The organism is Rhizobium freirei PRF 81 (genome assembly GCF_000359745.1).
Classification (GTDB): domain Bacteria; phylum Pseudomonadota; class Alphaproteobacteria; order Rhizobiales; family Rhizobiaceae; genus Rhizobium; species Rhizobium freirei.
Genome location: NZ_AQHN01000089.1, coordinates 285450 through 342760, shown reverse-complemented (window position 1 = coordinate 342760; position 57311 = coordinate 285450). Strand labels below are relative to the sequence as shown.

The window sequence follows — 57311 nt, the reverse complement described above, 5'->3', positions numbered from 1 at the left end:
ATTTTGACGGCTTAAAACAACCCTCGTCAAAATCGGTGGGATATGCAGGCGGATGGTCGCCGGGATAGAAGATAGAATGACGGAAAAAGAGATCGCTGCCCCGCATATCGGGGACAAGGATGCCGCGGCCCATATCGGCGCGGATGCGACATTGCTGATCGTCGACGACGACGGCCCTTTCCTGCGCCGGCTGGCGCGCGCGATGGAAACGCGGGGCTTCGTCGTGGAGACGGCGGAATCGGTGGCGGAAGGCGTCGCCAAGACCAAGGTCAATCCGCCGAAATATGCTGTTGTCGACCTGCGCCTCGGCGACGGCAACGGCCTCGACGTCATCGAAGCGATCCGCCAGCGGCGCGACGATACGCATATTGTCGTGCTGACGGGTTATGGGAACATCGCGACGGCAGTGACCGCCGTCAAGCTCGGCGCGCTCGACTATCTCGCCAAACCGGCGGATGCGGACGATGTCTTTGCCGCGCTGACGCAGCGCCCGGGCGAGAAGGCGGAAGTGCCGGAAAACCCGATGTCGGCCGATCGCGTGCGCTGGGAGCACATCCAGCGCGTCTACGAGATGTGCGAGCGCAACGTTTCCGAGACGGCCCGGCGGCTGAACATGCATCGCCGCACGCTGCAACGCATCCTCGCCAAGCGCGCGCCGAAATAAGCTATTCGGACGCGAAGGACTTGCCCGTCGCCCATTCGGCCAGCAGCAGGCGCTGCGCCGCCGCGCGGGAGAAGTTCAGCGTGACCGATTTGCGTGTCGCCGGCGGCAGGCGATGCTCCGGCGCCTCGCGGATGATGTGAGCGCCGTAGCCATCCGATAGAAAGAGCCCGCATTCCTCCGGAAATATATCCAGCGGCACCTCCTTGTGCGTGGCAAAGAACAGCCGGTCGCAATGCTGCCGATATTCGGGCCATTTGCGGTCGACGCGGAAATCCTCGATCGAGGTCTTGATCTCGATGATCCAGATCTCGCCCTTCTCGGAAATGGTGATGAGGTCGGCCCGGCGGCCGCTGGCAAGCGGCAACTCGGGCAAGATCGCGTGGCGCATCTCATGCAGTAATAGTTGCACGCCCTTGCGTACAAGCATGGCCCGTTCCGACTGCCGGCCATCTATTAACGGATTGTTATTGTAAACGTTCAAAATCGTCATGAATTGCCTCAAGGACAGGCAAGCATTGTTGCAAAAAAACCATGTCCCTCTAATTTGCGCGGCGACGCTATTTTGTAGCGTCAGAGCAGCTTGCAAAGTTTAGTTTAATGGAAAATAAACCGTAGACAACGATGGTAGATAACCATCCGATCCCCGCCACGAAATTTTAAGAGACTTCCATGCGCATCCGTAATGCTATGACCGCACTCGGCCTTGTCGCAATGCTCGCATCGGCTGGCTATGCCACCACTGCCGCAGCCGCGCCGACCGCTACCGCAAAAACCGCTGCAGAGACCATCAAGACGTTCGATGGCGACTATGGCATCACCAGCGATAACGGTTTTCAGCTGCCGGCGATCCCGATCCAGAAGGTGAAGCCGCAGTTCCGCCGCCAGATCGTCGAGTACAAGTCCGACGAGGCTGAAGGCACCATCATCGTCAACACGCGCGAGCGCCACCTCTATTACATCCTCGGCAACGGCGAAGCGATGCGCTACGGCATCGGCGTCGGCAAGCAGGGCTTCTCCTGGTCCGGCACCGCTTACGTCGCCTGGAAACAGGAATGGCCGAGCTGGCATCCGCCGAAGGAAATGGCCGTCCGCCGTCCGGAGATCGCCAAGTATGTCGATGGCGGCATGAACCCGGGCCTTTCCAACCCGCTCGGTGCGCGCGCCATGTACCTCTACAACGAAAAGGGCCAGGACACGCTGTTCCGCCTGCACGGCACGCCGGAATGGGCTTCGATCGGCACGGCTGCTTCCTCCGGCTGCATTCGCCTGATCAATCAGGACGTGATCGATCTCTACAGCCGCGTCCTGCCGGGTCACAGCACCAAGGTCATCGTTATCCAGTAATTGCTGGCATCGGGATTGAAAAAGGCCGCCGGATCGCGATCCGGCGGCCTTTTTGTTTGTAGAACTCGGGGCGATCGTATATCGCGCCACCCGCCCTCTTCCTTCGAAGCTCCGCCTTCGGCGGTGCACAACAGGATGAGGGCTGATCTTTTCCCATGATCGCAAGACTCTCTCCAGCTCATCCCGAGGCGCCTTGCCGCCGAAGCGGCAGCGCCGACGACAAGGCCTCGAAGGATCGATGCGGCCTCTGACGGAGAGAAGGGATCAACCCGCCTGCTTTGCCTTTAGTTCGATGCGGCGACGATGCAGGACCGGCTCCGTGTAGCCGTTCGGCTGCTCGCGTCCCTTGAGCACGAGATCGAGCGCTGCCTGGAAGGCGACGGAACCGTCGAAATTGCCTGACATGGCGATGTAGTTGGGATCATCGGCATTCTGCTGATCGACCACGGCAGCCATGCGCTTCATCGTCTCCAGAATCTGCGCTTCGCTGATGACCTTGTGATGCAGCCAGTTGGCCATGTGCTGCGCCGAGATGCGCAGGGTGGCGCGGTCTTCCATCAGGCCGACATTGTTGATGTCGGGCACCTTGGAGCAGCCGACGCCCTGATCCACCCAGCGGACGACATAGCCGAGAATGCCCTGGCTGTTGTTGTCGATTTCGCGCTGGATTTCCTCCGGCGTCCAGTTCGGCCGCGAGGCGACGGGCACCGAAAGGATATCGGAAAGCTTGGCGCGGGCGCGGCTCTTCAGGCTCTTCTGTACCTCGGCGACATTGACGCGGTGATAATGCGTGGCATGGAGCGTCGCCGCCGTCGGAGACGGCACCCAGGCGGTGTTGGCGCCGGCCTTGGGATGGGCGATCTTCTGCTCCAGCATGGCCGCCATCAGGTCCGGCATGGCCCACATGCCCTTGCCGATCTGCGCATGGCCAGACAGGCCGCATTCGAGGCCGATATCGACATTCCAATTCTCATAGGCACTGATCCAGGCGGCCTGCTTCATGTCGCCCTTGCGGATCATCGGACCGGCTTCCATCGAGGTATGGATCTCGTCGCCGGTGCGATCGAGGAAGCCGGTATTGATGAAGACAACGCGTTCGCGGGCGGCGCGGATGGCTTCCTTGAGGTTGACCGTGGTGCGGCGCTCCTCGTCCATGATGCCCATCTTCATCGTGTTTCTGGGCATGCCGAGCAGATCTTCGACACGCGAGAAGATATCGACGGCAAAGGCGACTTCTTCCGGTCCATGCATCTTCGGCTTGACGACATACATCGAGCCGGTACGGGAATTCTTGCGGCGGCCATTCGGGCCGATGTCGTAGAGAGCAATCAGACCTGTGATGACGGCATCCATGACGCCTTCCGGCACCTCGTTGCCGTCGCGGTCGAGGATAGCCGGATTGGTCATGAGGTGGCCGACATTGCGCACCAGCATCAGCGAGCGGCAATGCAGGTCGAAGGTGCTGCCATCCGGCGCCGTGTAGGTGACGTCGGGATTAAGGCGGCGCGTGAAGGTCTTGCCGCCCTTGGCGACTTCTTCCGTCAGATCGCCCTTCATCAGGCCGAGCCAGTTGCGGTAGACCTCGGCCTTGTCCTCGGCATCGACGGCTGCGATCGAATCCTCGCAATCCATGATCGTCGTGATGGCCGATTCCAGGCGCACGTCGGAAATGCCGGCCGGATCCGCCTTGCCGATGGTCGTGCTCGTGTCGATGACGATTTCGATATGGATGCCGTTCTGCTTCAGCAGGACATGCGTCGGGGTAGCGGGAGCACCTAGGTAGCCGGCGAAATGGCTGCCGTCCGCCAGTTTCGATGCTCCGCCATTGGTCGCGATCGCCAGGGCACCATCCTTCACGGCAAGACCGGTGACATCCTTCCAGCTTGCGCCGGCGAGCGGGACAGTGGAATCGAAGAAATCGCGAACCCAGGCGATGACCTTCTCGCCGCGCTTGGGATTATATCCCTTGCCCTTCTCGGCGCCGTCGGTCTCGGGAATGGCATCCGTGCCGTAAAGCGCATCATAGAGCGATCCCCAGCGGGCGTTGGCGGCATTCAGCGCATAGCGCGCATTCATGACGGGAACGACGAGCTGCGGGCCGGCGATCTCGGAAATTTCCGGGTCGACATTGGCGGTCGAAATCGTAAAGGCCGGGCCTTCCGGCACGATGTAGCCGATTTCGCGGAGGAAGGCCTCATAGGCGGCAAGATCGACCGGCGCACCGTTCTTCCGATACCAGTCATCGATCGCCGCCTGCATGCGATCACGCTTGGCGAGCAATTCGCGGTTCTTCGGTGCGAGATCGTGGACGATTTCAGAAAAGCCGGCGAAGAAGGCATCGGGCGCAATGCCCGAGCCCGGAAGGGCTTCCTTGACGAGGAAATCGTAAAGTACCGGTTCGATCTGCAGCCCGTTCTTCTCAATGCGGCTCATGCCAAATACTCCTCAGGGCCATTTATGGCTCAATTTTCCTATGGTGCCACTTTGCTGGCGGTTTCGCTCTCCGTCAATTTGGTAATAGTTCGAAAGATTTATGCAATATCGGAAACAATTGACTTACGTTGCTCGAGAGGCGGCAAAAAAGGCCCTATCGCCGCGTCACTCGCATCGGCAAACCACCGCGCGGCTGGGTCGTGAGCTTCTGTACCGGCCAGGGATCGGTCGCATCCGTTGCATCGAAACGAAAGCGGCGCATCATCACGGCAAGGGCGATGACAGCCTCCTGAAGGGCGAAGGTAGCACCGATGCACACGCGGGGGCCCGCGCCGAAGGGCAGATACTGGAAGCGATTGATCTTGGCCCGGTTCTCGGGAAGAAAGCGCTCCGGCATGAAGGCGCGCGGCTTTTCCCAGTAGAGTTCATGGCGATGCAGCGTCCATGGCATGATCAAGACGGTGATCCCCTTCGGGATCGTCACGCGCTCGCCCTTGGCGCTCGTCCATTCGTCGTCTGCGATCGCGGCGCGATTGATCGATGGCGCCGGCGGATAGAGGCGCATCGCCTCCTCGAAGGCGGCGCGGACATACGGCATGAGGTCGAGCCAGGCGACCGGTTCCGCATCGGTTGCGAGCACGCGGTCTATTTCCTCTTCCATGGCCTCGCGAATATGCGGGCTGTTGGCGACGCAATAGAGAGTCCAGGCGAGTGCCCGGGCAGTCGTTTCATGGCCAGCGCCGATGAAGGTGAGGATATTGTCCTCGATCTCCCCCATCGTCAGCCCATCGGGACCGGCCTTTTCCAGAAGCAGCGTCAGAAAATCGTCCGGCGCGCTGGCGCGATCTCGGCGCATCTTTTCCAGTCGCTGGTCCATGGCCTTGTGGACGATGCCGCGGAACTTGTCGAGCATGCGCCGGCCGCCGATGCGGGTGAGACGCGGCACCCAGGCGGGAGCGCGCAGAAGATCCATCGGATCGACCCGGCCCATGCGATGCAGCAGCTCGTTGACGTCGTCGGAAAAATGCTCGCTTTCGGTGACGATCTCACCGGAAAACAGGGTTTCCGTCAGGATGGCGAAGGTCAGCTCGGTCATGTCAGCCGCGATATCGAACACGGCACCTTCGCTGCCGATCTCCTCATATTTATGCAAGTATTCCAGGCTTTGGCTCAGCATCTGGCCGGCGAAGCCCTGGGCATGGCGCGGCGTGAAGACCGGGGCAACCGCCTTGCGCGAACGCTTCCAGACGGCTCCTTCCGCCGTCAGCAGACCATCGCGCAGGATCGGCCGGAGGACGAGCTGACGGATATCGGCCATGCGATAATTGGCAGCGTTGTCGACCAGAACATGCTTGATGAGGCCGGGATCGTTGACGATCAGCGTCCGCTCGTTGAAGAACTTCGTCTTGATCCAGGGCAGCGTGTAGGAAGGTTCGCCCCAGAGTTCCAGCGGATTGCGCAGGATGGTTTTGATGATCGTCCATCGCGACGGCGGGACGGTGCGCGGGATCGGCGCCGGGGGAGAGAAGGCTTCCGGGATCATATCCATGGGATCAATTCTCCTCGAAGACCGGCCACTCGGTGATCAATCTCACCCGAGCGGCGCACCCATCCGATATGGTGAACGCCGCCCGCAAAATCCAGACGATAAAACGTCGCGCAGGAATACTTACAGGAGCGACTTCAGGTCGCTCAGCTTATCATTGATGAGCCAGCCGTAGTAATTCTCCTCGGGCCAGACCGGCTGCGATGCTCCCCTGTTCTTGGCGGCGAGGGCGGCAGCACGCTTGCGGGTGTTGCCGAGATTGTAGAGCGTCGCGGTGACGCCGGGATTGCCTGATATATCCATGCCGGCGATCGAGCGATAGTCATCGATCGACTTGCGGATCGATGCCGCGACGAAGGCCAGCGACAGATCCGGATCCATGATCGCCTTGTAAACGCCACCGGCATTCTTCTCGTCGAGCTTCGGGATGCCCGAGATGCGGCTGACCAGATCGGACAGCTCCAGCGCGGTCAGCGGATTGACCTGACCGAGGCCGAAGGTCTGACCGGCATAGAAGGGCTGGAAGAAAACGGCGCTGAAACGATTGTCGGGATAGGATTTGCCGCCAACGGCCTTGCCTCGGAAATCGTCTTCCCAGACATCCTCGCGGCAGGTCCAGAGACTGTAGGAATCCTGCTTGCTTTTGCAGGCGTCGAATTGCGGCCGGGCGACGAAATCGTCGACATTTTCGCCATTATAGGCGAAGCGGAAGCTCTCGCCGGCATAGGACGCGGCCTTGACGTAATAGGACTGCAGACCGTCATAGGCGTCGACATTGTAGGTGTGCTCGCCGACCAGCGCGCCGATGATGTGGATCGGATCGATGCCGTAGGCCCGCGCCGTCGACTTGATCTTCGACATCAGCTTCGTATCGGTCGCCAGCAGCTCGCGGACCTTCTGATACTTGCGGTCGAAGGTGGAATTGGTGCCGCGCGTACGCCGGACCGAGGCACCGGGGACCGGCGGCTGCTCGGCATTGCGGTTGCCCGGAGGCACCGTGCTCGCCGCTTCCGCATAGGCGGGAATCCAGGAGAGGCTGACGACTGCCAGAAGAAGGGTGATCAGTATACGTCGCAAGATGGCTGTCCTGTCGAAGTTTCAACCGATGTTTCCGTGCGGCTCCTGACGGATAATCTTGGCCGAATAAAGCCATCCTCACGAAGAAACGGGCCCCTAACTAAAAAGTTAACGGCCCGCTGTCGAGTGTTTACTGTTTAAATCGCGCTTGCCTGCCTGCTACAGGATGAAGCGGGACAGGTCCGTGTTGGTTGCAAGGTCGCCGACATGCGCGCGTACATAGGCGGCGTCGATGGTCACCGATACGCCTGCACGGTCCGACGCATTATAGGAGATCTCATCAAGCACCCGCTCCATGACCGTTTGCAGACGACGGGCGCCGATATTTTCGACGGTGGAGTTCAGATGCACGGCGACATCGGCGAGCGCGTCGATCGCATCGTCGGTGAAATCGAGCTTCAGGTCTTCCGTTTCCATCAGCGCCTTGTACTGGCGGATGAGGCTTGCCTGCGGCTCGGTGAGGATGCGGCGGAAGTCCTCCTTCGTCAGCGGACGGAGCTCGACGCGGATCGGCAGGCGACCCTGCAGTTCCGGCAGCAGATCCGAAGGCTTGGCGACATGGAAGGCGCCCGATGCGATGAAGAGAATATGATCGGTCTTGACCGGGCCATACTTCGTCGAAACCGTCGTGCCTTCGACCAGTGGCAGCAGGTCGCGCTGCACGCCTTCGCGGGAGACGCCGGCGCCGACGCCACCATCACGGGCCGCGATCTTGTCGATCTCGTCGAGGAAGACGATGCCGTCATTCTCGGCCGATTGCACGGCTTCACGCTGGATCGCCTCATTGTCGATCAGCTTGTCGGATTCGTCGCGGATCAGCTCCTTGTAGGAATCCTTGACGGTCGTACGAACCTTCTTCGTGCGGCCGCCCATCGCCTTGCCGAACATTTCGGAGAGGTTGAGCACGCCGATATTGGCGCCGGGCATGCCGGGGATCTCGAAACCGCCGGGCATACCGGAGCCGGTATCGGCCACTTCGATGTCGATCTCCTTGTCGTCGAGCTGGCCGTCGCGCAGCTTCTTGCGGAAGCTGTCGCGCGTCGCCGGCGAAGCGGTCGCACCGACCAGCGCGTCGAGGACGCGTTCTTCGGCGCTCATATGCGCCTTGGCCTGTACCTCGGCGCGCTTCTTTTCGCGCACCAGGCCGATGCCGACTTCGACGAGGTCACGGACGATCTGCTCGACATCGCGGCCGACATAGCCGACTTCGGTGAACTTCGTGGCTTCGACCTTGATGAAGGGTGCGCCGGCAAGCTTGGCGAGGCGGCGGGAGATTTCCGTCTTGCCGACGCCGGTCGGGCCGATCATCAGGATGTTCTTGGGCATGACTTCATCGCGCAGCTCGGGTTCGAGCTGCTGGCGGCGCCAGCGGTTGCGCAATGCGATCGCCACGGCGCGCTTGGCCTCATGCTGGCCGACAATATAACGATCGAGTTCGGAAACGATCTCGCGGGGGGAAAAAGTGGTCATTTCGCGTGTTCCCTGTCAGGGCTAGAAACTATCAAGAGAGGAACGTCTTAGGCTTCGGCATCCAGCGTTTCGACGATCACATTGTGGTTCGTGTAGACGCAGATGTCGGCGGCGATATCGAGGGCGCGGCGGGCGACGTCTTCGGCTGATTTGTCGCTATCCATCAGCGCGCGTGCGGCGGCGAGTGCAAAATTGCCGCCGGAGCCGATCGCCATGGCGCCATGTTCGGGCTCAAGCACATCGCCGTTGCCGGTGATGGCGAGCGTTACTTGTCTGTCGGCAACCAGCATCATGGCTTCGAGGTTGCGCAGATATTTGTCCGTGCGCCAGTCCTTGGCGAGCTCGACGGCTGCGCGCATCAACTGGCCGGGATATTGTTCGAGCTTCTTTTCAAGGCGCTCAAGCAGGGTGAAGGCATCGGCGGTCGCGCCGGCGAAGCCAGCGATGACATCGCCCTTGCCGATGCGGCGAACCTTGCGCGCATTGCCCTTCATTACCGTCTGGCCAAGGCTCACCTGGCCATCACCAGCCATCACCACCTTGCCGTTCTTGCGAATAGTCACGATTGTCGTCATGTAACACCTGCTTGCCCCCGTTCCGGCGGGCTTTCTGCCGGGCCGCTTATCGGCCCCGTCAGCACCTATGTAAGAGGGCTTTTGGCGATTGCAAATGGCGACCGCGCCCGAATAATGGCGGCAAGCCGGCTAAACGCGTAAGCCTCGCGCGTAACTTCTGGATATTTCCCGATGCGCCTGATAAGGAACGGCCGTATTCCGATGGAGCAGCCCATGGCAGAGACCGCAGCGAGCCGCACGGCAAGCGTTTCCCGCAAGACCAACGAGACCTCGGTCTCCGTTTCCGTCAACATCGACGGCAGCGGCAAATCGACGATTTCGACGGGGGTCGGCTTCTTCGACCATATGCTGGAACAGCTGTCGCGACATTCGCTGATCGACATGGAGATCGACACCAAGGGCGATCTGCATGTCGACGACCATCATGCCGTCGAAGACACCGGCATCGCGATCGGCCAGGCGATTGCCAAGGCGCTGGGCGACCGGCGCGGCATTACCCGCTACGCTTCGATCGACCTCGCCATGGACGAGACGATGACGAAAGCGGCCGTCGATCTTTCCGGCAGGCCCTTCCTCGTCTGGAACGTTTCGTTCAGTGCGCCGAAGATCGGCACATTCGATACCGAGCTGGTGCGCGAATTCTTCCAGGCTTTGGCGCAGAATGCCGGCATCACGCTGCATATCCTCAACCATTATGGCGCCAACAATCACCATATTGCCGAGACATGCTTCAAGGCCGTTGCACGCGCATTGCGCACCGCAACCGAGATCGATCCGCGGCAGGCAGGCCGGGTGCCCTCGACGAAAGGCACGCTCGCCTGAGCCCCAAAATGGGGAATTGAGGAAATGGCAAGCTATCTGATTTTGTCTCCCGCCGGAGCGCCCAATCGATCCGAAGTATCGGATCGGTATCGCGACGGAACGCGATTTATCCGCGACGGCTTTTCGTGGAAAGCGTTCCTGTTTCCAACGCTCTGGATGCTCTACAATCGCCTATGGCTGCATGCCGTTGCTGCCGTCCTGCTGCAGGGCTTTGCTCTGGAGCTGATGCGCCAGCCAGGCTTTTTCGCCGCCGGCGCAGCCATTTGGCTGGGCGTACATATTCTGGCGGGACTTGAAGGCCCCGATGCAGTTGGTCAACGGCTGATCAACCTCGGCTGGACGATCGAGAACCTCGTCGCTGCGCACGATCTGGCGACAGCGGAAGAGATTCACTTTTCTGAAATCGAACGGGAGTCGCAGCGGGATATCCATCCAAAGAATTGGGATATTTCGCCCACTCATACAAATAGCAGCCGCCCAGGCCCGAGCTTCGGCCTTCCCGGCTATGACGGAGGACGCTGACCATGCGCGTCGCGATTATCGATTATGGTTCCGGCAATCTGCGCTCGGCGACGAAGGCTTTCGAGCGGGCCGCCCGCGAGGCAGGCATCGACGCAGTGATCAACCTGACCAATGAAGCCGAACGCGTCGCCACGGCGGACCGCATCGTGCTTCCCGGCGTCGGCGCCTATGCCGATTGCCGTCGTGGCCTCGATGCGGTGCCCGGCATGGCGGAAGCTGTCATCGACGTCGTCGAGCACAAAGCCCGCCCCTTCCTCGGCATTTGCGTCGGCATGCAGCTGATGTCGTCGCGCGGTTTGGAAAAAACGATCACGCAGGGCTTCGGCTGGATCAAGGGCGACGTCAAGGAAATGACGCCGAACGATCCCAGCCTGAAAATCCCGCAGATCGGGTGGAATACGCTGGACATCCGCCACCCGCACGCCCTGTTCGACGGGATCGAAACCGGGCCTGACGGCTTGCACGCCTATTTCGTCCATTCCTACCATCTGGCAGCCGATCATAGCGACGACGTGATCGCGACGACGAACTATGGCGGGTCGATGACCGCCTTCGTCGGCCGCGACAACATCGCCGGCGCGCAGTTCCATCCGGAAAAAAGCCAGAAACTCGGCCTTGCCCTGATCGCCAATTTCCTGCGCTGGAAGCCGTAAGGCTCGCGCTCCAAGGACAGATATCATGATTCTTTTTCCCGCTATCGACCTAAAAGACGGCCAATGCGTGCGCCTCAAGCTCGGCGACATGGCGCAGGCAACCGTCTACAACCCCGATCCCGGCGCTCAGGCGAAAGCCTTTGAAGACCAGGGCTTCGAGTGGCTGCATGTCGTCGATCTCAACGGCGCTTTTGCCGGCGAGACCGTCAACGGCGCTGCCGTCGACGCCATTCTCAAGGCAACCAAGAACCCGGTACAGCTCGGCGGCGGTATCCGCACGCTCGACCATATCGAAAACTGGCTGTCGCGCGGGCTTACCCGCGTCATTCTCGGCACGGTGGCCGTGCGCGATCCGGCACTCGTCATCGAGGCCTGCAGGAAATTTCCGGGCCGCGTCGCCGTCGGCATCGACGCCAAGGGCGGCAAGGTGGCGGTCGAGGGCTGGGCGGAAGCCTCCGAACTCGGCGTCATCGAACTGGCGAAAAAATTCGAAGGCGCTGGCGTTGCCGCCATCATCTACACAGATATCGACCGGGACGGCATTCTGACAGGTATCAACTGGGCTTCGACGCTGGAACTGGCCGATGCGGTCTCGATCCCCGTCATCGCCTCCGGCGGGCTCGCCTCGCTGGACGATATCCGCCGCATGATCGAGCCGGACGCCCGCAAACTTGAAGGTGCGATTTCCGGCCGCGCGCTTTATGATGGCCGCATCGATCCCAAGGAAGCACTGGCCCTGATCAAGCGGGCCAAGGAGGCAGCGCAATGACCCTGAAAGCCCGCGTCATCCCCTGTCTCGACGTCAAGGACGGCCGTGTCGTCAAGGGCGTCAACTTTCTCAATCTCGTCGATGCCGGCGATCCCGTCGAGGCAGCCAAGGCCTATGACGCCGCCGGTGCCGATGAGCTCTGCTTCCTCGACATCACCGCCTCCTCCGACAATCGCGACACCATCTTCGACGTGGTGGCCCGCACGGCGGAGCAGTGCTTCATGCCGGTCACGGTCGGCGGCGGCGTGCGCAGCATCGCCGATATCCGCAAGCTGCTGCTCTGCGGCGCCGACAAGGTTTCTATCAATTCGGCGGCGGTCAACAATCCCGATTTCGTCGCCGAAGCAGCCGACAAATTCGGCAACCAGTGCATCGTCGTTTCCATCGATGCGAAACGGCGGCGTACCGAAGCGCTTGGCGGCGACAATATGAGCGCCTGGGAGATCTATACCCATGGCGGCCGCAACGCGACCGGTATCGATGCCGTCGATTTTGCCCGAAAGATGGTCGAGCGGGGCGCCGGCGAGCTGCTCGTCACCTCGATGGATCGCGACGGCACCAAGGTCGGCTATGATCTGGAGCTGACGCGGGCGATCGCCGATGCGGTGCGCGTGCCCGTCATCGCGTCGGGCGGTGTCGGCGATCTCGACGACCTCGTCGCCGGCGTGAAGGAAGGCCATGCGACGGCGGTGCTTGCCGCTTCGATCTTCCACTTCGGCACCTATTCCGTGGGCGAGGCGAAGCGCTACATGGCCGAGCGCGGCATTCCCATGCGGCTGGATTAGGAGACAGCGGAGCGATGAGCGGATTTACCCTTTCCGACCTCGAGCGAATCGTCGAGGAACGTTCCAAGGCTTCGCCCGACGAATCCTGGACAGCGAAGCTTTTTGCGGCCGGCCAGCCGAAAGCTGCAAAGAAATTGGGCGAAGAGGCGATCGAGGCCGTCATGGCGGCGATTACAAACGATCGCGAAAACCTCACCTACGAGGCCGCCGATCTGCTATATCATCTTTTGGTCGTATTGAAGATCGCCGGCATTCCGTTGCAGAATGTCATGGGTGAGCTCGAAAGGCGTACCACTCAATCCGGCCTTCAAGAGAAGGCAAGCCGGTAAAATGCAATGACGATAGCGACCAAGACCGAGCCAGCGCACGAAACACTCGATATTTTCCAGGCGAAAGCCTATTCGCCCTATTATTTCTTCTCCTCGGAAGAATGGGCGAAATTCCGGGCCGATACGCCGCTGACATTGACCGCCGACGAAGTGACGCGGCTGCGCTCGATGGGTGACCCGATCGATCTCAACGAGGTCCGACGCATCTATCTGTCGCTGTCACGGCTTTTGTCCTCGCATGTGGAATCGTCGCAGATCCTGTTCGAGCAGCGCAACCGGTTCCTCAGCCTCTCCGATGTCGCCAAGACGCCCTTCGTCATCGGCATTGCCGGCTCTGTCGCCGTCGGCAAATCCACCACCGCCCGCGTCCTGAAGGAATTGATGGGGCGCTGGCCGTCGAGCCCGAAGGTCGATCTGGTTACGACAGACGGCTTTCTCTACCCGAATGCCGAGCTGCAGCGCCGAAATCTGATGCAGCGCAAGGGCTTTCCGGAAAGCTACGACACGGCAGCGCTCTTACGCTTCCTCTCGGCCATCAAGGCAGGCCAGCCGAATGTGCAGGCGCCCTCCTACTCGCACCTCGTCTATGACGTGCTGCCGAACGAATTCAAGACGGTCGACCGCCCGGATATCCTGATCTTCGAAGGCATCAACGTGCTGCAATCGCGGCATCTGCCCGCCGACGGCAAGATCGTGCCGATGGTCTCGGACTTCTTCGACTTCTCGATCTATATCGATGCCGACGAGGATCTTATCCATAACTGGTATGTCGCCCGCTTCATGAAACTGCGCGAAACCGCCTTCCGCGACCCCAATTCCTTCTTCCACCGCTATGCCTCGATCAGCGAAGAGGAAGCTTTGGCGATCGCCGAAGGGCTCTGGAAGAACATCAACCTGAAGAACCTGCGCCAGAACATCCTGCCGACGCGCCCGCGCGCCGACCTCATCCTGCAGAAGGGCAAGAACCATCTGATCGAGCAGGTTGCGCTGAGGAAGCTGTAGCTCGCGATTCTTCGGCCGTTGTCGCCATGTCCGCGCCTGGCGAGCATCGATCACGCAGGATGCGGACGAGTACGCAGGCTGCAAGTGCGGCCAATACCACGGCGCCTAGCGGCGCGAGTTGCCTTGCGACCTGCTGATTGTAGAGCGGATAGAGCCAGGCAGCGCCAAGAGGAGCCAAAAGGCCGCGATAGTTGAAGAAGAAGTACGCGGCAGCGACATTCATCGGGATGGTGTCGTAAGAATAGCCGTAAGGCGTCGCGATAAGCGTCAGGAGTATCGTGAGGCAGACCTTGCTCCGATGCTCGATGACCGTACTGCTGCGCCAGAGCCACAGGGTCGTCGCGATGGCAACAACAGAAGCGACCATTTGGAGCGAGTAGGAAGCCGTAAGACCGAGTCCCAAGGATCGCGTCAGAATGAAGAATGTCGTGGCGTTGACCTGATAGCCATACGAAAAGGGCGCCTCTAGGATTGATGTCATCAGCGGGCGTGTCTCGGTCCAAAACAGCAGCCACACATCGAAGCCGAACAGCAATCCTGTGACGATCACCAGGAAGAGCGCGGTAACGCCTGCCGAAAGAATGGCGCGGTAATTCCCGCTTGCAAGCAAACAGAAAGGTACAAGGACGCCCAGTTGCGGCTTTACGGTCAACAGGCCAAAGAGAATGCCCGCGATGATTGGCCGGCCTGGCGCAAGCAGCAGCCCGGATAGCAGGAGCGCCGTCGTCAAGGCACCATTTTGCCCGACCAGGACGTTAACGATGGCTGCGGGTGAAGCAACGATGAAAATGCGGGCCCACCAAGCCAGACCGAGCGGTTTCGTTGCCAGGAAAAGCAGAAGGAGCGTTCCCAAGATCCAGAGGATATAAGCAATGAAAATCGGCAAGCCCGCGAAGGGAATGCCTATCAATAGCATGGAGGGCGGGTAGCTCCATTCCTGATCGGGCATCAACGGCGATAGGAGCAGCCGAATCTCGTGCCGATAGGCTTCGGCGTCGAACAGGTAAGTTACATGGCCTCTCAGGGCCATCAGCGTACCGCCCCAGAGATTGGTGAAATCCCAATAGGGCAGACGATCGGTCATGACGGAAAATCCGTCCGGCTTTAGTATCCAGAGAAAAACCAGGAAATTGAGACCTCTTGCCAGCCCAAGAGCGACAGCTAGGCCCGCAAAAAGCAATTCCGGTCTCGTTCTCAGCCTTGTCACGATCACCCCAACCGCGTTGTCTGCAATCACTTATGCAGTCACCCGCCTTAAGGTCAGGTTTATTCGACCGCCATTCTTCAGCAATGTCGACGTCGTCGGATAGATGCGGTCGACACCGTGGAAACAGAGCCTGCCCTCGCCGCCGAGGACGACGATGTCACCGCTGGAAAGCTTGAAAGATAGCGTGCGATCATTGCGATTGAGGCCACCGACCCTGAAAAGGCAGGTGTTGCCGAGCGAGATCGACAGCACAGGCGCATTGAGATCCTGCTCGTCGCGATCCTGATGCAGGCCCATGCGGGCATCGTCGCTGTAGAAATTGACGAGACAGGCCTCCGGTGGCTTTTCATAGCCTGCTATATCATGCCAAAGATCGAGTAGCTGCGGCGGCATCGCCGGCCATGGGCGGCCGGTGACCGGATGCGTTGGCTGGTAGCGATAGCCGCGCTGCTTGTCCGTGACCCAGCCAAGCGGGCCGCAATTGGTCATGCGCACCGACATCTCCTTGCCGGTGCCGGGCATGACCGGCGTGAACAGCGGCGCCGCCGTGACGACGGCGCGGATCGCCTCGAGCAGTGCCATCTGGGCAGGATGATCGAGATATCCAGGCAGATGTTGAATTCCGTTGGGGAGCAGCATTTAGGTTTCCTGATGGTGCGGGTCGGGTGAGCATGCCGTCGCCGCGCGTTGGTGCATGGCCCCTCACCCCAGCCCTCTCCCCGCAAGCGGGGCGAGGGAGTCTATCTCGCCTTGAATCAGGCCGCCAGAAGTTGGAGTCCGCCATTTGGTGCGGTCGTCCCTTCTCCCCGCAATGCGGGGAGAAGGTTAGGATGAGGGGCCAGGCACATAATTGCCACGAAACCAGGCTCGCGTGACTATCATCATCTTGACCCAACCAAACTGAAACCGCAGCCCGAAAACCAAACCTAATCGCCGCCGACCTTGCCGCGCATCTTCTTGACCTCGGAACGCCCGGACTTCTCCTTCAGCCTGCGTTCGATGGACCCCTTTGTCGGCTTGGTCTTTCTGCGCGGCGGCGGTGGCGGGGCGGCGGCTTCGAGGATCAGTTCCTTCAGCCGCTCGCGTGCGTCCTCGCGATTTCGGTCCTGGCTGCGGAAGCGGCTAGCCTCGATCAACAATACGCCATCCTTGGAGACGCGCCGGCCGGCAAGCTTGACGGCATTCGCCTTGACACGGTCCGTCAGCGAGGGAGAATTCTGGACATTGAAGAAGAGCTGGACTGCGGTCGCGACCTTGTTGACATTCTGGCCACCGGGACCACCCGCCAGAACGAACTGTTCCGTCAGCTCCCAGCCGGCAATGGTGATCCGGTCGTTGATATAAAGCGCTTCGCTGGCCATGATTTTCTCCGCGCCTGCCCTGGACAGCGAATATTCGGTCGAAGCCGTATCGCCGCTCTATCGGTCTACGCAATTCCAAGCGGAAAACCGCTGAGCGCTTTTCCTGATTTCGCTCTATTCCATATTGCATTGCGCTTGAAAACATCAGGCGAAACGAAAAACCCGGCGGATCGGCCGCCGGGTTTCACGTGAGTCATTGCTGTTGCGAAAAGTCTACTCCGCAGCGACCGGCATGCCCGGTGCCGCATCACGGACATTACCGTCCACATGGTCTTCGAACTTCGCGAAGTTGGTGACGAACATCTGCACCAGCTTTTCGGCCTGCGCATCATAGGCTTCGCCATCAGCCCAGGTGGAGCGCGGGTCGAGGATGGCGCTGTCGACGCCTTCGACCGCGACCGGAACCGCGAAGCCGAAATTCTGATCGATGCGGAACTCGACATTGTCGAGATCGCCCTTCAAAGCAGCTGCGAGCAGCGCCCGCGTCGCCTTGATCGGCATACGACGACCGGTGCCGTAGGCGCCGCCGGTCCAACCGGTGTTGACGAGCCAGCAACGGGCGCCGTGACGAGCAATCAGCTCCTTGAGCAGGTTGCCGTATTCGGCCGGATGGCGCGGCATGAAGGGAGCGCCGAAGCAGGTCGAGAATGTGGCTTCCGGCTCGACGACGCCTTTCTCCGTACCGGCGACCTTGGCGGTGTAGCCGGACAGGAAGTGATACATGGCCTGATCCGGTGTCAGCTTGGCGATCGGCGGCATGACACCGAAAGCGTCGGCCGTCAGCATGATGATCGTCTCGGGATGGCCCGTCATGCCGGATTCCGAAGCGTTCGGGATGAAATGCAGCGGGTAGGCGCTGCGGGTGTTTTCGGTCAGCGAACCGTCATCGAGATCGGGCTTGCCATGTTCGTCGAGCACGACATTTTCGAGCACAGTGCCGAAACGGCGGGTCGTTGCGTAGATTTCCGGCTCTGCCTCCGCCGACAGGCGGATGGTCTTGGCGTAGCAGCCGCCTTCGAAATTGAAGATGCCGTTTTCGCCCCAGCCATGCTCGTCGTCACCGATGAGCGTGCGGGTCGGATCGGCCGAAAGCGTCGTCTTGCCGGTGCCGGACAGGCCGAAGAAGATCGCGGCATCGCCTTCGGGGCCGACATTGGCCGAGCAGTGCATCGGCATGACGCCGCGCTCCGGCAGTAGGTAGTTCAGCGCCGTGAAGACCGACTTCTTCATCTCGCCGGCGTAGGACGTGCCACCGATCAGGACGATGCCGTTGACGAAGTCGCAGGCAATGACCGTTTCCGTGCGGCAGCCATGACGCTCCGGATCGGCACGGAAGCTCGGCAGATCGATAATCGTCAGCTTCGCCACGAAGCTTTCGAGTGCCGAACGGTCGGGACGGATGAGCAGATTGCGGATGAACAGCGAGTGCCAGGCGAATTCGGTGATGACGCGCGTCGGCAAAGCATATTCGACGTCCGCGCCGCCGATCAGATCCTGCACGAACAGGTCCTTGCCGCGGGCATGGGCCAGCATGTCCTCATGCAGGAGCTCGAAATGCTCCGGCGACATCGGCTTGTTGTTGTCCCACCAGATCTGGTCTTCTGTGATGGCGTTGCGCACCACGAACTTGTCTTTCGGGGAACGGCCGGTGTGCTGGCCGGTCAAAGCCCTGAGCGCGCCATCCGCGGTCAAATCGGCTTCACGACGACGAATCGCCTCCTCGTAGAGATGAGCCTCCATGAGGTTATAGCGCACGCTGGCGGCGGCTCCCAGGCCAATCGATCCCAGTTCAGTCGCGGGATTACGGACGCCGAATTGCTCCATCACTTTTTCCTCTGCAAAGGCCTCAGCCGTTGTAATTGCCTAAAGCGTAGAGGTGTCTTTTTAAAAGCACAAGAGCGAGAAACAAAAAATCTTTAATGATATCAGGTATTTAATCGATTTAAATAAATTTCGGTAATTTTAAATCGTTTGAATAAACCATGACGGGATGTTTCGTCACACAACCGCCGGGCACGGTTGCTTGGCCTTAGCAATCCTCCCCTTTATCTTTGCCACAATTTGTTCCACCTTTATCCCCATAAGCGCGCCAGGTTACCGCCGACCGAGCTGGCAGACCGCCTGGGCTGGATTCCAAATCCGGGAGACGCGCACTGATGACGGAGACGAACACCATGTTGACAATCGCGCTCGTTGACGACGACCGCAATATCCTGACTTCCGTATCGATTGCCTTGGAAGCAGAGGGATATAAGGTAGAGACTTACACGGACGGAGCCTCCGCGCTCGATGGTCTGCTTGCCCGGCCGCCGCAGCTGGCGATCTTCGATATCAAGATGCCACGCATGGACGGTATGGAGCTCTTGCGCCGCCTGCGCCAGAAATCCGATCTGCCGGTAATCTTCCTGACGTCCAAGGACGAGGAGATCGACGAGCTCTTCGGCCTGAAGATGGGCGCCGACGACTTCATCACCAAGCCGTTCTCGCAGCGTCTGCTGGTCGAACGCGTCAAGGCCGTGCTTCGCCGTGCTTCGGCCCGCGAGGCTGCCAATGCCGCCGGCGGCGGCAACGCCGTCGCGAAGCCGGGGGCGACGCAGCAGGCCCGCTCGCTGGAGCGCGGCCAGCTTGTCATGGACCAGGAACGCCATACCTGCACCTGGAAGGGCGAGCCGGTAACGCTGACAGTCACCGAATTTCTAATCCTGCATTCGCTGGCGCAGCGCCCCGGCGTGGTCAAGAGCCGCGACGCCCTGATGGACGCCGCCTACGACGAGCAGGTCTATGTCGACGACCGCACGATCGATAGCCACATCAAGCGCTTGCGCAAGAAATTCAAGATGGTCGATCTCGAATTTGATATGATCGAGACGCTGTATGGCGTCGGCTACCGCTTCCGCGAAGCCGCCTAGAGCCGGATAATTTTAGGCCGAATCGACCTGGAATCTGAATTCGCCCTAGAAAAAATAGAGCACGATGTCGTCCGAAACCGCTTACACTTTTCTGCATCATGCTCGAACAGGTAACTGGACCATACGGCAAACGATGGAATAAGAGCATGCGGACGGGATCGGCGATCCCGTTCTTCGAAAGGGCCGTTGGCTTGGCACAGCTGGTGCAGGACAGAGATATAGACGACTCGGAAAGCCCGAGCGGCGCTCGAATCGCGCGCCGCCGCTGGTCCCATCCCTTCGTGCTGATCCGCCGCATCTTCGGCAATGCCGTCTTCTCGAGCCTGACGCGGCGCATTCTGTTCTTCAATCTCGCCGCCCTCGTCGTTCTCGTCGGCGGCATTCTCTACCTCAACCAGTTTCGCGAGGGCCTGATCGACGCGCGTGTCGAAAGCCTGCTGACGCAGGGCGAGATCATCGCCGGCGCCGTTTCGGCTTCGGCTTCGGTCGATACGAACTCCATCACCATCGATCCGCAGAAGCTCCTGGAGCTGCAGGCCGGTCAAAGCATCACGCCTGTTCCGAACGACGAGGATCTGGAATTCCCGATCGACCCGGAAAAGGTGGCGCCGGTGCTGACGCGGCTGATCTCGCCGACGCGCACCCGCGCCCGCATCTTCGATGCCGACGCCAACCTGCTGCTCGACAGCCGCCATCTTTATTCGCGCGGCCAGGTGCTGCGCTACGACCTGCCGCCCGTCGACGACGAGAAGCAGAACTGGTCCGACTGGTTCAGCGGTCTGCTCAACAAGATGCTGCAGCCGGGCAACCTGCCCGTTTACAAGGAAGCGCCTGGCGGCGACGGCTCCATCTATCCGGAAGTCATGAATGCGCTGACGGGCGTGCGCGGCGCAGTGGTCCGCACGACGGAGAAGGGCGAGCTGATCGTTTCCGTCGCCGTGCCGGTCCAGCGCTTCCGCGCCGTGCTCGGCGTGTTGCTGCTCTCGACCCAGGCTGGCGACATCGACAAGATCGTTCATGCCGAACGGCTGGCGATCATGCGCGTCTTCGGCGTTGCGACCCTGGTCAACGTCGTGCTGTCGCTGCTTCTCTCCTCCACCATCGCCAATCCGCTGCGCCGGCTGTCGGCAGCAGCCATCCGCGTGCGCCGCGGCGGAGCGAAGGAACGCGAGGAAATTCCGGATTTCTCGGCCCGCCAGGACGAAATCGGCAACCTGTCGATCGCGCTTCGCGACATGACATCGGCGCTCTATGACCGCATCGACGCGATCGAGAGTTTCGCGGCCGATGTCAGCCACGAGCTGAAGAACCCGCTGACATCGCTGCGCAGCGCCGTCGAAACGCTGCCGCTTGCCAAGAGCGACGATTCCAAGAAGCGGCTGATGGACGTGATCCAGCACGACGTGCGCCGCCTCGATCGCCTGATCAGCGATATCTCGGACGCATCGCGGCTCGACGCCGAACTCGCCCGTTCGGATGCGAGATCGCTCGATCTGGAAGTACTGCTGCGCGACATGATCGACATTTCGCGGCAAGTCGGACACAGCAAGCGGGCCGTCGAGATCGAATATGTGGTCGACCGCAAGCCTGCCAACAAGGCGAAGTTCACCGTCGACGGCCACGATCTGCGTATCGGCCAGATCGTCACGAACCTCATCGAGAACGCCCGCTCTTTCGTTCCGAATGATACCGGCAAGATCACGGTCAGGCTGACGCGCACGAGAACGCGCTGCGTCATCTATGTCGAGGACAACGGTCCGGGCATCCAGGCCGAGAATATCGACCGCATCTTCGAGCGCTTCTACACCGACCGGCCGGAATCAGAAGGCTTCGGGCAGAATTCCGGCCTCGGTCTCTCCATCAGCCGGCAGATCGCCGAGGCGCATGGCGGATCACTGCGCGCGGAAAACATCGTCGACAGCGACGGTACGACGCTGCTCGGTGCGCGTTTCATCCTCTCGCTGCCCGCCAAGACGCAGGCGTGAGCACCCTCATGGCCGGCGAAACGATCAATATTCACGCCACGGCGATCGTCATCGGCAAGACCGGGCTTTTATTTCTCGGACCGTCGGGAAGCGGCAAATCCACGCTCGCCTTCTCTTGCCTTGCGGCCGCCAAGCCGCTCGGGCTTGCAGCCATGCTGGTGGCCGACGACCGCGTGCTGATTGCAAAGCAGGACGGTTCGGTGACCGCCGAATGCCCACCCACAATCGCCGGGCTGATGGAGATCCGCTATACCGGCATCGTTCGTATGCCTTACATTTCAAAGGCTGAGATGCACTTTGCCATCCGTCCGGTCGATCCGGCGACCGCCGAGAGATTGCCACCCGAAGACGAGCAGATCGACATTACCGGCTCCGTCCGGTTGCCCTTGATCCGCCTGTCCGCAACCTCTGCGAATCCGCTCGCCATAATAACGGCGAAAATCGGCGCCAGACTGGATTAATTGGCCGACTCGGCCTCAACAGGCGTTCAAATCCTGTATTTTAAGCTTGCACTTCGTCTTTTCATCGCCAAGATGTCCCCCCACCGGTGGACGACATTGCTGCATTGCGATATGGGCCACCTGTTTGCGTATGCGATGGGAGCAGTAATATCATGATCGGACTTGTGCTTGTCACTCATGGCAAGCTGGCTGAAGAGTTTCGGCATGCTGTCGAGCATGTCGTTGGTCCGCAGAAGTTCATAGAGACGGTATGCATTGGTCCCGAAGACGACATGGACAAGCGGCGGCAGGACATCCTGCAGGCTGTCGCTGGCGCCGATGACGGACACGGCGTCATTATCCTCACCGACATGTTCGGCGGCACTCCCTCCAATCTCGCAATCTCCGTCATGAACAGCGGCCATACCGAGGTCATTGCAGGCGTCAATCTGCCGATGCTCATCAAGCTCGCGGGCGTGCGCGGCGACAACAACATGGAGAAAGCCCTGGTGGAGGCTTCAGAGGCCGGTCGCAAATACATCAACGTGGCCAGCCGCGTCCTCAGCGGCAAATGACGAGACAGCACCGCCCCCATGACTGAGCTTTCCCGTGAACTCCTGATCATCAACAAGCGGGGCCTCCATGCCCGCGCCTCCGCCAAATTCGTCCAGACCGTCGCAGCCTACGACGCCGCCATCACCGTTTCGAAGGACGGCACGACGGTCGGCGGCACTTCGATCATGGGCCTGATGATGCTGGCGGCCAGCCCTGGCTGCAGCGTCACGGTGACGGCAAGCGGCAATCAGGCTGCCGAAGCGCTGGAAGCGCTGGACCAGCTGGTGGCCAACAAGTTCGGCGAGGAAATTTAGGCGTTTCCCGCCGGTCGCCGCCTGGATATAAAGACATAAAGACTTCTTTATATCATTATTGATTTCCGCCCTGAAGCCTGCTACACGGCATCATCCACACGCTGTCAGCGTGCAATTCTTGTTGCATTCGGCCGAGGCGTTTGCCTTTGGCGCGATTGCATCGTTCAGGCTGGAGATCTTCATGAGCACTGAAAAGGACTACGTCGTCGCGGATATCGGCCTTGCCGACTTCGGCCGCAAAGAAATCACGATCGCCGAAACCGAGATGCCGGGCCTGATGGCTTGCCGCGCCGAATTCGGCGAAGCGCAGCCGCTGAAGGGCGCGCGCATCACCGGTTCCCTGCACATGACGATCCAGACCGCCGTTCTCATCGAGACGCTGGTGGCACTCGGCGCTCAGGTACGTTGGGCATCGTGCAACATCTTCTCGACGCAGGATCACGCTGCCGCCGCGATCGCCGCTTCCGGCGTTCCGGTCTTCGCCGTCAAGGGCGAGAGCCTCGAAGACTACTGGATCTACACGGACAAGATCTTCCAGTGGGCCGATGGCGGCCTGTCCAACATGATCCTCGACGATGGTGGTGACGCCACCATGTACATCCTGCTCGGCGCCCGCGCCGAAGCCGGCGAGGACGTGCTCTCCCATCCGCATTCGGAAGAAGAAGAAATCCTCTTCGCGCAGATCAAGAAGCGCCTTCAAGCAACGCCTGGCTGGTTCACCAAGCAGCGCGACGCCATCAAGGGCGTGACGGAAGAAACCACCACTGGCGTCAACCGTCTCTACCAGCTCAGCCAGAAGGGCCTGCTGCCCTTCCCGGCCATCAACGTCAACGACAGCGTCACCAAGTCGAAGTTCGACAACAAGTATGGCTGCAAGGAATCGCTGGTTGACGGCATCCGTCGCGCCACCGACGTCATGATGGCCGGCAAGGTTGCCGTCGTCTGCGGTTACGGCGACGTCGGCAAGGGTTCTGCCGCTTCGCTTTCCGGCGCCGGCGCCCGCGTCAAGGTGACCGAAGTCGACCCGATCTGCGCCTTGCAGGCTGCCATGGACGGCTATGAAGTCGTTCAGCTCGAGGACGTCGTTTCCTCGGCCGACATCTTCATCACCACGACCGGCAACAAGGACGTCATCCGCATCGACCACATGCGTGCGATGAAGGACATGGCGATCGTCGGCAACATCGGCCACTTCGACAACGAAATCCAGGTTGCCGCTCTGCGGAACCAGAAGTGGACGAACATCAAGCCGCAAGTCGACATGGTCGAGTTCTCCAAGGGCAACCGCATTATCCTGCTCTCGGAAGGCCGTCTGCTGAACCTCGGCAACGCCACCGGCCACCCGTCCTTCGTGATGTCGGCTTCCTTCACCAACCAGACGCTGGCGCAGATCGAGCTTTTCACCAAGCCCGGCCAGTACAAGAGCGAAGTCTACGTGCTGCCGAAGCACCTCGACGAGAAGGTCGCTCGTCTGCATCTCGCCAAGCTCGGCGTAAAATTGACGGAGCTTTCCGAAGAGCAGGCATCGTATATCGGCGTAACGCCACGCGGTCCTTTCAAGTCTGACCACTACAGATACTGATTTCAGAATCAATATCCACAACATCTTGTGGCCCTGGCATTGACAAATGCCGGGGCTTATTTTTTAGCCAGCTCCCTTCCCGCAGATTCCCTTAGGCAGTATTGTTTTTACACTTGATTCGTGACGAACCGGGCGTGCCCGGAGCCATGAAAATGGGATGTCTTGTCAGGATGCGGCACATTATAGGACGGAGACAGACCTCTTATGTTTGAAGGGGAAGACAACCTGCATCGACCAGCGTTACGCCAAGCGGCGGCGCAGTTGCTGCGGGATAGTGCATATCGGCTTTCGGCGGGATCGAAGCACGGCAAAGGCCGGCTTGCCTACCTGAGCCGCCTGTTGCGGCTCAGCGTTTTCGGCGGTCTGGTGACCGGTCTGGCGGGACCCGTTCTCGCACAGAGTAACGCTGCGGCGCAGACCAGTATGCGCCTCTTTACCTCCTCCGAAATGGCCGTCTTCTCCGTCATCATCGGCGTCATTTCCGCAGCACTTCTGTCGACCATGTGGATGGTCCGGCAGCGCGGCAATATGGAAAGCGAAAGCCGCGAGATCCGCACGGCTCTTTCCGATGCCAATCAGCGCATTTCGCAGTACCAGGCCCTGATCGCCGACAAGAACCGTCGCATCGTCATCTGGGATGGCCAGAATGCGCGGCCGGAACTTCTCGGCCAGCTGCCGGTCGAGACCGGCGCGCCGCAGGACAACGAATTCCTCGCCTTTGGACGCTGGCTGAAATCGTGGTCGGCCGGCGAGCTCGACAAGGCGATCGACAAGCTGCGCGGCAGCGGCCAGAGTTTTGACATGGTGGTCGAAACCAACCGTGACGAAATCCTCGAAGCACAAGGCCGCATTTCCGGTGGCCGCGCCTTCGTCCGCTTCATCGCGCTCAACAATCTGCGCGCCGAACTGGCCGAACTGAAGATCGAGCGCGACCGGCTGATGACCTCGATCTCGGCTTTCCAAAGCCTGCTAGACGCCATCGACCTGCCGGTCTGGCAGCGCGATGCCGAAGGCAAGCTCACCTGGGTCAACCAGGCCTATGGCGAGGCCGTGGAAGCGGTTTCGACCGATGAGGCCGTGCGTGAGGGACGCGAATTCCTGGCGACCGTAACCCGCGAGCGCATCCGCGCCGCTACCACCCCGGAATCGCCTTTCCACGACAAGATTTCGACCGTGGTGCAAGGCAACCGCACCTTCTTCGACGTTGTCGACGTGAAAGCGCCGAATGGCTCCGCCGGCATGGCCATCGATGTCTCCGAAGCGGAGGCGGTGCGGGCCGAGCTGGCGCGTACGCTGAAGAGCCATGCCGAAACGCTCGATCATCTGGCGACACCGGTCGCGATCTTCGACGGCGACCGGCGGCTGCAATTCTACAATCAGGCCTTTGTCCAGCTCTGGGAACTCGATATCGCCTTCCTCGAGAAGCGGCCCGACAATAGCGAGCTTCTAGACCGGCTGCGCGGCGCCAAGAAGCTGCCGGAACAGCTGAACTGGAAGACTTGGAAGGACGGCGTCCTTTCGGTCTATCGCGCGCTCGATACACAGACCGATCTCTGGCACCTGCCCAACGGCCAGATCCTCAGGGTTTTCGCAACCGCGCATCCGCAGGGCGGCGCGACCTGGGTGTTCGAGAACCTGACCGAGCAGGTCGATCTCGAAACGCGCTACAACACGCTGGTCAAGGTCCAAGGCGAGACCATCGATCATCTCTCCGAAGGCGTCGCCGTTTTCGGTCCCGATGGCCGCATTCGCCTTTCCAACCCGGCGTTCCGCATTCTCTGGAACATCACGGAGGCGCAGGCCAAGCCCGGCACGCATATCCAGACGCTGGCCGAAGCCTGCGCGCCCTCCTATGACCGGCCCGACGGCTGGAAGCGCTTTGCCGAGCAGATCACCAGCTTCGACGACGAGCGGCCGTCATCGCAGGGCACTCTGGAACTCTTTTCCAATCTGGTGCTCGACTACGCGGTCATTCCGCTGCCGAACGCCCAGACCATGCTGACCTTCGTCAACAAGACCGACAGCGTCCGCGCCGAGCGGGCCTTGACGGAAAAGAACGATGCGCTGCTGAAGGCGGACGAGCTGAAGAACGATTTCGTCCAGCATGTCTCCTACGAGCTGCGCTCGCCGCTGACCAACATCATCGGTTTCACCGACCTTCTGAAGACGCCGGGTATCGGCTCGCTGAACGACAGGCAGGCCGAATATATCGATCATATCTCGACGTCTTCCTCCGTGCTTCTGACGCTGGTCAACGACATTCTCGACCTGGCGACCGTCGATGCCGGCATCATGCGGCTGAACTATTCTGAGATCGTGCTCAACGATCTACTTGACGAAGTGTCGATGCAGATCGCCGACCGGCTGCAGGAAAGCGGCGTGACGCTCGAAATCACCGTGCCGGCCCATCTCGGCTCCATCGTTGCCGACCAGCAGCGTCTGAAACAGATCCTGCTCAAGCTTCTCACCAATGCCGCGAACTTCGCGCCCGAGGGATCGACGATTGCGCTCAAATGTGGGCGCGAAGGTGCGGATTTCGTCTTCTCGGTCTCCGACAAGGGTCCGGGCATACCGGAAGAGCTGATCCACTCGGTCTTCGATCGCTTCGCCTCCGGCGGCAAGGGTGGCAAGCGCAGCGGCGCAGGCCTTGGCCTTTCTATTGTCGAAAGCTTCGTCAGCCTGCATGATGGCGAGGTTTCCATCGAAAGCCAGCCGGGCAAGGGGACGATCGTGACCTGCCGCATCCCCTCGGCTGAATTGCCCCATTCCGTCGCAGCAGAATGACAGCCTCGAACAGCAGCATTTCCCTCTTCCTCGCAGACGACGACGCCACGGCTGAGCTTGGCGAGGACTTTGCGTTGGCGCTGAAGGTCGGCGACTGTCTGGCCCTTTCGGGCGATCTCGGCGCCGGCAAATCCTCGCTGGCGCGCGCGCTGCTGCGCGCCATGGCCGACGATGCCGAACTGGACGTACCGAGCCCGACCTTTACGCTCGTGCAATCCTATGAGCTGCGCATTCCGGTCTCGCATTTCGATCTCTATCGCCTCGGCGATCCCAGCGAATTGACGGAACTCGGCTTCGACGAAGCCCTACAGACCGGTATCTGCCTTGTCGAATGGCCGGAAATGGCCGAAGGCGAATTGCCGAGGGAGCGCGTCGACCTAAAGCTGACGCACGAGGGCGAAGGACGGCGCGCCGTTATCACGGCGCCTGCCAAGCAGATGGCGCGGATCGAGCGCGTGCTTGCCATTCGCGCCTTTCTCGATACGCACGGCTATCGCGGCGCACATAGGCGCTTCCTAACCGGCGATGCCTCGCTGCGAGCTTACGAATCCATCCATCAGGCAGATGGCGGCAGCCGTATAATCCTGATGGATTGGCCGGGTCTGCCGGAAGGGCCGCCCGTGCTCGACGGCAAGCCCTATCCGAAGGTCGCGCATCTTGCCTGGGATACCTATCCCTTCGTGGCGATCGCCAACATCCTGCGCGAAAACGGCTTTGCCGCCCCGGAAATCTTCGCGGCCGATTACGACCAGGGCATCCTTCTGATCGAGGATCTCGGCACCGAAGGCGTGCTCGACGCCGGGGGCAAACCAATTGCCGAGCGCTATCGCGAAAGCGTCGCCTGCCTCGCTCATCTGCACGGTCTTTCCATTCCGCACGATATTCCGGTGACGCCCGATCACGTCCATCACATTCCGGATTTCGACCGGACCGCGATGAAGATGGAAGCGCGGCTGCTTCTCGACTGGCATCTCCCCTGGAAGCGCGGCACGCCTGCAAGCGACGAGGAACGCGCCGACTATCTGGCGATCTGGGACAGGCTGATCGATCAGCTTGAAGACACGGAAAAGAACCTGCTTCTGCGCGATATGCATTCGCCCAACATCATCTGGCGGGCGGCAAAAAAGGGCATCCAGCGGATCGGCCTCATCGACTTTCAGGACGCGATGATCGGGCCGACCTCCTACGACGTGGCTTCGCTGGTGCAGGACGCCCGGGTGACGATCGAGCGCGACCTACATGACCAGCTGATGTCTGACTATCTTGCGCTCCGGCACGCCCAGGGCGGTTTCGACGAGGCCAAGTTCCTGAAGAGCTGGGCGATCATGTCGGCGCAGCGCAATTGCAAGCTCGCCGGCCTCTGGGTGCGGCTCTTGCAGCGCGACGGCAAGCCGGGCTATCTGAAGCACATGCCGCGCACGCTCGCCTATCTCGCCATCGCCTTCGAACACGAAGCCTTGGCACCTCTGCGCGAGTGGTGCGAGAAGGCTGGGATCGGCCGGGCATAACAGCCAGAGATCGAGCGACGGCTTTCCGGCCTTGTGCTAAGGAAAGCAGATAGCGAATCGAAAGTTCGAGACGAGATGACCATCAAGCAAGCCATGGTATTGGCTGCGGGGCTTGGAACCCGCATGCGGCCGATCACCGACACCATCCCGAAGCCGCTGGTAAAGATCGCCGGCAAGCCGATGATCGACTATACGCTGGATGCTTTGGTGCAGGCAGGTGTCGAGCGTGCCGTCGTCAACGTCCATCATCACGCCGATCAAATGGAAGCGCATCTGCGCGGCTATCGCGGCCTTGAAATCCTGATCTCCGACGAACGGGACGCGTTGATGAACAATGGCGGCGGCCTCGTCAAAGGCCTGAAGCTTTTGAGCCGCGATCCGGTGTTCGTCATGAATGCCGACCTGTTCTGGATCGGCGAAAAGCCCGGCCATCCATCGAACCTGGAACGCTTAGCCGGATTCTACGACGAGCAACGCATGGATATGGCGATGCTCTGCGTCGATCTGGAGCGAACCACGGGCCATAACGGCAAGAATGACTTCGGCATGGCGCAGGATGGACGGCTTGCCCGCTATCGCGATGTCGGACGCGATGGCGTCGTTTATGCCGGCGCGATCGCGATGAGCCCGTCCTTCCTCGACGACGCGCCCGACGACGCTTTCAACGTCAACATCTACTTCGACAAGGCCATCGAACGCGGCCGGCTCTACGGCACCATGCTCGACGGCCATTGGCTGACTGTGGGAACGCCGGCTGCGGTCGGCGAGGCGGAGGAAGCGATCCGGACATTCCGGGCGTTTGCGTGAGCCTATGGCGGGCGGACACCGGCAACGCATCCTGACGATTCCGGCAGGCCTGCCCTTTCTGAAGACCCTTGCGTCCGCCCTCTGCGACGGCCGGCTGACCGAGCATTTCAGTCATGATCCGGAAGACCCGCTGTCGCTTGCCAAGGTCAGTATCTTCCTGCCGACGCGGCGCGCGGTGCGTGTGTTGCGCTCGGAATTCGTCGACCTGCTCGGCGGCCGTTCCGCCATCCTGCCCGTCATTCGCCCGCTCGGCGAAACCGACGACGACAGCGGCTATTTCGAGGAAAACCTGCCTGAGACAGCCGACCTGGCGCAGCCGCTTGCCAACACGGCACGGCTCCTGGAACTGGCGCGGTTGATCCTTGCCTGGCGCAACAGGCTGCCGCAGATCGTGCGCGACATTCACTCCGATTCGCCGCTGGTGGCGCCGGCAAGCCCAGCCGATGCCATCTGGCTCGCGCGCAACCTCGCCGAACTCATCGATTCGCTGGAGACCGAGGATCGCGAATGGAGCGAGCTTGCCAATCTCAGTGCCGACGAACATGCGCTCTGGTGGCAGCTGACGGCTGAATTCCTGGCGATCGCCAGCGCCTTCTGGCCGGTTCGCCTCGAAGAACTCGGCAAATCCTCGCCCGCCCGCAACCGCAACGCCGTTCTTCGCGCCGAGGTGCAGCGGATATCAACCATGCGCCATGCCGGGCCGGTCATCATCGCCGGCTCGACCGGCTCGGTGCCGGCAACTGCGGAGCTGATCGCTGGCGTCGCCTCGCTGCCGCAGGGCGTGATCGTGCTGCCGGGCCTCGATCTTTCGATGCCGGAAGAAGACTGGCAGCTCGTGGCACCGGAAACGGCTGCCGGCGAGCGATCCGATCCCACCACCCGCAGCCATTCGCAATATGGCCTATCGCTGCTGCTCAAGCGCCTGCACGTCACCCGCCGCGATGTCGAAACCATCGCAGAGGCTCCCAAGGCCATGCAGATGCGCGCGGAAATCCTGTCGCGCGCCCTGGCGCCGGCAAAAGCGACGAGCGGCTGGGGAGGCTGGCGCAAGACACTTGCAGCCGACGCCATTACGGACGCCTTCGCCGATGTTTCCCTGATCGAGGCATCGAACGAGCGCGAGGAAGCGACGGCAATCGCCATTGCATTGCGGCTGGCACTGGACAAGCCAGGGCGCAACGGTGGCGAGAGCCAGGCGGCGCTGATCACCCCGGACCGCAATCTTGCCAGACGGGTCACGGCAGAGCTTGCCCGCTTCGGCATCACGGCCGATGATTCCGCCGGCACGCCGCTGAACGCCACGCCGCAAGGCACGCTGCTGCAACTGATGCTCGAGGCAACGCTTCGCCTTGGCGACCCCGTCGCCGTCGTCGCCCTGCTCAAACATCCCCTCGCCCGCTTCGGCCTGCCGCTCGAAATGCATCGGCCAGGCGTCGATGCGCTGGAAATCCTGGCACTGAGAGGCGGCGTCGCCAATATCGATGTCGGCACGCTGGAAAGCCTGCTTGACAGCCGCATCGCCGAGCAGGCCAGCGACCGGCACGCGCCGCAATGGCGCAAATCGCTGCCGCATGAGGCCATCGAATACGCGCGAGAACTGGCGCGGCGGGTGACTGCCGCATGCGAGCCGCTTACATCCGCGCTCTCCCTGCGGACTGTCGAGGGCCTACCGACCCTTTCCGAATGGGCAGAACGTACCGGTCGGGCGCTGGAGGCGGTGGCAGCCGACGAACGCGGCAATCTGGCCGCCCTTTGGTCCGGTGAAGCCGGCGATACGCTCGCCAGCCTGTTGAAGGATGTCATCGACACCGAAGGCCAGCTCGAGGCCGATGGCGTGCAGTGGATCGACATCACGACAGCGCTCTGCGTGGGCCAAGCGGTGAAACCGCGGGCACTCAGCCATCCCCGCCTCTTCATCTTCGGTACGCTGGAAGCCCGCCTGCAGAGCGTCGATACGCTGATCCTCGGCGGTTTGAACGAAGGATCATGGCCGGGGCAGACAGCAAACAATCCCTTCATTTCCCGCAGCATGAAGACGGAGATCGGCCTGGAGCCGCCGGAGCGCCGCATCGGCCAGCTCGCGCACGATTTCGAAATGGCGAACGGCACTCGCGATCTGATCTATTCGCGGGCACTGCGTCAGGGCTCGACCCCGACGGTCGCCTCGCGCTGGCTACAGCGGCTGATCGCTCTCGGCGGCAAGGAACTGGAAGACGCCATGAAGGCCCGCGGCGACCAGTATCGCCAATGGGCCGCCATGATCGACGAGGGCGAAAACCAGGCGCCGGCGCTGCGCCCGGCACCAAAGCCGCCTGTGGAATTGCAGCCGAAAAGCTATTCCTTCAGCGAGGTGGGGCGGCTGCGCCGTGACCCCTATGCCATCTATGCCCGGCGCGTGCTGCGGCTCGATCCGGTCGATCCGTTCAACCGCGATCCCGGGCCGGCCGAGCGCGGCACGCTCTACCACAAGATCATCGATCGCTTCGTCCGCGAGGGGCATATCGCCGGCACGCCGGATGCGACGCTGGCCATGGATCGCATCATCGCAGACCTCTTCGATGCCGAGCGATTGCCTGTTCACATCGACAGCGTCTGGCGGCCGCGGTTTCGCGAAGTGGCGCGGGCTTTCCTTGCCTGGGAAGCGCAACGGCGACCCGAGGTTCGTAAAACGGCAACGGAAGTACCCGCCGGCGTCGAGATCGAACCGATCGGCATTCGCCTCACGGGCGTTGCCGACCGCATCGACGTCAAGAGCGACAAAGCAGCCGATCTCATCGACTACAAGACCGGCTACAACCCCTCCCCGCCACAGGCACGCGCGCTGCTCGATCCGCAGCTGGCGCTCGAAGCCTATGCGCTGAAGGCCGGCGCCTTCCACAATATCGGTGTACTGCGACCCGAGAACCTGCTCTATGTCCGACTGCGGCCCGGAGACCGCTTTAAGGTTGATCAGGTCAACAACGAGCATTCCAGCCGCGGCGGCAAGACGGAAACGAAGTCGGCTATGGATCTGGCGCAGGAATCGATGGACCAGCTGGTGAAATTCGTCTCGCTGCTGCAGTCAGGCGAAAAGGGCTTCTCGTCGCGGCTGATCCCGGCCCAGCAGTTCGAATATGGCGGCGATTACGATCACCTCGCCCGCGTATCGGAATGGTCGACGGCAGAAAGCGAACAGGAAGGCGGCGGCGATGAGTGAACTTCCCGCCGACGACTTCGCCAACCTGCCCGAAAGCGACGATCCCGGCGTCTGGATCAGCTGGACGACGATCCAGCAATCCATCGCCTCCGACCCCGAACGCTCGGCCTGGGTTTCGGCCAATGCCGGCTCCGGCAAGACGCATGTGCTGACGCAGCGCGTTATCCGTCTTCTTCTTGCTGGCGCGCGGCCTTCGGCCATTCTCTGCCTGACCTATACAAAGGCTGCGGCGTCCGAAATGTCGAACCGTGTCTTCGACCGCCTCGCTGCCTGGGCAACCATGCCGGACGAGGAACTGAAGACGCGCATCGCCGACATCGAGGGCAAGGAGCCTGACATCTTCAAGCTCGCCGAGGCACGGCGGCTCTTTGCCAAGGCGCTGGAAACACCGGGCGGGCTGAAGATCCAAACGATCCATGCCTTTTGCGAGGCCCTGCTGCATCAGTTCCCGCTTGAGGCCAATGTCGCCGGGCACTTCTCCGTTCTCGACGATCGCGCGGCAGCCACCTTGCTCGATGATGCGCGTCGCGCGCTGCTTTCATCTGCGACGTCGCATGGTGATGCTCAGCTAGCGGAGGCCTTTGCCTATGTGCTCGATCTCGGCGACGAATCAGGCCTTGAAACGCTGCTTGGCGATATCGTCGCCAATCGCAACGCCATCCGGCGCTTCACCGAGGCTGCCGAGCGGCAGGGCGGCTTTGAGGCGGCTCTGCTGGCGCGGCTCGGCCTCTCCGCCAGCGACACGGAAGACGGCATCGTAGGGCAATATTGGCCGCTTCCCGGCCTCTCCGGCGCGACGCTTGAGCTCTATCTGACCCTTGCCGATCAAAAGGGTGGCGCCAAGGCGCAGGAGATTGCTTATGCGCTGCGCCTTGCCAAGCGCGAGGCAGACCCGATCGCCCGGGCCGAAATCCTCGAAAAGATCATGCTGACCGCCAAGGGCGAGCCGAAATCCGACAGCCAATTCTTCGTCAAGGCAATGCTGGCAGATGCCCCTGCCCTTGCCGAGGCTGTCGCTGAGGCACGCGCCCATGTGGTTGCCTGCCGCGACCGGCTGAAGCTGATGCGGATGTATCGTGCCACGCGCGCGGCCCTCATCCTCACCGACCGGCTGAACCGGGATTATGAAGAGCTGAAGAAGCGGCGCAGCCAGCTCGATTTCGAAGACCTCATCACCCGCACGGCCGATCTCCTGACCAAGAAGGATGTCGGACCGTGGATCCACTACAAGCTGGATCAGGGCATCGATCATATTCTGGTGGACGAGGCGCAGGACACCAGCCCGATCCAGTGGAGCGTCATCCAGTCGCTGGCGGAGGATTTCTTTTCCGGCGAAAGCGCGCGGCCGACGCTCAGAACCATCTTTGCCGTCGGCGACGAGAAGCAGTCTATCTACTCGTTCCAAGGCGCACGGCCCGAACGCTTTTCCGAGGAAAGCGATCGCACGCGGCGGCGGGTGGGCGCCAGCGGCCAGCAATTCTCGTCGATCCGTCTGCCGCTCTCCTTCCGCTCGACGGCCGACGTTCTCGGCGCCGTCGATCATGTCTTTACCAGCCCGGAAAATGCCCGGGGACTGAGTGCCGTCAACGAGCCGGTGGTGCATCGTTCCAGCCGCATCGGCCATCCCGGCGCCGTCGACCTCTGGGAGATGATCGCGCCGGAGCCGGCCGCCAAGGAGGAGGACTGGACGGCGCCTTTCGATTCGACGCCGGAAAGTGCGCCCGCCGCCATCCTGGCGCGGCGGATGGCGCAGGCGATCGGCAATCTCGTCGGACGGGAAACCATCATCGAGAAGGGCAAGACCCGGTTCATCGAGGCCGGCGACATTCTCGTGCTGGTGCGCAAGCGCGACAGTTTCGTCAACGCGCTGACGCGCGCTTTGAAACGACGCGGCAATATTCCCGTCGCCGGCGCCGACCGTCTGGTGCTGACCAGCCATATCGCCATTCAGGATCTTCTCGCGCTCGGCCGCTTCCTGTTGCTGCCGCAAGACGATCTTTCGCTTTCTGCCCTGCTGAAAAGCCCCTTATTCGATCTCAGCGAAGAAGATGTCTTCGCCGTCGCCGCCTATCGCGATGAAGAGGAAAGCGTCTGGAGCCATCTGCAGCGATTTGCCGAGGATGGTCATGATCGCTTCAAGCAAGCAGCCGAGCGGCTGAAAACCTATCTTTCGCTGTCGAAGAGCCTGGCCGTTCACGACTTCTACGCTCGCGTGCTCGGCAGCTTCGGCGGCAGGCGGCAGTTTCTGGCGCGACTCGGCACCGAGGTTAGCGATATCCTCGACGAATTCCTGACTTTTGCGCTCGATCATGAGACCAGCGGCCTGCCTGGGCTGCAATCCTTCATCTCGACGCTGGAGCTTGAAGCGCCGACCGTGAAGCGCGAGCAGGACAAGGGCCGCAACGAAGTGCGGATCATGACGGTTCACGCGTCTAAGGGGCTGGAAGCGCCGATCGTCTTCCTCGTCGACGGCGGCGGCAAGGCCTTTACGCACACGCATCTGCCGAAGATGCGGCTGATCGAGACCGGCAGGGACCAGATCCCGCTGCCGGTTTGGGTTCCGGTCTCGGCGCTTGCGAACTCGCTGACGCAGGCCGATGCGGCGCGGCTGCAGTCGCTGGCGGAGGAAGAGTATCGCCGCCTGCTCTATGTCGGCATGACCCGCGCCGCCGACCGGCTGATCATCTGCGGCTATCGCGGCATTCGTGAAAATCCCGATACATGGCATGCCATGATTTCCACGGCCTTGCGCGGAGACGAACAGCATTGCACGCCGAAGACCTTCTCCGGGCCTGATGGCGATTGGGAAGGTTTAAGCTGGCGCGTCGCGCAGGTGCAGCGCGAGTTCGAAACCATGCGCGAACCGGAAAAACGGACGGAGCGTACCGGCCTGCCCGCCGGCCTCAGCCGGCCACTGCCGCCACAAAGAAACCTGCCGCGGCCGCTCAGCCCCTCCGGCGTCGGCACCGTCATCGACGACGAGGCAGACAGCCTGCTCGTCACATCGGCGCTCTTCGGCGAAAAGGTCAAGTCCGACCGCGCCCTACAGAAGGGCCGCTTCATCCACCGCATGCTGCAGACATTGCCCGAAATCGCGCTTGAGGAGCGCGCCGATGCCGCCAGGCGCTATGCCGAGCGGGCCACGCGCTTCTGGCCGCAGGCGGAGCGCGATGCGCTGATCAATTCGGTCATGGCGCTGCTGTCGCATCCGGATCTGCAGGGCACTTTCAGCGCCCATGCGCAGGCGGAAGTCTCGATCATGGGAACGCTGAAACTCGGTAGTCAATCCTATGCCGTCTCGGGCCGACTCGATCGCCTGGCTGACTTCGACGACCGTATCGTCATTCTCGACTACAAGACAAACCGTGTGCCACCCGGCGAAGAAGGCACGATCCCCTTCGCGCACAGGGCACAGCTTGCCATCTATCGCGAAATCCTTAGGCCGCTTTATCCGGGCAAGCGCATCGACTGCGTGCTGGTCTATACCGAAAACGCCTCGATCTACACGCTGTCCGATAGGGCGCTGGCATCGGCGCTTGCGGAGCTCGAGACAAAGTGAAATACCAAATATTGACATCTGGGCACCGCATCATCACATATCTAGCAACCCGTAAATCCTGGTAAGGAGCAGCCTATGGCTACCGTTAAAGTCGATACCTCCAACTTCGCCACCGAAGTGCTGCAGTCTGCAGAGCCTGTCGTCGTTGATTTCTGGGCCGAATGGTGCGGTCCGTGCAAGATGATCGCCCCGGCTCTCGAAGAACTCGCCGTGCAGTTCGAAGGCAAGGTCAAGGTTGCCAAGCTCAACATCGACGAAAACCCGGAACTGGCCGCCCAGTTCGGCGTTCGCTCGATCCCGACGCTTGCCATGTTCAAGGCCGGCGAAGTCGCTGACATCAAGGTCGGCGCCGCTCCCAAAACGGCCCTGCAGAACTGGATCTCCAGCGCATCCTGATCTCGGTATCGATCGCATGAATTAAAAAAGCCCGGCTCGACCGGGCTTTTTTATTGATCTCGATTTGGTTTACCGGGGCGGCGTGCCGTTATCCGCAAGTACATCGCCGACCAGATAGAGGGAGCCGCCGATCAGGATGCGCGGAGGCAGCGAGGCCGGCGCCGCAAGGGCCTTGATCGCATCCAGTGCCTCGCCGACATCAGACATCGGCTCTGCCACCAGGCCGGCATCATAGGCGGCATTCGCCAGGATGACGGGATCGATCATCGCATCGCTGCCGCGGATCGGCACGCAATAAACCTTCTCCGCGAGACCGACGAAAGCCTTGAAATAACCGACGGGATCCTTGGTGTTGATCATGCCAATGATCAGGAATAGAGGCCTCGGCTGGCGCTCTTCGAAATTGGCCATGGCCTCGGCGATAACTTCGCCGGCGCCGGGATTGTGGCCGCCATCGACCCAGATTTCCGCCCCTTCGGGCGCGCGCGGCATCAGATTGCCTTCCGTCAGCCGCTGCAGGCGCCCCGGCCATTCGACCGAGGTCATCGCCTTTTCCATCATCGCTTCGGTAACGACGAAGCCGGCGGCCTTGACTGCGCGGATGGCGGCAGCGGCATTGCCATACTGGTGGCGGCCGGGCAGGCGCGGCAGGGGCAGGTCGGCAAGGCCGAACTCATCCTGATAGACCAGCTGGCCATATTCTTCGTGGGCAGAAAAATCCTGGCCGAAAACAGCGGTCGGGCAGCGAAGCCGCTCGGCCGTCGATATCAAGACATCGAGTGCTGCATCATATTCCTGATGGCCGATGACGACGGGATGGCCCGATTTCATGATGCCGGCCTTCTCGGCGGCGATCAGCTCGACGCGATCGCCGAGATAGGGCTGATGATCGAGCGAAATAGGCATGATGACCGAGACGGCCGGATCGGAAATGACATTGGTGGCATCGAAACGACCGCCGAGGCCCACTTCGATGATGGCGGCATCGGCCGGGTGTTCGGCGAAGAGAAGGAAGGTCGCGGCCGTCAGGATTTCGAAGACCGTGATCTTCTGGCCGGCATTGGCGGCGGCGATGCGGCGCAGCACATCGGCGAAAACGGCATCGTCGACAAGCTGACCACGGCCGCCCTTGACGCCCATCCGGTAGCGCTCATGCCAATTGACGAGATGCGGCGAGGTGTGGACATGCACGCTGTAGCCGCCGGCCTCAAGCAGCGCGCGGCAGAAGGCCGTCACCGATCCCTTGCCGTTGGTGCCGGCGACATGGATCACCGGCGGCAACTTCCTATGAGGATTGCCGAGGATATCGAGCAGCCGGGTTATTCTCTCCAGAGAGAGATCGAAGCCCTTTGGGTGCAGCCCCAACAGCTTCTCGATCTCCCTTGCTGCCTCGCTCGTTGCGGATTGATCCATAGCCGTCATCCCGCACCTCCGCCTTTCGGCTATCTATGATATCAGGCGTTCGCCGCTACCGGCAGCGCCGCGCCGTTCTTGCTCTTGGCGGACACATCGTTTGCCGGCACCTTGGTCAGGATCTTCAGGAGCGTGGCAAGAGTGTCCGGAATATCGTGGCGCTTGACGACCATGTCGACCATGCCGTGTTCCAGCAGGTATTCCGAGGTCTGGAAGCCTTCCGGCAGCTTCTCGCGGATGGTCTGCTCGATGACACGCTTGCCGGCGAAGCAGATTTCCGCACCCGGCTCGGCCAGATGAATATCGCCCAGCATGGCGTAGGAAGCTGTAACGCCGCCGGTGGTCGGGTTGGTCAGAACGACGATATAGGGCTGACCTGCTTCCTTCAGCATATCGACGGCAACGGTCGTGCGCGGCAGCTGCATCAGCGACAGAATGCCTTCCTGCATGCGCGCGCCGCCCGAAGCGGGGAACATGACCAGCGGGCACTTTTCCGAAATCGCGCGCTCGAATGCCTTGACGATGGCTTCGCCGGCGGCAATGCCGAGTGAACCGCCCATGAAATTGAATTCATGCACGACGGCAACAAGCTTCACGCCGCGAACCTTGCCGACGCCGGCAAGGATCGTGTCTTCCTGCTCGGTCTTGAGGCGGCTGTCCTTCAGGCGATCGGTGTATTTCTTCGAGTCGCGGAACTTCAGCGGGTCCTGCGCCACCTTCGGCTGCGGCAGGGCTTCGTATTCACCCTTGTCGAAGAGATCCGTCAGGCGGGCCTTGGCCGGCATCTTCATATGGAAGCCTGATGCCGGAATGACCCACTTGTTGTCCTCCAGATCCTTGTGGAAAACCATTTCGCCGGTCTCCGGGCACTTGATCCAGAGATTCTCCGGAACCTCGCGACGGCCCAGCATGGAGTTGATCCGCGGGCGAACGTAATTCGTGATCCAGTTCAATTCGAAACTCCTAATCGACCCAATTCATCGATCTCGTCGTCACTTCAAGCGCTTTCGCTTTTCTTCGAAGCGCGAAAACACTCCATCTCTTATTGTCCACATTCCCGACCGAAGGCCGCTGTGCGCTCTGTCAGGACATGCTCTAACGCCCGCAGGCCTTTTCTTCAATCGGTAACGACCGATGAGAAGGCCTATATGGGAAAACTATTCGGCGGCAACAAGGCGCGCAGAGCGGGTTCCCGTCGACAGGCCGCGCACCAGCGTCGCAACGGCCTGGATGGTATCTGCCGTCGCCTTGCCATCCTTGGTAAGGCTGGTGGCAATCTGGTTGACGATGGCGGTGCCGACGACGACGCCGTCAGCGGAAGCGCCGATCAGCTTGGCGTGCTCGGCCGTCTTGACGCCGAAGCCGACGCAGACCGGCAGCTCAGTGTGCTCCTTGATGCGCTCGACCGCACCCGAAACCAGCGACGGATCCGGCAGGGCCGAACCGGTGATGCCGTTCATCGAGACATAATAGACGAAGCCGGACGTGTTTTTCAGAACCGTCGGCAGGCGCTTGTCATCGGTGGTGGGCGTTGCCAGGCGGATGAAATTGATACCCTTGCGGATGGCAGGAATACAAAGCTCGTCATCCATTTCCGGCGGCAGGTCGACGACGATCAGGCCATCGATGCCGGCGGCAATCGCGTCATCGAGGAACTTTTCGACGCCATAGATGTAGATCGGATTGTAGTAGCCCATCATCACGATCGGCGTATCGGCATCGACTTTACGGAAATCGGTTGCGAGCTGCAGCGTCTTCTTCAGCGTCTGGCCGGCCTTCAGGGCACGCTGGCCGGCAAGCTGGATCGCCGGGCCGTCGGCCATGGGATCGGAGAAGGGCATGCCGAGTTCGATGACGTCGGCGCCGGCTTCCGGCAGCGCCTTCATGATGCCGAGCGAGGTCTCGTAATCGGGATCGCCGCCCATGAAATAGGTGACGAGTGCCGGGCGGCCTTCAGCCTTCAGAGCGGCGAAGCGTTTGTCCATACGTGCGGTCATGGCGTCTAACTCACATTCCCAGAATCTTGCCGACGGTGAAGATATCCTTGTCGCCGCGGCCGGAGAGGTTCATCAGGATGATCTCGTCCTTGCCCATCTTCGGGGCACGCTTGATCACTTCGGCGAGCGCATGGCTCGGCTCGAGCGCCGGAATGATGCCCTCGAGGCGCGTCAGCGTCTGGAAGGCGTCCAGCGCCTCATGGTCCATGATCGGAACATATTCGGCGCGGCCGATATCGTTCAGCCAGGAGTGTTCCGGGCCGATGCCGGGATAGTCGAGGCCAGCCGAGATCGAATGACCTTCTTTGATCTGGCCGTCGCCGTCCTGCAGCAGATAGGTGCGGTTGCCGTGCAGCACGCCGGGCGAACCGGCGGTGATGGATGCGCAATGCTCATCGCCCTGCAGACCCTTGCCGCCGGCTTCGACGCCGACGATCTTGACGCCTTCGTCATCGAGGAAGGGATGGAAGATGCCGATGGCGTTCGAGCCGCCGCCGACGGCCGCGATGACGAGATCCGGCAGGCGGCCTTCGGCCTCCAGTATCTGCGCGCGGGCTTCCGTGCCGATCACGGCCTGGAAATCGCGGACCATTTCCGGATAGGGATGCGGGCCGGCGGCCGTGCCGATCAGGTAATAGGTATCATCGACATTGGTGACCCAGTCGCGCAGCGCCTCGTTCATGGCGTCCTTCAGCGTGCCGCTGCCGGCGGTCACAGGGATAACCTCGGCGCCCAGGAGCTTCATGCGGAAAACGTTCGGCGCCTGGCGCTCCACATCGGTCGCGCCCATGTAGACGACGCAGGGCAGGCCGAAGCGGGCAGCAACCGTCGCCGAGGCAACGCCATGCTGGCCGGCACCGGTCTCGGCGATGATGCGGGTCTTGCCCATGCGCTTGGCGAGCAGGATCTGACCGATGCAATTGTTGATCTTGTGCGAACCCGTGTGGTTCAGCTCTTCGCGCTTGAAATAGATTTTTGCGCCGCCGAGTTCTGCCGTCAGGCGCTCGGCAAAGTAAAGCGGGCTCGGTCGACCGATGTAATGCGTGCCCAGCGACTTCAGCTCAGCCTGAAAGGCCGGATCGTCCTTCGCCTTGTTCCATTCCTCCTGCAAATCCAGGATCAGCGGCATCAACGTTTCGGCTACGAAACGACCACCGTAAATGCCGAAACGGCCGTCCTCATCGGGGCCGGAGCGGAAGGAATTGGGTTTAGGCGTCTGGTTCACTTTCTACTCCCTGCTGCCGGTTCCGGCAGACATGCTTCTGCAAAAGCGTCGAAAAACTGGTCGATCTTGCCCAGATCCTTCACACCCGGCGCGCTTTCGACGGCGGAGGAAAGATCCACACCCGTGGCCTTGGTGGATGCCAGAGCGCGGGCGACATTGTCCTTGTTCACCCCGCCCGACAGCATGTAATCCACCCGATCATCGAGCCAGCTCATCAGGCTCCAATCGAAGGACACGCCGTTTCCGCCCGGCAGCTCCGAGCCGGCAGGCGGCTTGGCGTCGAACAGGAAGCGGTCGGCAATGCCGATATAGGATTCCACCCGCCTCAGATCGTCGGCGTCGCGCACCGACATGGCCTTCATGACGGGGACATTATAGACCGCTTTGATGGTCAGCACACGCTCCGGGCTTTCATTGCCATGGAGCTGCAGCATGTCCGGCTTCACCAACGACATGATCTCGTCGAGATCGTCATTCGTCGGGTTGACCGTGACGGCGACGATCTTCGCCTTGCCGCGCGCGCGCTCCGCCAGCAGGCCGGCCAGATCGGGCTCGATATAGCGCGGGCTCTTTTCGAAGAAGATAAAGCCGATATGGGTGGCGCCGCGCTCAAGAGCTCGATCCACCGCTTCTGGCGTCTTCAGACCACAAATTTTGACATCGGCGTTCATGGCAGCGGAGTGACACGAAAATTCAAAAGAGTCGAGCCTAAAGGCGACGTTGGCGGGATTTTTAGGCTCTCACCCTGCGATGGGCGACAACGGCCTTTCAGACCGAGGCATAGACATGATCCGCCTGAGACAATGAGCCCCTTATTTAACCGTGATTACGACCTTGCCTTTGACCCGGCCGGTCTCCACGTAGGCCAGCGCCTCGTTGGTGCTTTCGAACGGAAAGATCTTATCCATCACAGGTCGTATTGCCCCGGCCTCGATCAGGGACGTGATCTGGTCGAGCTGCGCCCCGTTCGCTGTCATGAAGACGAACGAGTAGGTTACACCATGACGCTTTGATTTCCTGCGGATGCCGGCGCTCAGCAGACGCATGACCTGCCGAAGCAGCCAGCCGGAGCTGCTCTGCCTGGCAAAGGCCGGATCCGGCGGACCGGAGATTGAGATGAGTTTTCCGCCGGGCTTCAACACTCGAAGCGATTTCTCCAGCGTATCCTTGCCAAGGCTGTTCAGAACGACGTCATAACCCCGCAACACCTCCTCGAAATCATCCTTCCTGTAGTCGACGACGACATCCGCGCCGAGGCTTTTGACAAGATCGACGTTGGCCGTGCTGGTCGTCGTCGCCACTTGTGCTCCGATGTGCTTGGCAAGCTGGATGGCGACCGCCCCCACGCCGCCAGAGCCGGCATGGATGAGAACTTTTTGTCCTCTCTCAAGATTTGCCCGCCCGACGAGAACCTGCCAAGCCGTCAAAGCGACGAGAGGCATCGATGCCGCCTCTTCCATCGTCAGGTTTTTCGGCTTCATCGCCACGTCGGCCTCGTCCATGGCGATGAACTCCGCGAATGTGCCGATGCGATCCTTGTTGGGGCGCGCATAGACCTCGTCGCCCGGCTTGAAGCTGCGAACCTTGGATCCGACCCGGACCACCACGCCCGCGACGTCGTTGCCGAGGATCAGAGGCAGGCGATAGGGCAGGATGAGCTTGAACTCACCGTCCCTGATCTTGGCATCCAAAGGATTCACACCGGCGGCATGAACCTGCACCATCACATCATTCTCCCGCAGCTCGGGTTCCGGACTTTGCCCAAGTCTCACAGCACCGCCCTTTGCGTAGCGATCGATCAGAAATGCTTTCATCGGAACTAACTTTCGTTTCTAAAGGTGACGGACGGCCGGAGTTGGAAGACACGATCTGGCGACAGAAGCAGTCAGACGGGAAGCCGGCTAAATTTACGAAGACTCCTGTCGACGAAAGATTCAGGTAGGAAACGGCGTAGGAAACGGACCTGTGCCGCTGCCTTGCCTGCCGTGTAGCGTCTCTTGGGTGATGTGGCATTGGCGGCCTTGACCACGATGCCGGCGACCAGTTCCGGTGCATCGCCCGCTTCAACAACCTCGCGCATAAGCTTCTCTGCATCGGCACGAGCCATGTCGTATTCGCGAAGCGGACGGTCCGGGTGCACGATATTCGCTTCGAAAGACGTGCGGGTGACGCCGGGCTCGACGAGAACGATGCGGATGCCCTGTGTGCGAACTTCGTGATCGAGAGACTCGGAATAGCCCTCGATCGCATGCTTGGTCGATGCATAGAGTGCATTGAAGGGAGCAGGAATAAGCCCAAGGATGGAACTCATGTTGATGATCCTGCCCTTTCGCTGCCGTCTCATCATGGGCAGGACAGCATTCGTCACGCGTAATGCGCCGAAGAGGTTCACATCGAAAAGAGCCTTTGCCTGCGCCGCTGAGGACTCCTCTGCGCCGCCAAGCAAACCCATTCCAGCGTTGTTGACCAGCAGATCGATCCGCCCGGCGTGAACCATTATGTCATCGACTGCTCTCTGCACGGATCTATCATCGGTGACGTCGCAGACCAGCATGGAGATGCCATCAAGAGTGCCCGCCATCGCCTTCCGACTGGTCCCAAACACCCTATACCCATCGCGCCGCAGCGCTCGCGCGGTCGCCAGCCCGATTCCGGAAGAAGCGCCTGTGACCAAGGCAATGCCGCGTTCTGTCTTGCTCATCCGTCTCCACTTTCACTTTGGCATGGAACGTCAATGGGCATTCTGTTACTATCAAATCAGTAGTAAGTCACTATCAAAAAGATATCGACATGAAGAATCTTTCGAATCAACCATGCCTGATCGCACGCAGCCTCGCATTGATCGGCGATGCATGGAGTATGCTGATCATGCGGGACGCCCATGCCGGGCTCACCCGCTTTGACGACTTTCGCAAGAGCTTAGGCATTGCACCGACGATGCTGACCAGCCGGCTATCGGCTCTTACGGAAGACGGCCTTCTCGAGAAACGGCGCTATTCGGAACGGCCTCCGCGCGATGAATACGTGCTGACGGCAGCCGGCCAAGATTTCCTGCCGGTGCTGTTTGCGATCGGCGCATGGGGGCGGAAGCATCGCCCGAGCAGCGGAGTGACCCGCTTCTTCGATGCTGAAAACGGTACGGAAATCGATCCTGTCACAATCGACCGCGCGACTGGTGCCCCGATCGGGACACGCCCCATCCGTATCGCCGCACCCGAATGATCCTTGTCGTTCGAAGAGAACGAGACGTATTTGCTCGGACGACGGGTTCTCGCCGGCGGTAAGGTTGTCGCCGTCCGTCGCAATTCTCAGCAGGACCAGCAACGATCCTGTTCCGCTAGGAGGATTTGAGGCGCTCGCCGCAGCTCAGGCCACCCGCTCAATCAAAATCGATCGCGTGCAGCTGGCTGCCGTGGCGCTTCAGCCAGGCCTTGGCTTCGTCCATGTCGGGGCAGAGCTTGAGGCAGAGCGCCCAGAAGCGCGGGCCGTGGTTCATCTCGCGCAGATGCGCGACTTCGTGGGCGGCGAGGTAATCGATGACCAGCGGCGGCGCCATGACGATGCGCCAGGAAAAGCTCAGGTTTCCCTGCGAGGAGCAGGAGCCCCAGCGGCTGCGGGTATCCTTCATGGTGATGGAAGAGACAGTCGCGCGGATGGCCTTGGCGTGGACCGCCACGTATTTCTCCAGATCGGCGCGGGCTTCCTTCTTCAGGAAGGTGGCGATGCGGCGGCCGGCATGTTCGGGCATGCCGCTGACGCGCAGCACCGGCCGGCCATCGATGATGACGGCTTCGGTGAGGCCGCGCAGGGTGCCGGTATGCTCGATCCGGTGGCGCACGCCGCGCAGCAGGATTTCGCTGCCGCCGCGCAGGCTGTTGTCGGCTGTGAATTTTGCGAGCTTGGTCAAAAGCCAGCCCTGATGCCGGTCGAGGAAGGCATTGACCTCACGGGCGGAAAGGCCGCGCGGGACGGTCATCTTCAGCGCCCGCCCGCCGGGCTCGATCCTGAGCGTGATGCGCGTTGCCCGCTCATGCTGGCGGATCGTCAGCGGCATCAGCCGGCCGGCGACATCAAGCGTGCGCGTTTCCGGCGCAGCCGGCTTGGCCTGCGGTTTGCGGGATCTGGAGAGCAGCGGAAACATGGAGGCAGTTTTATATGATTCGCCAAAGCGCGTCGCAATCTTTCAGATTCGCTCCTGGCGCTTTGGTCTTTGATTTACACATGTCGTGATCGCAAAACCGCTGCGCGCTTTTGCGCGACTTGCTTTGCGGTTTCTGGCAAAAGAAAACCGGCATCGGATGATGCCGGTTTCGACTATATGATGTGGTTGTTCTCACAGCCCATCACGGCGTCTGGAATTCGGTCGGCGAGCCGCCGCCATTGTCATTGCGCTTGACGCTGTTGCGTTCGCGCATGAAACGGTCGAACTCCTCCTGGTCCTTGGCGCGGCGCAGTTCGCGGGCATAGGCGTCGAACTCGGCGCGCATTTCGTCCAGCTTGCGGCGCTCCTGTTCGAGGCGCTCGAGCTCTGCCCGGCGCCAGTCGTCGAAGGCGACGTTACCGGTCGAGGAGAAGGAATGGCGATGACGATTACGATAGCGTCCGCAGCCACCAAACATGCCGTCGGTCCTTTCGTTTACATCCCGTTTGAATTCCCGCAAACGTTCCCCGAAGAGAATATAGGCGAGCATGGCGAAGCCGAGCGGCCAGAAGACCACGAAGCCTAGTACCATCAGGGCAATAGTAGCCGGAGTCCAATCCGGGCGAAGCAATGCAGATTGGTTCATTGTCAGGTATCCTCGCACGGCGCATCGCCCCTTAACCGACATCGGTCAATGGTCAGGCTTCTGCGCGGTTTTTAAAGCTCTACCTGCATCTCAGCGCGTTCCAAGGACGCGCGGCGCGGTAAACGGCCCGATCATCTGCGGTACCGTTGGAATCGAGATGGTAACCTCTTCGTGAGGCTTCAATGGCATTACGGAGCGGAATCGGACAAATACTTGAATCTGCCCGGATAATTCAACAAAAGCTAATAGTTTGCGCTGCAAGAGCGGTTCGGGCGCTCAACGAAGCTCCGAGCCGCTCTATCCATTTGATTTTGCTTACTCTCAGGCGGATTTTCCGCCCTTGATGACCCGCTTGACCACCGGCCGGCCGGTGCGGGCATGCTCGCGCGTGAAGGCCAGAATGCGCGGCGCGATCTCGCGGCGAAAGCGCGAGCCGTTGAAGACGCCGTAGTGGCCGACATCCGGCTGCAGATAGTGCATGCGCATATGGTCGGGAATATTGGTGCAGATGGTCTGCGCCGCATGGGTCTGGCCGACGCCGGAGATATCGTCGTTCTCGCCTTCGACGGTCAGAAGCGCGATGTTGCGGATGGCCGAGGGATCGACGCGCTCGCCGCGATGCATGAGTTCGCCCTTGGGCAGCGCATGCTTGATGAACACCTGATTGACGGTCTGCAGATAGAATTCCGCCGTCAGGTCCATGACGGCCAGATATTCGTCGTAGAAATCGCGGTGCTTCTCGGCCGGCTCGCCATCATTCTTGACGAGATGGACGAAGAAATCCTTGTGCGCGATCATGTGTCGATCGAGGTTCATCGACATGAAGCCGGAAAGCTGCAGGAAGCCGGGATAGACGGGCCGCATGAAGCCCGGCTGCGGCCAGGGCACGTTCATGACGACATTGTCGGCGAACCATTCCAGCGGCTTGTCCTTGGCGAGCTGGTTGACGGCCGTCGGATTGATGCGCGTATCGATCGGTCCGCCCATCAGCGTCATCGACGAGGGCGCCAGCGGATCGCCCGCCGCTTCCATCACGGCGGCGGCAGCAAGCACCGGCACCGAGGGCTGACAGACGGCGACGACATGCGTATCCCGCCCGAGGTGATGAAGCATCTCGATGACGTAATCGATGTAATCTTCCAGATCGAAAGTGCCGTCGGTCATCGGCACCATGCGGGCATCGATCCAGTCGGTGATGTAGACGTCAGCACCCGGCAGCAGGGCTTCGACGGTGCCGCGCAGCAGCGTGGCATAGTGGCCCGACATCGGCGCGACGATCAGGATGCGCGGATCGCTGCCGTGGCCGGCGGGCAGGCTGCGCTCGAAATGGATGAGATTGCAGAAGGGCTTCTTCCAGACGATCTTCTCGTACACAGACACCGGCTTGCCGTCGATCTGCGTCTCATTCAACCCGAATTCCGGCTTGCCGTAACGCCTGGTCGTGCGCTCGAAAACTTCGAGGCTTGCCGTCAACGTGCGGCCGAACACCGTATGCGAAAGGGGATTGAGCGGGTTGGCGTAGGCCAGGCGCATCATGTCTGCCGCAGCACGAAAGGGGGCGAGAGCGGCGTGATTGAGTTCGTAAAACTGATAAAACATGCGGGGCTTTACCTTTCGTGATGCGGGTATGCGACCTCGCAAATCACCTCGTCATTGAAACGCACGCGCCTTGCGCGCCGATGCTTTTACTGCCGCGATCCTCCAGTCACGCTGCGCAGACGGATGATCACGGCTCCTCGGGCGCGATCCTCATCCTTTAAGCTCTTATTATCCAACCTAACAGCTTTTGCTGCAGAGCAATATAACCGCGGTCGGTTCTTTCTATAAAAAATGCCGGAGAATCGCTTCTCCGGCATCAAGATTGATCTCAAAAAGTTAAAGTTCCTGAGCCTGCACGCCTTAAGCGTCGGCGAGGAAGGTCTGCTTCTGGGTGCCGAGGCCTTCCATGCCAAGCTCTACGACATCGCCCGGCTTCAGGTACTGCGGCGGCTTCATGCCCATGCCGACGCCCGGAGGCGTGCCGGTCGAGATGACATCGCCCGGGTGCAGCGACATGAACTGGCTGAGATAGGAGACGAGGAAGGCAACGCCATAGACCATGGTCTTTGTCGAACCGTTCTGCATCGTCTTGCCGTTGACCTTGAGCCACATGCCGAGGTTCTGCGGATCGGCGATCTCGTCCTTGGTGACCAGCCAGGGGCCGATCGGGCCGAAGGTGTCGCAGGACTTGCCCTTGGTCCACTGTCCCGAACGCTCGGTCTGGAAGGCGCGCTCCGAAACGTCGTGCGAGACGCAGTAACCGGCGACATAATCGAGCGCATCGGCTTCGCTGACATATTTCGCCTTTTTGCCGATGACGACGCCGAGCTCGACTTCCCAGTCGGTCTTTTCCGAGCCGCGCGGGATCAGCACATTGTCGTTCGGGCCGACAATGGCTGAGCTTGCCTTCATGAAGATGATCGGCTCCGGCGGCACGGTGGCGCCGGTTTCGGCGGCGTGGTCGGAGAAATTCAGGCCGATGCAGATGAACTTGCCGGTGCCGGCAACGCAGGCGCCGAGACGGCCTTCCGGCAGTTCCGGCAGGCTCTTCGGATCGAGGGCTGCGATCTTCGCAAGACCTGCCGGCGAAATAGCCTCGCCGCCGATATCGGCGACGTGGGCGGAGAGATCGCGGATCTTGCCATCGCTATCGAGAAGCGCCGGCTTTTCCTTGCCGACTTCGCCAACACGCAACAGTTTCATGGATTTTCCTTCCCTGCATTTTCAAAGACGAGATTGCTTTCAAAGCCAAGATTGGTGACACCATATATGAACGAATTATTCACCAGTGTCATCAATCGATTTCGAAGAGCATAGCATGTCCGGCCTTACAATGCCGGAACAACAGTTTCTCTACGAGGCGGGCAACGATCTTGCGATTTCGAGGATGACATCGAAAGCCGTGTCGACATCATCAGCCGTCGCTTCGAATTGACCGGCCTGGAAACGAATGACGAGACGGCCGCCGACACGGGTCTGCGTCAGGTAGATGCGGCCATCATTGTTGATCGCGGTGATCAGGCGCTGCGTATGCTCCTCCTGCACGACGCCCGCAGGCGCCTTGTGATCGAAGGAGAACAGCGACAGGAACGGTTGGGTGACGATCTCGAAATCGGGCTCGGCGGCAAGGCGCTTAGCCAGATTCTGCGACCAGGCGACATGGTTGCGGATCATCGTCCGCAGCCCTTCCAGCCCATGATAACGCAGGAGGAACCAGAGTTTCAGCGCACGGAAGCGGCGGCCGAGCGGCACGGACCATTCCGAATAGTTGATGATGCCGTCGTGACCATGCGTGCGCAGATATTCCGGCTGGATCGCCAGCGTGCGGACCAGCGCCTCCGGTTCGCGAACGAACTGGACGGAGCAATCGAACTGGGCACCGAGCCACTTATGCGGGTTGAAGACGACGGAATCGGCCCGTTCGACACCCTGCCAGAGATCGCGGAATTCCGGGCAGATCATTGCCGAGCCGGCCCAGGCGGCGTCCACATGCACGTAGAGCCCGTTCGCATGCGCGACCTCGACAACGGCGGCAATGTCATCGCAAGCACCGACGCTGGTGCCGCCAACACAGGCAATGACGCCGGCCGGCAGCAACCCGGCGGCGCGATCGCGCTCTATCGCCACGGCAAGCGCCTGCGGATCCATGGCCTTGTTCGGACCGCCTGAGGGAATGCGGACCAGATTTTCGGCACCGACGCCTGATATCCAGATGGCGCGATCGATTGAGGTGTGAACCTGATCGGTGGAATAGATGCGCACGGTCTTGTTGGCGACAAGCCCGCTGCGATTGCCTTGCCAATCCAGCGCTTTCTCGCGCATGACAAGCACGGCTGCAAGAGTTGCCGTCGACGCGGAATCCTGTATGACGCCGGTAAAGCTCTCCGGCAGGCCGAGGGCCTGGCGCAGCCAATCGACCACTTTGGTTTCCAATTCGGTGGCGGAGGGTGATGTCTGCCAGAGCATGCACTGGGCGGCGATGGCGCTGACCAGATATTCGGCGACCACGGAGACCGGCGCTGCATTGGCAGGGAAATAGGCAAAGAAGCGCGGATGCTGCCAATGCGTCATCCCAGGAACAAGGATATCCTCAAAATCCTTGAAGATATCCTCCATTGCTTCGCCGGATTCCGGTGGAGAATCAGCGATATGCGCGGATATCTCGCCTGGCGACATCTTCGCCCGTACCGGCCTGTCGCGAAGCGAGGCGCGATAGTCCGCGCCCCAATTTGCCGCCTTCTCCGACCATTGCCGGAACTCTTCCCAATTCATGACGGTCCTCCCCGCTCTATCGAATGAGGCGGACCTTAGACCGGTTTTGGTATAGGGTCGAGTATCAGAACAGCTCGTCGAGAGCGGGTCCGAGAGGCACGATACCGGTCGGATTGAGAGACGTTATCGAGTAGTAGCCGCGCTTGATATGATCGAAGCTGACGGTCTCTGCAATGCCGGGCCAATCCAGCATGCGACGGCAGAAGGACTGGAGATTGGCATAGTCCGACAGCCGGCGGAGATTGCATTTGAACAGGCCATGATAGGCGACGTCGAAGCGGACGAGCGTGACGAACAGCCTGATATCGCTTTCTGTGGGATGGTCGGTAAAAAGGAAGTCCCTGCCCTCCAATTCCGTCTCAACCCGATCGAGGCAACTGAACACCTCGTTGAAGGCTTCCTCATAGGCAATCTGCGTTGTCGCGAAGCCGGCGCGATAGACGCCATTGTTGAGGACGGGATAGATCCGGGCATTGAAACGATCGATATCTTCCCGTTTGCCCGCCGGGTAAAGATCGATGTTATTGCGGGCGAGATCGCCGAAGCCGTCATTCAGCATCCGCAGGATATCGGAGGACTCGTTGTTGACGATCGTGCCGGTCTGCTTGTCCCAAAGCACGGGGACGGTGGCGCGACCGGTGAAGGTTGGATCGGCCTTCGTATAAATCTCGTGCATATAGGTGGCGCCATTGACGGGGTCATTCGTAGCGCCGGGATAATCGCCAAAGCGCCAGCCCTGCTTGGATAGCACGGGCTCGACGATGGAAACGGAAATGGCGTCTTCCAGACCCTTCAGCCTGCGGCCGATCAGGGTGCGCGACGCCCAGGGGCAGATCAGCGCGACATAGAGGTGATAACGGCCGGCTTCCGCCTTGAAGCCACCCTCGCCCGTCGGGCCTGCCCGGCCATCTGGCGTGACCCAATGGCGAAAGCTCGACGTCTGGCGGACGAAGCCGCCCTTCTCATCCTTGGCCTGGACCGGCTGCCAATCTTCTGTCCATTTCCCGCTTACCAGCAAAGGTTTCGTCTCCGCGCGTTTTTCCTGGCTAAAGCATAGCGGAACAGAATTTCACTGGAATAACGCAAACTTGAAACAGACTGTCTACCTGACGCGTGCTGATGCGGCTATGTATGAAAACATGCAACGTATGATCAAGTTCACTGGAGCATCCCATGGCGAAGTCCGTTTCTACGGTTAGAACCGATCATGCCAGCCGCTATCTGCAGCAGCTCTGCAAGCATTGGAGCCACCGATTCGAGGTGGAATTCAACGAAACAGCGGGCAAGGTGCCGTTCAGCCCGGAGGCATCCCTTGGACTGACGGCAGACGCCGCCAGCTTGATCCTGACATTGAATGTCGAGAAGCCCGAAGATCTCGAGCGGATGCAAAATGTCGTCGCAGATCATCTCACGCGCTTTGCCTTCCGCGAAGAGCTCGAGGTGGCCTGGTCGCCCGATGCGAGCGCCGCTTAGATTTCTTGCCCCATTCCCAAGATCCGCAACTCGTTCACTTTGACGAAAGAAATCCCGATGACATCAAGCAACAGCCGCGAATCGCAATATCCGATCGACAAGCTCTTTCTGGATCGCTGGTCGCCCCGCGCCTATTCCAACGAACCCATGCCCGAGGCCGACCTGCTGACCATCCTGGAAGCTGCCCATTGGGCGCCGTCCGCCTCGAACCTGCAGCCCTGGCGCTTCCTTTACGCCTTGCGCGGTTCGGAACACTGGGAGAAGTTCCTGAGCGTGCTCGTCGAATTCAACCAGGGCTGGGTGAAGTCGGCGTCCGCGCTGCTTTTCGTCATCTCCCGCACCCATGGTGGTGAGCTTGGCTCCGCCGAACAGAAACCCAGCTACAGCCATTCCTTCGATGCCGGCGCAGCCTGGGGCTTCCTGGCAATCCAGGCACATCTAGCCGGCTACGAAGCACACGGCATGACCGGCTTCCATGTCGAAAAATCCTATGAAGTTCTCGGCATTCCCGATGGCTTCCGCGTCGAGGCTGCCGTGGCGATCGGCAAGATCGGTGACAAGAACCAGCTTCCGGAAAAGCTGCGCGAGCGCGAAGTGCCGAGCCAGCGCAATCCGCTTTCAGGCCTCGCCTTCAATGGCACCTTCATCGCGAAGTAATTGACATGAATAGAAAAGGCCCGCCTGGAGGTTCCAGGCGGGCCTTTTTCATTTCCGTGACAGGATGATCAAATGTCGAGATTGGCGACGCTCAGGGCATTGTCCTGAATGAACTCACGTCTTGGCTCGACCTCGTCACCCATAAGCCGGGCAAACAAGCCGTCCGCATCGGTCGCATCGTTGATTTTCACCTGCAGCAGTGTGCGGACGTTCGGATCGAGAGTTGTTTCCCAAAGCTGCTCGGCATTCATTTCGCCGAGACCTTTGTAACGCTGCATGGTCAGGCCCTTGCGGCCGGCGGTGAAGATCGTTTCCAAGAGCTTGCGCGGCCCGGAAACCTCGGTTTCGCCATCGCGGCGCACGAGCTTCGGCGGCACGATATAGGTCTCCTTGAGGCGAGTACCGAGCTGGTCGATGAGGCGCGCATCCTGAGAGCCGATCAGCGCCATGTCGAGAAGCACGACTTCCTTGACGCCGCGCACCATGCGCTCGAAGCGCAGCCCGCCTTCGCCCGTCACGACACCGTGCCAGCCACGTTCGGTTTCCTCGGCGATGAGGTCGAGCCGCTTGGCAACGTCATCCGCCAGAGCTTCTGCCCGCGCCTGATCGCTGACCAGTTCGGCATTGAGTGCGCCGGCAATGGCTGCCTGCTCGACAACATCGCGATTGTAGCGCGAATGCAGATTGTCGATCAGCGAGCGGAGACGCAGCGCGTCAGAGATAACTTCGCGCAGATCCTGGCCGGCGCGGACTTCGCCGCTGCCGAGCTGGAGGCTGGCCTCATCGAGGCCTTGCGCGATCAGATATTCTTCCAGCGCCTTCTCGTCCTTCAGATATTGCACCGACTTGCCGCGCGCCACCTTATAGAGCGGCGGCTGGGCGATGTAGAGATGGCCGCGTTCGATGAGATCGGGCATCTGGCGGAAGAAGAAAGTGAGCAGCAGTGTACGGATATGGGCGCCGTCGACGTCTGCATCCGTCATGATGATGATCTTGTGGTAGCGCAGCTTGTCGGCGTTGAATTCGTCCTTGCCGATACCGGTGCCGAGCGCGGTGATCAGCGTACCGATTTCCTGGCTCGACAGCATCTTGTCGAAGCGGGCGCGCTCGACGTTCAGAATTTTACCACGCAGCGGCAGGATGGCCTGGTTTTCGCGCGAACGGCCCTGCTTGGCCGAGCCGCCTGCCGAGTCGCCCTCGACGAGGAAGACTTCCGATTTGGCAGGATCGCGCTCGGAGCAATCGGCAAGCTTGCCGGGCAGCGAGGCGATATCAAGCGCACCCTTGCGGCGGGTCAGCTCGCGCGCCTTGCGGGCGGCCTCTCGGGCGGCTGCCGCCTCGACGACCTTGCCGACCAGAACCTTGGCTTCGGACGGATGCTCCTCGAGCCAGGTGCTAAGGGCTTCGTTGACCAGGCTTTCCACGACCGGACGAACCTCGGAGGAAACCAGCTTGTCCTTGGTCTGCGACGAGAATTTCGGATCGGGAACCTTGACCGACAGCACGGCCGTCAGGCCTTCGCGGCAATCATCGCCCGTCAGCGTCACCTTTTCCTTCTTGGTGATACCAGACGTATCGGCATAGGAGGTGATCTGGCGCGTCAGAGCGGCGCGGAAGCCGGCCATATGGGTGCCGCCGTCGCGCTGCGGGATGTTGTTGGTGAAGCAGAGCACGTTTTCGTGGTAGCTGTCGTTCCACCACATGGCCACTTCGACCGTGATGCCGTCCTTTTCGCTGCGGATCGAGACCGGCTTCTGAACGAGCGGCTTCTTGGCGCGATCGAGGTAGGCGACGAAGGCTTCCAGGCCGCCGTCATAGAGCATTTCTTCCTGCTTGACGTCGGAATGACGCTTGTCGGTCAGAAGGATGCGGACGCCGGAATTCAGGAAGGCCAGCTCGCGCAGACGATGCTCCAGCGTACTGTAATCGAACTCCGTCATGGTGAAGGTTTCGGAGCTCGGCATGAAGCTGACTTCCGTGCCGGTCGCATCGCCGGCATCGCCTGTTTGCTTCAGCGGCGCGTCGGCCACGCCATGGGTGAAGCTCATTTCATGGATCTTGCCCTGGCGGCGGATCTTCAAGCGCAACCAGACGGACAGCGCGTTGACGACCGAGACGCCGACGCCGTGCAGCCCGCCGGAGACCTTATAGGAATTCTGGTCGAATTTGCCGCCGGCATGCAGCTGGGTCATGATGACCTCGGCGGCGGAAACGCCTTCGCCGGTGTGGATATCAGTCGGGATGCCGCGGCCGTTGTCGGTGACCGTGACCGAACCATCGGGATTAAGGGTAACCGTGACGATATCGGCATGACCGGCCAAAGCCTCGTCAATGGCGTTGTCGACGACTTCGTAGACCATGTGATGCAGGCCAGAACCGTCATCCGTATCGCCGATATACATGCCGGGACGCTTGCGCACGGCATCAAGGCCTTTGAGAACCTTGATGCTGTCTGCGCCATATTCGGCGCTGCCGCCGTTTTCGGTTACGGATGTATCGGTCATTTATTGAAGTCTTTCCAGTGTTTAGAGAATCTCGCCGATTGCTGCCGAATCAGCGGTTTTTCTTGCCCTGAATATAGGATGTTTCACCCCGAACTTCCAAATGGAAGGCCCCAGAGTCAGGCATAAAGCAGGGGATTAAGGCGCTTTTCAGCCGGTTTTCCCGGCATTTTCCAGAACGCGGTCTAGCTCGCGAATCGTTGCCGCGTCAAGGTTGCGAATCTTGCCCGCCAAACGATTGACGAAGGCGGTATATTCGGGCGCAAGACCCGATGTGTCGACGACGACGCGCGGGTCTGAAAATCGCGCCAGCAGGAACAGTTCCTCGGCTTCGTCCCAGATGATGTTGAAATATCCGGCAATGCGTTGCAGCAGATCGAAGGTCGGCGTGCCGCGCTTTCCGTGTTCTAAGGCGGATAAATAAGCCGGCGTCACATTTAGAGCGGCCGCCATCTGCTTCTGCGACACGCCCTTGCGCAATCTCAGTTTGCGCACCGCTTCGCCGAAGGGGGTCAAAGCTTCTCTCCCTTCGCACGCGAGAGGCGGATATAGAGGGCGCCATCGCCGCCATGGTGCTGCGCCGCCGTCTCGTAGGAAGAAATCAGAAAGCGGAATTCCGGCTTGGAAAACCAGAGCGGCACAGCGCGCTTGAGGGCGCCTTCGCTGCCCATGGAACTGCCCTTGCCTGTGATGACGAGCACATGGCGGAGGCCGCGGCTATGGGCTCGCAGCAGGAAATCCAGCAGCATGCCATGCGCCTCGCTCTGGATCAGGCCGTGAAGATCGATGCGCGCCTCCAGCGCCAAGCGGCCCTTGGCGATCTTACGCTTGACGGGACGTTCGAGCGGATGATGGTGGCCGGCGGGCTGCTTCGCGGGTGTTGCAGCTTCCTGCGTCTCCGGGATTACGGACACCGTCTTTGCCTTTGCGGCGCGTGTGCTTTCCTCACTCTCCGCTTCAGTTGCGAGCGCCGCCTCGAAAGCCTCGACCTCCGCCATTCGGCCCGGCATGGGGCGCGTGCTTTTCGCCACCTTGCCCCAGAGGATGCGGTCCTCCGTGCTGAGCTTACGCTCCTTATCCTTTCGTTCCGGGGCCATCAGCCAAACCTTCGCGCTGCCGCCTTTGGAATGAGTATATAAAAATCGGCGTCGTTGCGCACGGTGCCGGCGAGCTCTCCGGCACCATAGCCCGAACCGGTAAAGATATCGCCGCGCGCCGGCCCTACGATCGCCGAGCCGGTGTCGAGCGCCAGCATCAGCCGGGCAAACGGCTTGCCCTCATCGAGGTGCTTGAGGCTTTCCGACCGGATGAAGAAGGGAAAGCCGAACGTATGGATCAGCCGATCGACCGCCAGCGAGCGGCCGGCGACCAGAGGCACCTTGGCGGCCGCAATCGGCCCCAGCGCTGGATCGCTGACATCGGCCTCGCGGAAGAAAATGTAGGACCGATTGTGCGCCAGAACTGCGTCGACCTGGTCCGGATGGGCATAGAGCCAGTCGCGGATCGTCTGCATGGAGATCGTCGCGCGATCCAGCAAGCCACGATCGATCAGCAGACGCCCGACGGCGGAGAAGGGATGCCCCGCCTTGGCTGCGTAGGTGATGCGGCCAAGTTTTCCATCCGGATAGCGCAGACGCGCCGCACCCTGCACATGCACGAAGAAGACGTCGACCTTGGATTTCGCCCAGGCGATTTCGAGGTCCTTGCCTTCAAGGTAACCGCGACCGATCTCGCCGCGGTCCGGATAGGCTGAAATCACGCCCTCGCTGAGGCGTCCAAACATATAGGAGGGGTCGAGATCCGCGGGCCGGTTGCTGTCGTCCAGGTCGATCAGATCGTCCGGCCGGCGATAGAAGGGATAGCGATAGGTTTCATCCGGTGTGGCCGAGACTTCGATTTCCGGTTCGAAGAATGCCGTCACGAAACCGTTTCCGCCATCGCCGCGGCGGATAAAGAAGGGCTGGCACTGCGCTTCGAAAAAGGCGCGGGCTTCGGCCGCATCTTGCGGCTCGTTTTCTTCCGCCGCGTCCAGCAGCATCAGGAGGTCGTCGGCCGTCAAGCCGGCCATGCCGGTGCGATAGGGCTTCACGTTGCGGATATGGGTCCGACAGTCCTTCATGGCGCGAAAAAGGCTGGAAGGATCATCATCCTTCCAGCCCTTCAGATCGGCGAAGGTTGCCGGCTCCAGCCTGAATTCCTGCGATGGGCTCGTCATTGTTCGGATTCGGTCGCCACAAGTTTCCAGTTCGGATCGCGGGAACGCGTATCGCGGGCAAAGGTCCAGAGATCGCTGATCTCCGCCACAGCTTCCGCATCGCCATCGATCAGTGCGCCGGCCTTGTCATAGGTGGCC

General features: G+C 60.9%; 53 protein-coding genes (2 of these 53 cut by a window edge). 25 read left to right on the top strand and 28 right to left on the bottom strand.

The genetic code is table 11. The annotated features are described in order from the left end of the window. Both RHSP_RS29335 and RHSP_RS29330 read left to right on the top strand, forming a co-directional pair. A protein-coding gene (locus tag RHSP_RS29335) for an ActS/PrrB/RegB family redox-sensitive histidine kinase (protein WP_004127602.1) crosses the window boundary here: on the top strand, position 1 shows a 1-nt sliver of it. It extends 1337 nt beyond the left edge of the window; just 1 of its 1338 coding nucleotides falls inside the window; the start codon falls outside the window, past its left edge; only part of the stop codon is in view: it crosses the left edge, with 1 base visible at position 1. Between the two features lie 75 nt (positions 2-76). Next, entirely contained in the window at positions 77-664 is a 588-nt protein-coding gene (locus tag RHSP_RS29330) for an ActR/PrrA/RegA family redox response regulator transcription factor (RefSeq protein ID WP_004127599.1), read from the top strand. Between the two features lies 1 nt (position 665). On the opposite strand, the gene RHSP_RS29325 is transcribed toward RHSP_RS29330, so the two are convergent. Further along, complete coding sequence (locus RHSP_RS29325) at positions 666-1154, bottom strand: MmcB family DNA repair protein (protein ID WP_004127596.1); 489 nt, start codon at positions 1152-1154, stop codon at positions 666-668. Between the two features lie 179 nt (positions 1155-1333). Here RHSP_RS29325 and RHSP_RS29320 point away from each other — a divergent pair, with 179 nt between their 5' ends. Further along, entirely contained in the window at positions 1334-2008 is a 675-nt protein-coding gene (locus RHSP_RS29320) for a L,D-transpeptidase (RefSeq protein WP_004127592.1), read from the top strand. 264 nt (positions 2009-2272) lie between these two features. Here RHSP_RS29320 and RHSP_RS29315 read toward each other — a convergent pair whose 3' ends face one another. From RHSP_RS29315 to hslV, 5 genes are all read right to left on the bottom strand, one after another. Further along, positions 2273-4441 carry a malate synthase G gene (locus tag RHSP_RS29315; RefSeq protein WP_004127589.1) on the bottom strand — a complete coding sequence of 723 codons (2169 nt, stop codon included), beginning with the start codon at positions 4439-4441 and terminating at the stop codon, positions 2273-2275. 154 nt (positions 4442-4595) lie between these two features. Then, complete coding sequence (locus tag RHSP_RS29310; protein ID WP_004127585.1) at positions 4596-5990, bottom strand: cytochrome P450; 1395 nt, start codon at positions 5988-5990, stop codon at positions 4596-4598. A 120-nt stretch (positions 5991-6110) separates the two neighbouring features. Then, on the bottom strand, positions 6111-7064 hold the full coding sequence (locus RHSP_RS29305) for a DUF1402 family protein (RefSeq protein WP_004127581.1): 954 nt from the start codon (positions 7062-7064) through the stop codon (positions 6111-6113). A gap of 159 nt (positions 7065-7223) precedes the next feature. Beyond that, the gene (gene hslU / locus RHSP_RS29300) at positions 7224-8534 is read right to left on the bottom strand and encodes an ATP-dependent protease ATPase subunit HslU (protein ID WP_037155179.1); all 1311 of its coding nucleotides are present in this window, start codon (positions 8532-8534) and stop codon (positions 7224-7226) included. 47 nt (positions 8535-8581) lie between these two features. Continuing rightward, positions 8582-9109, bottom strand: coding sequence for an ATP-dependent protease subunit HslV (gene hslV / locus RHSP_RS29295; RefSeq protein ID WP_004127572.1), 528 nt, complete (start codon positions 9107-9109; stop codon positions 8582-8584). 213 nt (positions 9110-9322) lie between these two features. On the opposite strand from hslV, the gene hisB reads away from it, so the two are divergent. Genes hisB through coaA form a run of 7 tightly spaced genes read left to right on the top strand, consistent with a single transcriptional unit; the run spans position 9323 to position 13991 of the window. After that, positions 9323-9931: an imidazoleglycerol-phosphate dehydratase HisB gene (gene hisB / locus RHSP_RS29290; RefSeq protein WP_015338215.1), complete on the top strand. Its 609-nt coding sequence runs from the start codon at positions 9323-9325 to the stop codon at positions 9929-9931. A 24-nt stretch (positions 9932-9955) separates the two neighbouring features. Further along, entirely contained in the window at positions 9956-10453 is a 498-nt protein-coding gene (locus tag RHSP_RS29285) for a DUF2628 domain-containing protein (protein ID WP_004127565.1), read from the top strand. Positions 10454-10455: 2 nt separating this feature from the next. Further along, a complete protein-coding gene (hisH, locus tag RHSP_RS29280) occupies positions 10456-11106 on the top strand; it encodes an imidazole glycerol phosphate synthase subunit HisH (protein WP_004127564.1) in 651 nt (216 codons plus the stop codon). A gap of 25 nt (positions 11107-11131) precedes the next feature. After that, positions 11132-11875, top strand: a complete 744-nt coding sequence (gene hisA / locus RHSP_RS29275; RefSeq protein WP_004127561.1) for a 1-(5-phosphoribosyl)-5-[(5-phosphoribosylamino)methylideneamino]imidazole-4-carboxamide isomerase — start codon at positions 11132-11134, stop codon at positions 11873-11875. Further along, positions 11872-12660 (top strand): imidazole glycerol phosphate synthase subunit HisF, encoded by a 789-nt coding sequence (gene hisF, locus RHSP_RS29270; protein ID WP_004127558.1) that lies wholly within the window; start codon positions 11872-11874, stop codon positions 12658-12660. Before hisA ends, hisF begins: the two co-directional genes overlap by 4 nt. Before the next feature lie 14 nt (positions 12661-12674). Continuing rightward, a complete protein-coding gene (locus RHSP_RS29265) occupies positions 12675-12989 on the top strand; it encodes a phosphoribosyl-ATP diphosphatase (RefSeq protein WP_004127554.1) in 315 nt (104 codons plus the stop codon). Between the two features lie 6 nt (positions 12990-12995). Beyond that, positions 12996-13991 carry a type I pantothenate kinase gene (gene coaA / locus RHSP_RS29260; protein WP_004127551.1) on the top strand — a complete coding sequence of 332 codons (996 nt, stop codon included), beginning with the start codon at positions 12996-12998 and terminating at the stop codon, positions 13989-13991. On the opposite strand, the gene RHSP_RS29255 is transcribed toward coaA, so the two are convergent. The 4 genes from RHSP_RS29255 to RHSP_RS29240 all read right to left on the bottom strand — a co-directional run bounded on the left by RHSP_RS29255 (position 13933) and on the right by RHSP_RS29240 (position 18383). Continuing rightward, positions 13933-15075 (bottom strand): glycosyltransferase family 87 protein, encoded by a 1143-nt coding sequence (locus RHSP_RS29255; RefSeq protein WP_240535537.1) that lies wholly within the window; start codon positions 15073-15075, stop codon positions 13933-13935. The two genes, coaA and RHSP_RS29255, sit on opposite strands and share 59 nt — an antisense overlap. Before the next feature lie 153 nt (positions 15076-15228). Further along, entirely contained in the window at positions 15229-15837 is a 609-nt protein-coding gene (locus tag RHSP_RS29250) for an alpha-ketoglutarate-dependent dioxygenase AlkB family protein (protein ID WP_004127545.1), read from the bottom strand. A gap of 287 nt (positions 15838-16124) precedes the next feature. Further along, positions 16125-16559, bottom strand: a complete 435-nt coding sequence (arfB, locus tag RHSP_RS29245; protein WP_004127543.1) for an alternative ribosome rescue aminoacyl-tRNA hydrolase ArfB — start codon at positions 16557-16559, stop codon at positions 16125-16127. 213 nt (positions 16560-16772) lie between these two features. Beyond that, on the bottom strand, positions 16773-18383 hold the full coding sequence (locus RHSP_RS29240; RefSeq protein ID WP_004127541.1) for a phosphoenolpyruvate carboxykinase: 1611 nt from the start codon (positions 18381-18383) through the stop codon (positions 16773-16775). A 350-nt stretch (positions 18384-18733) separates the two neighbouring features. Here RHSP_RS29240 and RHSP_RS29235 point away from each other — a divergent pair, with 350 nt between their 5' ends. The 12 genes from RHSP_RS29235 to trxA all read left to right on the top strand — a co-directional run bounded on the left by RHSP_RS29235 (position 18734) and on the right by trxA (position 36594). Continuing rightward, positions 18734-19468, top strand: coding sequence for a response regulator transcription factor (locus tag RHSP_RS29235; protein ID WP_200863311.1), 735 nt, complete (start codon positions 18734-18736; stop codon positions 19466-19468). Positions 19469-19659: 191 nt separating this feature from the next. Next, positions 19660-21453, top strand: a complete 1794-nt coding sequence (locus tag RHSP_RS29230) for a sensor histidine kinase (RefSeq protein WP_200863310.1) — start codon at positions 19660-19662, stop codon at positions 21451-21453. 8 nt (positions 21454-21461) lie between these two features. Continuing rightward, positions 21462-21914, top strand: a complete 453-nt coding sequence (locus tag RHSP_RS29225; protein ID WP_004127536.1) for an HPr kinase/phosphorylase — start codon at positions 21462-21464, stop codon at positions 21912-21914. A 152-nt stretch (positions 21915-22066) separates the two neighbouring features. Then, positions 22067-22468, top strand: coding sequence for a PTS sugar transporter subunit IIA (locus RHSP_RS29220; RefSeq protein ID WP_004127534.1), 402 nt, complete (start codon positions 22067-22069; stop codon positions 22466-22468). An 18-nt stretch (positions 22469-22486) separates the two neighbouring features. Continuing rightward, a complete protein-coding gene (locus RHSP_RS29215) occupies positions 22487-22762 on the top strand; it encodes an HPr family phosphocarrier protein (protein ID WP_004127532.1) in 276 nt (91 codons plus the stop codon). A 181-nt stretch (positions 22763-22943) separates the two neighbouring features. After that, a complete protein-coding gene (gene ahcY, locus RHSP_RS29210) occupies positions 22944-24344 on the top strand; it encodes an adenosylhomocysteinase (protein ID WP_004127529.1) in 1401 nt (466 codons plus the stop codon). A 204-nt stretch (positions 24345-24548) separates the two neighbouring features. After that, the gene (locus tag RHSP_RS29205; protein ID WP_004127526.1) at positions 24549-27128 is read left to right on the top strand and encodes a PAS domain-containing sensor histidine kinase; all 2580 of its coding nucleotides are present in this window, start codon (positions 24549-24551) and stop codon (positions 27126-27128) included. Then, entirely contained in the window at positions 27125-28636 is a 1512-nt protein-coding gene (locus RHSP_RS29200) for a bifunctional tRNA (adenosine(37)-N6)-threonylcarbamoyltransferase complex ATPase subunit type 1 TsaE/phosphotransferase (protein ID WP_004127524.1), read from the top strand. Before RHSP_RS29205 ends, RHSP_RS29200 begins: the two co-directional genes overlap by 4 nt. A gap of 75 nt (positions 28637-28711) precedes the next feature. After that, a complete protein-coding gene (locus RHSP_RS29195; RefSeq protein WP_004127521.1) occupies positions 28712-29443 on the top strand; it encodes a nucleotidyltransferase family protein in 732 nt (243 codons plus the stop codon). A gap of 4 nt (positions 29444-29447) precedes the next feature. After that, entirely contained in the window at positions 29448-32639 is a 3192-nt protein-coding gene (gene addB / locus RHSP_RS29190; protein WP_004127519.1) for a double-strand break repair protein AddB, read from the top strand. Further along, complete coding sequence (gene addA / locus RHSP_RS29185) at positions 32632-36198, top strand: double-strand break repair helicase AddA (protein ID WP_004127516.1); 3567 nt, start codon at positions 32632-32634, stop codon at positions 36196-36198. The genes addB and addA overlap by 8 nt, the downstream gene beginning before the upstream one ends. A 75-nt stretch (positions 36199-36273) precedes the next feature. Further along, positions 36274-36594: a thioredoxin gene (trxA, locus tag RHSP_RS29180; RefSeq protein WP_004127513.1), complete on the top strand. Its 321-nt coding sequence runs from the start codon at positions 36274-36276 to the stop codon at positions 36592-36594. A 69-nt stretch (positions 36595-36663) separates the two neighbouring features. Here the strand turns inward: trxA and RHSP_RS29175 are convergent, their stop codons facing one another. From RHSP_RS29175 to RHSP_RS29145, 7 genes are all read right to left on the bottom strand, one after another. Further along, positions 36664-38016: a bifunctional folylpolyglutamate synthase/dihydrofolate synthase gene (locus tag RHSP_RS29175; protein WP_004127510.1), complete on the bottom strand. Its 1353-nt coding sequence runs from the start codon at positions 38014-38016 to the stop codon at positions 36664-36666. Positions 38017-38048: 32 nt separating this feature from the next. After that, the gene (accD, locus tag RHSP_RS29170) at positions 38049-38960 is read right to left on the bottom strand and encodes an acetyl-CoA carboxylase, carboxyltransferase subunit beta (RefSeq protein ID WP_037155174.1); all 912 of its coding nucleotides are present in this window, start codon (positions 38958-38960) and stop codon (positions 38049-38051) included. Positions 38961-39164: 204 nt separating this feature from the next. Next, positions 39165-40004: a tryptophan synthase subunit alpha gene (gene trpA, locus RHSP_RS29165; RefSeq protein WP_004127505.1), complete on the bottom strand. Its 840-nt coding sequence runs from the start codon at positions 40002-40004 to the stop codon at positions 39165-39167. Positions 40005-40014: 10 nt separating this feature from the next. Beyond that, complete coding sequence (gene trpB / locus RHSP_RS29160; RefSeq protein ID WP_037155172.1) at positions 40015-41229, bottom strand: tryptophan synthase subunit beta; 1215 nt, start codon at positions 41227-41229, stop codon at positions 40015-40017. After that, positions 41226-41900, bottom strand: a complete 675-nt coding sequence (locus RHSP_RS29155; RefSeq protein WP_037155169.1) for a phosphoribosylanthranilate isomerase — start codon at positions 41898-41900, stop codon at positions 41226-41228. The genes trpB and RHSP_RS29155 overlap by 4 nt, the downstream gene beginning before the upstream one ends. A 141-nt stretch (positions 41901-42041) precedes the next feature. Beyond that, complete coding sequence (locus RHSP_RS29150; RefSeq protein WP_004127496.1) at positions 42042-43043, bottom strand: NADP-dependent oxidoreductase; 1002 nt, start codon at positions 43041-43043, stop codon at positions 42042-42044. Positions 43044-43114: 71 nt separating this feature from the next. Then, the gene (locus tag RHSP_RS29145) at positions 43115-43930 is read right to left on the bottom strand and encodes an oxidoreductase (RefSeq protein WP_004127493.1); all 816 of its coding nucleotides are present in this window, start codon (positions 43928-43930) and stop codon (positions 43115-43117) included. A gap of 89 nt (positions 43931-44019) precedes the next feature. Here RHSP_RS29145 and RHSP_RS29140 point away from each other — a divergent pair, with 89 nt between their 5' ends. Then, positions 44020-44451 carry a winged helix-turn-helix transcriptional regulator gene (locus RHSP_RS29140; protein WP_004127490.1) on the top strand — a complete coding sequence of 144 codons (432 nt, stop codon included), beginning with the start codon at positions 44020-44022 and terminating at the stop codon, positions 44449-44451. Between the two features lie 157 nt (positions 44452-44608). Here the strand turns inward: RHSP_RS29140 and RHSP_RS29135 are convergent, their stop codons facing one another. From RHSP_RS29135 to RHSP_RS29110, 6 genes are all read right to left on the bottom strand, one after another. Next, positions 44609-45370, bottom strand: coding sequence for a M48 family metallopeptidase (locus RHSP_RS29135; RefSeq protein ID WP_004127487.1), 762 nt, complete (start codon positions 45368-45370; stop codon positions 44609-44611). 202 nt (positions 45371-45572) lie between these two features. Beyond that, positions 45573-46016 carry a DUF2852 domain-containing protein gene (locus RHSP_RS29130; protein WP_004127483.1) on the bottom strand — a complete coding sequence of 148 codons (444 nt, stop codon included), beginning with the start codon at positions 46014-46016 and terminating at the stop codon, positions 45573-45575. Positions 46017-46337: 321 nt separating this feature from the next. Continuing rightward, a complete protein-coding gene (locus RHSP_RS29125) occupies positions 46338-47615 on the bottom strand; it encodes a polyhydroxyalkanoate depolymerase (protein WP_004127481.1) in 1278 nt (425 codons plus the stop codon). A 300-nt stretch (positions 47616-47915) separates the two neighbouring features. Further along, the gene (locus RHSP_RS29120; protein ID WP_004127478.1) at positions 47916-48758 is read right to left on the bottom strand and encodes a fumarylacetoacetate hydrolase family protein; all 843 of its coding nucleotides are present in this window, start codon (positions 48756-48758) and stop codon (positions 47916-47918) included. Between the two features lie 150 nt (positions 48759-48908). Continuing rightward, entirely contained in the window at positions 48909-50327 is a 1419-nt protein-coding gene (locus RHSP_RS29115) for a pyridoxal phosphate-dependent decarboxylase family protein (protein WP_004127475.1), read from the bottom strand. A gap of 64 nt (positions 50328-50391) precedes the next feature. Beyond that, entirely contained in the window at positions 50392-51345 is a 954-nt protein-coding gene (locus RHSP_RS29110; protein WP_004127472.1) for a glutathione S-transferase family protein, read from the bottom strand. 155 nt (positions 51346-51500) lie between these two features. On the opposite strand from RHSP_RS29110, the gene RHSP_RS29105 reads away from it, so the two are divergent. After that, positions 51501-51800 carry a DUF2218 domain-containing protein gene (locus RHSP_RS29105; RefSeq protein WP_004127469.1) on the top strand — a complete coding sequence of 100 codons (300 nt, stop codon included), beginning with the start codon at positions 51501-51503 and terminating at the stop codon, positions 51798-51800. A 57-nt stretch (positions 51801-51857) separates the two neighbouring features. Then, on the top strand, positions 51858-52457 hold the full coding sequence (locus RHSP_RS29100; RefSeq protein WP_004127466.1) for a nitroreductase family protein: 600 nt from the start codon (positions 51858-51860) through the stop codon (positions 52455-52457). 68 nt (positions 52458-52525) lie between these two features. On the opposite strand, the gene gyrB is transcribed toward RHSP_RS29100, so the two are convergent. The 5 genes from gyrB to RHSP_RS29075 all read right to left on the bottom strand — a co-directional run. Beyond that, complete coding sequence (gene gyrB / locus RHSP_RS29095) at positions 52526-54961, bottom strand: DNA topoisomerase (ATP-hydrolyzing) subunit B (RefSeq protein WP_004127463.1); 2436 nt, start codon at positions 54959-54961, stop codon at positions 52526-52528. A 147-nt stretch (positions 54962-55108) separates the two neighbouring features. Next, positions 55109-55474 carry a helix-turn-helix domain-containing protein gene (locus RHSP_RS29090; protein ID WP_004127457.1) on the bottom strand — a complete coding sequence of 122 codons (366 nt, stop codon included), beginning with the start codon at positions 55472-55474 and terminating at the stop codon, positions 55109-55111. Next, positions 55471-56055 (bottom strand): Smr/MutS family protein, encoded by a 585-nt coding sequence (locus RHSP_RS29085; protein WP_004127454.1) that lies wholly within the window; start codon positions 56053-56055, stop codon positions 55471-55473. Before RHSP_RS29085 ends, RHSP_RS29090 begins: the two co-directional genes overlap by 4 nt. Beyond that, positions 56055-57173 carry a murein transglycosylase A gene (gene mltA / locus RHSP_RS29080; RefSeq protein ID WP_004127451.1) on the bottom strand — a complete coding sequence of 373 codons (1119 nt, stop codon included), beginning with the start codon at positions 57171-57173 and terminating at the stop codon, positions 56055-56057. The genes RHSP_RS29085 and mltA overlap by 1 nt, the downstream gene beginning before the upstream one ends. Further along, positions 57170-57311, bottom strand: partial view of a Tim44/TimA family putative adaptor protein gene (locus tag RHSP_RS29075; protein WP_004127448.1) — the 3' end only. Its footprint extends 560 nt past the window's final position; only the last 142 of its 702 coding nucleotides appear in the window; the start codon falls outside the window, past its right edge; it ends in the stop codon at positions 57170-57172. Before RHSP_RS29075 ends, mltA begins: the two co-directional genes overlap by 4 nt.

What these genes read in the sequence shown, in the direction of transcription:
- RHSP_RS29200 (WP_004127524.1), top strand. Translation starts at nt 27,125, where the DNA reads ATGACAGCCTCGAACAGCAGCATTTCCCTCTTCCTCGCAGACGACGAC.
- arfB (WP_004127543.1), bottom strand. Translation starts at nt 16,559, where the DNA reads ATGGCCAGCGAAGCGCTTTATATCAACGACCGGATCACCATTGCCGGC.
- RHSP_RS29285 (WP_004127565.1), top strand. Translation starts at nt 9,956, where the DNA reads ATGGCAAGCTATCTGATTTTGTCTCCCGCCGGAGCGCCCAATCGATCC.
- RHSP_RS29215 (WP_004127532.1), top strand. Translation starts at nt 22,487, where the DNA reads ATGACTGAGCTTTCCCGTGAACTCCTGATCATCAACAAGCGGGGCCTC.
- RHSP_RS29220 (WP_004127534.1), top strand. Translation starts at nt 22,067, where the DNA reads ATGATCGGACTTGTGCTTGTCACTCATGGCAAGCTGGCTGAAGAGTTT.
- ahcY (WP_004127529.1), top strand. Translation starts at nt 22,944, where the DNA reads ATGAGCACTGAAAAGGACTACGTCGTCGCGGATATCGGCCTTGCCGAC.
- RHSP_RS29250 (WP_004127545.1), bottom strand. Translation starts at nt 15,837, where the DNA reads ATGCTGCTCCCCAACGGAATTCAACATCTGCCTGGATATCTCGATCAT.
- RHSP_RS29310 (WP_004127585.1), bottom strand. Translation starts at nt 5,990, where the DNA reads ATGGATATGATCCCGGAAGCCTTCTCTCCCCCGGCGCCGATCCCGCGC.
- hisF (WP_004127558.1), top strand. Translation starts at nt 11,872, where the DNA reads ATGACCCTGAAAGCCCGCGTCATCCCCTGTCTCGACGTCAAGGACGGC.
- RHSP_RS29205 (WP_004127526.1), top strand. Translation starts at nt 24,549, where the DNA reads ATGTTTGAAGGGGAAGACAACCTGCATCGACCAGCGTTACGCCAAGCG.
- RHSP_RS29195 (WP_004127521.1), top strand. Translation starts at nt 28,712, where the DNA reads ATGACCATCAAGCAAGCCATGGTATTGGCTGCGGGGCTTGGAACCCGC.
- RHSP_RS29085 (WP_004127454.1), bottom strand. Translation starts at nt 56,055, where the DNA reads ATGGCCCCGGAACGAAAGGATAAGGAGCGTAAGCTCAGCACGGAGGAC.
- hslV (WP_004127572.1), bottom strand. Translation starts at nt 9,109, where the DNA reads ATGACGACAATCGTGACTATTCGCAAGAACGGCAAGGTGGTGATGGCT.
- trpA (WP_004127505.1), bottom strand. Translation starts at nt 40,004, where the DNA reads ATGACCGCACGTATGGACAAACGCTTCGCCGCTCTGAAGGCTGAAGGC.
- RHSP_RS29235 (WP_200863311.1), top strand. Translation starts at nt 18,734, where the DNA reads ATGTTGACAATCGCGCTCGTTGACGACGACCGCAATATCCTGACTTCC.
- RHSP_RS29155 (WP_037155169.1), bottom strand. Translation starts at nt 41,900, where the DNA reads ATGAACGCCGATGTCAAAATTTGTGGTCTGAAGACGCCAGAAGCGGTG.
- RHSP_RS29140 (WP_004127490.1), top strand. Translation starts at nt 44,020, where the DNA reads ATGAAGAATCTTTCGAATCAACCATGCCTGATCGCACGCAGCCTCGCA.
- RHSP_RS29330 (WP_004127599.1), top strand. Translation starts at nt 77, where the DNA reads ATGACGGAAAAAGAGATCGCTGCCCCGCATATCGGGGACAAGGATGCC.
- addA (WP_004127516.1), top strand. Translation starts at nt 32,632, where the DNA reads ATGAGTGAACTTCCCGCCGACGACTTCGCCAACCTGCCCGAAAGCGAC.
- RHSP_RS29325 (WP_004127596.1), bottom strand. Translation starts at nt 1,154, where the DNA reads ATGACGATTTTGAACGTTTACAATAACAATCCGTTAATAGATGGCCGG.
- RHSP_RS29240 (WP_004127541.1), bottom strand. Translation starts at nt 18,383, where the DNA reads ATGGAGCAATTCGGCGTCCGTAATCCCGCGACTGAACTGGGATCGATT.
- RHSP_RS29225 (WP_004127536.1), top strand. Translation starts at nt 21,462, where the DNA reads ATGGCCGGCGAAACGATCAATATTCACGCCACGGCGATCGTCATCGGC.
- RHSP_RS29125 (WP_004127481.1), bottom strand. Translation starts at nt 47,615, where the DNA reads ATGTTTTATCAGTTTTACGAACTCAATCACGCCGCTCTCGCCCCCTTT.
- RHSP_RS29150 (WP_004127496.1), bottom strand. Translation starts at nt 43,043, where the DNA reads ATGAAAGCATTTCTGATCGATCGCTACGCAAAGGGCGGTGCTGTGAGA.
- gyrB (WP_004127463.1), bottom strand. Translation starts at nt 54,961, where the DNA reads ATGACCGATACATCCGTAACCGAAAACGGCGGCAGCGCCGAATATGGC.
- RHSP_RS29265 (WP_004127554.1), top strand. Translation starts at nt 12,675, where the DNA reads ATGAGCGGATTTACCCTTTCCGACCTCGAGCGAATCGTCGAGGAACGT.
- coaA (WP_004127551.1), top strand. Translation starts at nt 12,996, where the DNA reads ATGACGATAGCGACCAAGACCGAGCCAGCGCACGAAACACTCGATATT.
- RHSP_RS29255 (WP_240535537.1), bottom strand. Translation starts at nt 15,075, where the DNA reads ATGACCGATCGTCTGCCCTATTGGGATTTCACCAATCTCTGGGGCGGT.
- trxA (WP_004127513.1), top strand. Translation starts at nt 36,274, where the DNA reads ATGGCTACCGTTAAAGTCGATACCTCCAACTTCGCCACCGAAGTGCTG.
- RHSP_RS29120 (WP_004127478.1), bottom strand. Translation starts at nt 48,758, where the DNA reads ATGAAACTGTTGCGTGTTGGCGAAGTCGGCAAGGAAAAGCCGGCGCTT.
- RHSP_RS29105 (WP_004127469.1), top strand. Translation starts at nt 51,501, where the DNA reads ATGGCGAAGTCCGTTTCTACGGTTAGAACCGATCATGCCAGCCGCTAT.
- RHSP_RS29100 (WP_004127466.1), top strand. Translation starts at nt 51,858, where the DNA reads ATGACATCAAGCAACAGCCGCGAATCGCAATATCCGATCGACAAGCTC.
- RHSP_RS29130 (WP_004127483.1), bottom strand. Translation starts at nt 46,016, where the DNA reads ATGAACCAATCTGCATTGCTTCGCCCGGATTGGACTCCGGCTACTATT.
- RHSP_RS29175 (WP_004127510.1), bottom strand. Translation starts at nt 38,016, where the DNA reads ATGACGGCTATGGATCAATCCGCAACGAGCGAGGCAGCAAGGGAGATC.
- hisB (WP_015338215.1), top strand. Translation starts at nt 9,323, where the DNA reads ATGGCAGAGACCGCAGCGAGCCGCACGGCAAGCGTTTCCCGCAAGACC.
- RHSP_RS29145 (WP_004127493.1), bottom strand. Translation starts at nt 43,930, where the DNA reads ATGAGCAAGACAGAACGCGGCATTGCCTTGGTCACAGGCGCTTCTTCC.
- RHSP_RS29135 (WP_004127487.1), bottom strand. Translation starts at nt 45,370, where the DNA reads ATGTTTCCGCTGCTCTCCAGATCCCGCAAACCGCAGGCCAAGCCGGCT.
- addB (WP_004127519.1), top strand. Translation starts at nt 29,448, where the DNA reads ATGGCGGGCGGACACCGGCAACGCATCCTGACGATTCCGGCAGGCCTG.
- hslU (WP_037155179.1), bottom strand. Translation starts at nt 8,534, where the DNA reads ATGACCACTTTTTCCCCCCGCGAGATCGTTTCCGAACTCGATCGTTAT.
- RHSP_RS29320 (WP_004127592.1), top strand. Translation starts at nt 1,334, where the DNA reads ATGCGCATCCGTAATGCTATGACCGCACTCGGCCTTGTCGCAATGCTC.
- hisA (WP_004127561.1), top strand. Translation starts at nt 11,132, where the DNA reads ATGATTCTTTTTCCCGCTATCGACCTAAAAGACGGCCAATGCGTGCGC.
- mltA (WP_004127451.1), bottom strand. Translation starts at nt 57,173, where the DNA reads ATGACGAGCCCATCGCAGGAATTCAGGCTGGAGCCGGCAACCTTCGCC.
- RHSP_RS29115 (WP_004127475.1), bottom strand. Translation starts at nt 50,327, where the DNA reads ATGAATTGGGAAGAGTTCCGGCAATGGTCGGAGAAGGCGGCAAATTGG.
- hisH (WP_004127564.1), top strand. Translation starts at nt 10,456, where the DNA reads ATGCGCGTCGCGATTATCGATTATGGTTCCGGCAATCTGCGCTCGGCG.
- RHSP_RS29315 (WP_004127589.1), bottom strand. Translation starts at nt 4,441, where the DNA reads ATGAGCCGCATTGAGAAGAACGGGCTGCAGATCGAACCGGTACTTTAC.